This window comes from Aliivibrio sp. S10_S31 (genome assembly GCF_014694495.1).
GTDB classification, from domain to species: domain Bacteria; phylum Pseudomonadota; class Gammaproteobacteria; order Enterobacterales; family Vibrionaceae; genus Aliivibrio; species Aliivibrio fischeri.
Genome location: NZ_JAAUWR010000004.1, coordinates 57,672 through 115,342 on the forward strand (window position 1 = coordinate 57,672; position 57,671 = coordinate 115,342).

Annotated in this window: 55 protein-coding genes (2 of these 55 cut by a window edge); 18 read left to right on the plus strand and 37 right to left on the minus strand. The window is 38.9% G+C overall.

Features of this window, described 5'->3' with window-relative positions; genetic code table 11:
- From HC728_RS04605 to fabB, 4 genes are all read right to left on the minus strand, one after another.
- A protein-coding gene (locus HC728_RS04605) for a FimV/HubP family polar landmark protein (RefSeq protein ID WP_190395162.1) crosses the window boundary here: on the minus strand, positions 1 to 2,436 show its 5' portion. 1,635 nt of this gene lie to the left of the window's left edge; only the first 2,436 of its 4,071 coding nucleotides appear in the window; it begins with the start codon at positions 2,434 to 2,436; its stop codon lies beyond the left edge, outside the window.
- Between the two features lie 190 nt (positions 2,437 to 2,626).
- A complete protein-coding gene (locus HC728_RS04610; RefSeq protein WP_012534156.1) occupies positions 2,627 to 3,640 on the minus strand; it encodes an aspartate-semialdehyde dehydrogenase in 1,014 nt (337 codons plus the stop codon).
- The gene (locus tag HC728_RS04615) at positions 3,640 to 4,770 is read right to left on the minus strand and encodes a 4-phosphoerythronate dehydrogenase (protein WP_190395163.1); all 1,131 of its coding nucleotides are present in this window, start codon (positions 4,768 to 4,770) and stop codon (positions 3,640 to 3,642) included. The genes HC728_RS04610 and HC728_RS04615 overlap by 1 nt, the downstream gene beginning before the upstream one ends.
- A 127-nt stretch (positions 4,771 to 4,897) precedes the next feature.
- Positions 4,898 to 6,109, minus strand: a complete 1,212-nt coding sequence (gene fabB / locus HC728_RS04620) for a beta-ketoacyl-ACP synthase I (protein WP_005420034.1) — start codon at positions 6,107 to 6,109, stop codon at positions 4,898 to 4,900.
- 120 nt (positions 6,110 to 6,229) lie between these two features.
- Here fabB and mnmC point away from each other — a divergent pair, with 120 nt between their 5' ends.
- Positions 6,230 to 8,272 (plus strand): bifunctional tRNA (5-methylaminomethyl-2-thiouridine)(34)-methyltransferase MnmD/FAD-dependent 5-carboxymethylaminomethyl-2-thiouridine(34) oxidoreductase MnmC, encoded by a 2,043-nt coding sequence (gene mnmC, locus HC728_RS04625; protein ID WP_190395164.1) that lies wholly within the window; start codon positions 6,230 to 6,232, stop codon positions 8,270 to 8,272.
- Between the two features lie 129 nt (positions 8,273 to 8,401).
- Here mnmC and HC728_RS04630 read toward each other — a convergent pair whose 3' ends face one another.
- Together HC728_RS04630 and HC728_RS04635 are read right to left on the minus strand one after the other, a co-directional pair.
- Positions 8,402 to 9,373, minus strand: coding sequence for a lytic transglycosylase domain-containing protein (locus HC728_RS04630; protein ID WP_005420038.1), 972 nt, complete (start codon positions 9,371 to 9,373; stop codon positions 8,402 to 8,404).
- Positions 9,374 to 9,377: 4 nt separating this feature from the next.
- Positions 9,378 to 9,659 (minus strand): YcgL domain-containing protein, encoded by a 282-nt coding sequence (locus HC728_RS04635; protein ID WP_005420040.1) that lies wholly within the window; start codon positions 9,657 to 9,659, stop codon positions 9,378 to 9,380.
- A 184-nt stretch (positions 9,660 to 9,843) separates the two neighbouring features.
- On the opposite strand from HC728_RS04635, the gene minC reads away from it, so the two are divergent.
- Genes minC through minE form a run of 3 tightly spaced genes read left to right on the plus strand, consistent with a single transcriptional unit; the run spans position 9,844 to position 11,613 of the window.
- Positions 9,844 to 10,509 (plus strand): septum site-determining protein MinC, encoded by a 666-nt coding sequence (gene minC / locus HC728_RS04640; RefSeq protein WP_190395165.1) that lies wholly within the window; start codon positions 9,844 to 9,846, stop codon positions 10,507 to 10,509.
- A gap of 25 nt (positions 10,510 to 10,534) precedes the next feature.
- Complete coding sequence (gene minD / locus HC728_RS04645; protein ID WP_005420047.1) at positions 10,535 to 11,347, plus strand: septum site-determining protein MinD; 813 nt, start codon at positions 10,535 to 10,537, stop codon at positions 11,345 to 11,347.
- 2 nt (positions 11,348 to 11,349) lie between these two features.
- Positions 11,350 to 11,613: a cell division topological specificity factor MinE gene (gene minE / locus HC728_RS04650; protein WP_005420052.1), complete on the plus strand. Its 264-nt coding sequence runs from the start codon at positions 11,350 to 11,352 to the stop codon at positions 11,611 to 11,613.
- A 68-nt stretch (positions 11,614 to 11,681) separates the two neighbouring features.
- Here the strand turns inward: minE and rnd are convergent, their stop codons facing one another.
- The 7 genes from rnd to HC728_RS04685 form a co-directional block, all read right to left on the minus strand.
- The gene (rnd, locus tag HC728_RS04655) at positions 11,682 to 12,803 is read right to left on the minus strand and encodes a ribonuclease D (protein WP_005420054.1); all 1,122 of its coding nucleotides are present in this window, start codon (positions 12,801 to 12,803) and stop codon (positions 11,682 to 11,684) included.
- Positions 12,804 to 12,931: 128 nt separating this feature from the next.
- Positions 12,932 to 14,614 carry a long-chain-fatty-acid--CoA ligase FadD gene (gene fadD / locus HC728_RS04660; RefSeq protein ID WP_005420056.1) on the minus strand — a complete coding sequence of 561 codons (1,683 nt, stop codon included), beginning with the start codon at positions 14,612 to 14,614 and terminating at the stop codon, positions 12,932 to 12,934.
- A 185-nt stretch (positions 14,615 to 14,799) separates the two neighbouring features.
- Positions 14,800 to 15,669, minus strand: coding sequence for an alpha/beta fold hydrolase (locus tag HC728_RS04665; RefSeq protein ID WP_012533198.1), 870 nt, complete (start codon positions 15,667 to 15,669; stop codon positions 14,800 to 14,802).
- A gap of 6 nt (positions 15,670 to 15,675) precedes the next feature.
- Positions 15,676 to 16,227: a Slp family lipoprotein gene (locus HC728_RS04670; RefSeq protein WP_190395166.1), complete on the minus strand. Its 552-nt coding sequence runs from the start codon at positions 16,225 to 16,227 to the stop codon at positions 15,676 to 15,678.
- A 71-nt stretch (positions 16,228 to 16,298) separates the two neighbouring features.
- Positions 16,299 to 16,598, minus strand: coding sequence for a hypothetical protein (locus HC728_RS04675; protein WP_011262262.1), 300 nt, complete (start codon positions 16,596 to 16,598; stop codon positions 16,299 to 16,301).
- Positions 16,599 to 16,657: 59 nt separating this feature from the next.
- Positions 16,658 to 17,359 carry a tRNA (adenosine(37)-N6)-threonylcarbamoyltransferase complex dimerization subunit type 1 TsaB gene (gene tsaB, locus HC728_RS04680; protein WP_017020114.1) on the minus strand — a complete coding sequence of 234 codons (702 nt, stop codon included), beginning with the start codon at positions 17,357 to 17,359 and terminating at the stop codon, positions 16,658 to 16,660.
- Positions 17,360 to 17,366: 7 nt separating this feature from the next.
- A complete protein-coding gene (locus HC728_RS04685; protein ID WP_190395167.1) occupies positions 17,367 to 19,325 on the minus strand; it encodes an ATP-dependent DNA helicase in 1,959 nt (652 codons plus the stop codon).
- Positions 19,326 to 19,560: 235 nt separating this feature from the next.
- Here HC728_RS04685 and purU point away from each other — a divergent pair, with 235 nt between their 5' ends.
- On the plus strand, positions 19,561 to 20,394 hold the full coding sequence (gene purU / locus HC728_RS04690; RefSeq protein WP_017020112.1) for a formyltetrahydrofolate deformylase: 834 nt from the start codon (positions 19,561 to 19,563) through the stop codon (positions 20,392 to 20,394).
- Positions 20,395 to 20,450: 56 nt separating this feature from the next.
- On the opposite strand, the gene HC728_RS04695 is transcribed toward purU, so the two are convergent.
- Together HC728_RS04695 and HC728_RS04700 are read right to left on the minus strand one after the other, a co-directional pair.
- Complete coding sequence (locus HC728_RS04695; protein ID WP_005420070.1) at positions 20,451 to 21,248, minus strand: alpha/beta fold hydrolase; 798 nt, start codon at positions 21,246 to 21,248, stop codon at positions 20,451 to 20,453.
- 165 nt (positions 21,249 to 21,413) lie between these two features.
- Entirely contained in the window at positions 21,414 to 22,199 is a 786-nt protein-coding gene (locus tag HC728_RS04700; RefSeq protein ID WP_238933789.1) for a helix-turn-helix domain-containing protein, read from the minus strand.
- 88 nt (positions 22,200 to 22,287) lie between these two features.
- On the opposite strand from HC728_RS04700, the gene HC728_RS04705 reads away from it, so the two are divergent.
- On the plus strand, positions 22,288 to 23,181 hold the full coding sequence (locus HC728_RS04705) for a DMT family transporter (RefSeq protein ID WP_065598262.1): 894 nt from the start codon (positions 22,288 to 22,290) through the stop codon (positions 23,179 to 23,181).
- Between the two features lie 63 nt (positions 23,182 to 23,244).
- Here the strand turns inward: HC728_RS04705 and HC728_RS04710 are convergent, their stop codons facing one another.
- On the minus strand, positions 23,245 to 24,417 hold the full coding sequence (locus HC728_RS04710; protein ID WP_065598259.1) for a MalY/PatB family protein: 1,173 nt from the start codon (positions 24,415 to 24,417) through the stop codon (positions 23,245 to 23,247).
- Between the two features lie 128 nt (positions 24,418 to 24,545).
- Positions 24,546 to 26,123, minus strand: a complete 1,578-nt coding sequence (gene malX / locus HC728_RS04715) for a maltose/glucose-specific PTS transporter subunit IIBC (RefSeq protein ID WP_005420079.1) — start codon at positions 26,121 to 26,123, stop codon at positions 24,546 to 24,548.
- 248 nt (positions 26,124 to 26,371) lie between these two features.
- Here malX and HC728_RS04720 point away from each other — a divergent pair, with 248 nt between their 5' ends.
- Both HC728_RS04720 and HC728_RS04725 read left to right on the plus strand, forming a co-directional pair.
- Positions 26,372 to 27,394, plus strand: a complete 1,023-nt coding sequence (locus HC728_RS04720; RefSeq protein WP_017020108.1) for a Mal regulon transcriptional regulator MalI — start codon at positions 26,372 to 26,374, stop codon at positions 27,392 to 27,394.
- Positions 27,395 to 27,514: 120 nt separating this feature from the next.
- Positions 27,515 to 27,673: a YqaE/Pmp3 family membrane protein gene (locus HC728_RS04725; RefSeq protein ID WP_190395169.1), complete on the plus strand. Its 159-nt coding sequence runs from the start codon at positions 27,515 to 27,517 to the stop codon at positions 27,671 to 27,673.
- Positions 27,674 to 27,736: 63 nt separating this feature from the next.
- On the opposite strand, the gene metE is transcribed toward HC728_RS04725, so the two are convergent.
- Positions 27,737 to 30,061, minus strand: coding sequence for a 5-methyltetrahydropteroyltriglutamate--homocysteine S-methyltransferase (metE, locus tag HC728_RS04730; RefSeq protein WP_065598255.1), 2,325 nt, complete (start codon positions 30,059 to 30,061; stop codon positions 27,737 to 27,739).
- A 220-nt stretch (positions 30,062 to 30,281) separates the two neighbouring features.
- Between metE and HC728_RS04735 the strand changes: the two genes are divergently transcribed.
- Complete coding sequence (locus tag HC728_RS04735; RefSeq protein WP_017020106.1) at positions 30,282 to 31,193, plus strand: LysR substrate-binding domain-containing protein; 912 nt, start codon at positions 30,282 to 30,284, stop codon at positions 31,191 to 31,193.
- Here HC728_RS04735 and HC728_RS04740 read toward each other — a convergent pair.
- Together HC728_RS04740 and HC728_RS04745 are read right to left on the minus strand one after the other, a co-directional pair.
- A complete protein-coding gene (locus HC728_RS04740) occupies positions 31,180 to 31,374 on the minus strand; it encodes a DUF4250 domain-containing protein (protein WP_005420090.1) in 195 nt (64 codons plus the stop codon). The two genes, HC728_RS04735 and HC728_RS04740, sit on opposite strands and share 14 nt — an antisense overlap.
- 67 nt (positions 31,375 to 31,441) lie before the next feature.
- Positions 31,442 to 32,149, minus strand: coding sequence for a hypothetical protein (locus HC728_RS04745; protein ID WP_017020105.1), 708 nt, complete (start codon positions 32,147 to 32,149; stop codon positions 31,442 to 31,444).
- 330 nt (positions 32,150 to 32,479) lie between these two features.
- Here HC728_RS04745 and dcuC point away from each other — a divergent pair, with 330 nt between their 5' ends.
- Positions 32,480 to 33,847 carry an anaerobic C4-dicarboxylate transporter DcuC gene (gene dcuC, locus HC728_RS04750; RefSeq protein ID WP_005420093.1) on the plus strand — a complete coding sequence of 456 codons (1,368 nt, stop codon included), beginning with the start codon at positions 32,480 to 32,482 and terminating at the stop codon, positions 33,845 to 33,847.
- A gap of 370 nt (positions 33,848 to 34,217) precedes the next feature.
- Positions 34,218 to 36,566, plus strand: a complete 2,349-nt coding sequence (locus tag HC728_RS04755) for a YgiQ family radical SAM protein (RefSeq protein ID WP_190395170.1) — start codon at positions 34,218 to 34,220, stop codon at positions 36,564 to 36,566.
- 126 nt (positions 36,567 to 36,692) lie between these two features.
- Here HC728_RS04755 and tyrS read toward each other — a convergent pair whose 3' ends face one another.
- Positions 36,693 to 37,973, minus strand: coding sequence for a tyrosine--tRNA ligase (gene tyrS / locus HC728_RS04760; protein WP_017020103.1), 1,281 nt, complete (start codon positions 37,971 to 37,973; stop codon positions 36,693 to 36,695).
- A gap of 277 nt (positions 37,974 to 38,250) precedes the next feature.
- On the opposite strand from tyrS, the gene HC728_RS04765 reads away from it, so the two are divergent.
- Entirely contained in the window at positions 38,251 to 39,021 is a 771-nt protein-coding gene (locus HC728_RS04765; RefSeq protein WP_005420099.1) for a phosphoribosylglycinamide formyltransferase, read from the plus strand.
- A gap of 68 nt (positions 39,022 to 39,089) precedes the next feature.
- Here HC728_RS04765 and HC728_RS04770 read toward each other — a convergent pair whose 3' ends face one another.
- Positions 39,090 to 39,179 (minus strand): YnhF family membrane protein, encoded by a 90-nt coding sequence (locus tag HC728_RS04770; RefSeq protein ID WP_005420101.1) that lies wholly within the window; start codon positions 39,177 to 39,179, stop codon positions 39,090 to 39,092.
- A gap of 196 nt (positions 39,180 to 39,375) precedes the next feature.
- Here HC728_RS04770 and HC728_RS04775 point away from each other — a divergent pair, with 196 nt between their 5' ends.
- From HC728_RS04775 to HC728_RS04790, 4 genes are all read left to right on the plus strand, one after another.
- The gene (locus HC728_RS04775) at positions 39,376 to 39,957 is read left to right on the plus strand and encodes a porin family protein (RefSeq protein ID WP_190395171.1); all 582 of its coding nucleotides are present in this window, start codon (positions 39,376 to 39,378) and stop codon (positions 39,955 to 39,957) included.
- Between the two features lie 372 nt (positions 39,958 to 40,329).
- Positions 40,330 to 41,796 carry a sodium-dependent transporter gene (locus tag HC728_RS04780; RefSeq protein WP_190395172.1) on the plus strand — a complete coding sequence of 489 codons (1,467 nt, stop codon included), beginning with the start codon at positions 40,330 to 40,332 and terminating at the stop codon, positions 41,794 to 41,796.
- A gap of 1 nt (position 41,797) precedes the next feature.
- A complete protein-coding gene (locus HC728_RS04785; protein WP_054775339.1) occupies positions 41,798 to 41,893 on the plus strand; it encodes a MetS family NSS transporter small subunit in 96 nt (31 codons plus the stop codon).
- 73 nt (positions 41,894 to 41,966) lie between these two features.
- A complete protein-coding gene (locus tag HC728_RS04790; protein ID WP_190395173.1) occupies positions 41,967 to 42,596 on the plus strand; it encodes a glutathione S-transferase in 630 nt (209 codons plus the stop codon).
- A gap of 45 nt (positions 42,597 to 42,641) precedes the next feature.
- Here HC728_RS04790 and ptsG read toward each other — a convergent pair whose 3' ends face one another.
- The 14 genes from ptsG to yceD all read right to left on the minus strand — a co-directional run bounded on the left by ptsG (position 42,642) and on the right by yceD (position 54,996).
- Positions 42,642 to 44,069, minus strand: a complete 1,428-nt coding sequence (gene ptsG, locus HC728_RS04795; RefSeq protein ID WP_065598249.1) for a PTS glucose transporter subunit IIBC — start codon at positions 44,067 to 44,069, stop codon at positions 42,642 to 42,644.
- Positions 44,070 to 44,518: 449 nt separating this feature from the next.
- Positions 44,519 to 45,289, minus strand: coding sequence for a TatD family hydrolase (locus HC728_RS04800; RefSeq protein WP_065598247.1), 771 nt, complete (start codon positions 45,287 to 45,289; stop codon positions 44,519 to 44,521).
- The gene (gene holB, locus HC728_RS04805; protein WP_155663284.1) at positions 45,279 to 46,262 is read right to left on the minus strand and encodes a DNA polymerase III subunit delta'; all 984 of its coding nucleotides are present in this window, start codon (positions 46,260 to 46,262) and stop codon (positions 45,279 to 45,281) included. The genes HC728_RS04800 and holB overlap by 11 nt, the downstream gene beginning before the upstream one ends.
- Positions 46,252 to 46,884 carry a dTMP kinase gene (gene tmk, locus HC728_RS04810; RefSeq protein ID WP_190395174.1) on the minus strand — a complete coding sequence of 211 codons (633 nt, stop codon included), beginning with the start codon at positions 46,882 to 46,884 and terminating at the stop codon, positions 46,252 to 46,254. The genes holB and tmk overlap by 11 nt, the downstream gene beginning before the upstream one ends.
- Before the next feature lie 2 nt (positions 46,885 to 46,886).
- Complete coding sequence (gene mltG / locus HC728_RS04815) at positions 46,887 to 47,897, minus strand: endolytic transglycosylase MltG (RefSeq protein ID WP_063669426.1); 1,011 nt, start codon at positions 47,895 to 47,897, stop codon at positions 46,887 to 46,889.
- Positions 47,891 to 48,697, minus strand: a complete 807-nt coding sequence (pabC, locus tag HC728_RS04820) for an aminodeoxychorismate lyase (RefSeq protein ID WP_190395175.1) — start codon at positions 48,695 to 48,697, stop codon at positions 47,891 to 47,893. The genes mltG and pabC overlap by 7 nt, the downstream gene beginning before the upstream one ends.
- A 112-nt stretch (positions 48,698 to 48,809) precedes the next feature.
- Positions 48,810 to 50,054: a beta-ketoacyl-ACP synthase II gene (gene fabF / locus HC728_RS04825; RefSeq protein WP_005420122.1), complete on the minus strand. Its 1,245-nt coding sequence runs from the start codon at positions 50,052 to 50,054 to the stop codon at positions 48,810 to 48,812.
- Positions 50,055 to 50,145: 91 nt separating this feature from the next.
- Positions 50,146 to 50,379 carry an acyl carrier protein gene (acpP, locus tag HC728_RS04830; RefSeq protein ID WP_004737381.1) on the minus strand — a complete coding sequence of 78 codons (234 nt, stop codon included), beginning with the start codon at positions 50,377 to 50,379 and terminating at the stop codon, positions 50,146 to 50,148.
- Positions 50,380 to 50,548: 169 nt separating this feature from the next.
- The gene (gene fabG / locus HC728_RS04835; protein WP_005420124.1) at positions 50,549 to 51,283 is read right to left on the minus strand and encodes a 3-oxoacyl-ACP reductase FabG; all 735 of its coding nucleotides are present in this window, start codon (positions 51,281 to 51,283) and stop codon (positions 50,549 to 50,551) included.
- Between the two features lie 19 nt (positions 51,284 to 51,302).
- Entirely contained in the window at positions 51,303 to 52,226 is a 924-nt protein-coding gene (gene fabD, locus HC728_RS04840; protein ID WP_017020093.1) for an ACP S-malonyltransferase, read from the minus strand.
- Between the two features lie 66 nt (positions 52,227 to 52,292).
- The gene (locus HC728_RS04845) at positions 52,293 to 53,246 is read right to left on the minus strand and encodes a beta-ketoacyl-ACP synthase III (RefSeq protein ID WP_005420128.1); all 954 of its coding nucleotides are present in this window, start codon (positions 53,244 to 53,246) and stop codon (positions 52,293 to 52,295) included.
- Between the two features lie 5 nt (positions 53,247 to 53,251).
- Positions 53,252 to 54,277 carry a phosphate acyltransferase PlsX gene (gene plsX / locus HC728_RS04850; RefSeq protein WP_065598243.1) on the minus strand — a complete coding sequence of 342 codons (1,026 nt, stop codon included), beginning with the start codon at positions 54,275 to 54,277 and terminating at the stop codon, positions 53,252 to 53,254.
- A 10-nt stretch (positions 54,278 to 54,287) separates the two neighbouring features.
- Positions 54,288 to 54,458 (minus strand): 50S ribosomal protein L32, encoded by a 171-nt coding sequence (rpmF, locus tag HC728_RS04855; protein WP_005420138.1) that lies wholly within the window; start codon positions 54,456 to 54,458, stop codon positions 54,288 to 54,290.
- A 16-nt stretch (positions 54,459 to 54,474) separates the two neighbouring features.
- Complete coding sequence (gene yceD / locus HC728_RS04860) at positions 54,475 to 54,996, minus strand: 23S rRNA accumulation protein YceD (RefSeq protein WP_005420140.1); 522 nt, start codon at positions 54,994 to 54,996, stop codon at positions 54,475 to 54,477.
- A 297-nt stretch (positions 54,997 to 55,293) separates the two neighbouring features.
- Here yceD and HC728_RS04865 point away from each other — a divergent pair, with 297 nt between their 5' ends.
- Entirely contained in the window at positions 55,294 to 55,875 is a 582-nt protein-coding gene (locus tag HC728_RS04865; RefSeq protein WP_065598241.1) for a nucleoside triphosphate pyrophosphatase, read from the plus strand.
- Between the two features lie 78 nt (positions 55,876 to 55,953).
- Here the strand turns inward: HC728_RS04865 and rluC are convergent, their stop codons facing one another.
- A complete protein-coding gene (gene rluC, locus HC728_RS04870) occupies positions 55,954 to 56,901 on the minus strand; it encodes a 23S rRNA pseudouridine(955/2504/2580) synthase RluC (protein ID WP_005420144.1) in 948 nt (315 codons plus the stop codon).
- Positions 56,902 to 57,344: 443 nt separating this feature from the next.
- On the opposite strand from rluC, the gene rne reads away from it, so the two are divergent.
- Positions 57,345 to 57,671, plus strand: partial view of a ribonuclease E gene (gene rne, locus HC728_RS04875; RefSeq protein WP_190395176.1) — the 5' end (the start) only. Its footprint extends 2,661 nt past the window's final position; 327 of the gene's 2,988 nt are visible here — the first part of the coding sequence; the start codon lies at positions 57,345 to 57,347; the stop codon falls past the right edge of the window.

Consider the following 57,671-nt stretch of genomic DNA (forward strand, 5'->3'; position numbering starts at 1 on the left):
TTCTTCAAACTCTTTTAAAATGTCAGATTCAGATACCGATTCAGCTAATTCATCTTCCTGTACTTGAGGTTCTGTTGATTCAAATAAATCAGCTTCAGATGTAATCTCATCCTCTTCTGAATCTAACTCAGAAACGTGCTCATTTTCTGACACAGATTCAAACAAAGGAATATCACCTTCGTCTTCTTCATCATCTTCAATTAGCCAATCTTCATCTCTAGGGGTGTCTTCAGAAAGCGCTTCTGATGCTGCTACACCGTCAACTTCAGCATCAACGCCAGTCTTTCCCAGAGTTTCATTTTCCTCATCAGCGTCATCACCAATAAGTTCATCTAAAAGAGCGGTACTGTCTTCATCTAACTCAAAGTTATCACTCTTTTCATCATCATCAGCTAATAACTCATCAAGTAGAGCTGTGCTATCTTCTTCTAATGTGATGTCATCTTTATCATCAAGTTCTTCATCATCTAACAGCTCATCAAGTAAAGCAGTGCTATCAGCATCAATATCTAGATCATCGCCTTGCTCTTCATCAGATTCATCAATTAACTCATCTAATAAAGCAGTACTGTTATCTTCTAAATCGAACTCATCTTCTGTTTCATCATCAGATTCGTCTAATAGTTCATCAAGTAATGCCGTACTTTCATCTTCTAAGTCTAAATCAATATCATCTTCAACAACCGATTCTTTTTCTGACTCTTCGTCAGCCATACCAGAAAGCAGTTCATCAAAATCCAACTCATCTTCAAGTGAGTCTGTTTTTGCTTCTACTTTTTCAGTTTCTGGTGCAAGCTTAGTTTCTTCATTTTCATCAAGATCCCAACCTTGGTCTAGAACGGATTCGTCTTCATCTTCGTCGTCAACTGAAGCAAATAAATCATCTAGCATCGATTGATCAAGTTCACCACCTTCCAGTTCTTCTGTTTCTTCAAGCTCTGGAATTGATGATGTTTTTTCTGAATCTGAATCATCAATTAACGATAAGTCAAAATCATCATCTTCTGCTTCTAAATCACTTTCTGAGAATAGGTCACTATCAAAATCATTCAGTGCTTTTTCCATCTCTTCAAGGCCAAGCGCCTTCTCTTCAGCACCTACGGTCAAAGCACTTGATGACATATCTAAGTCATCATCAAGATCATCTAATCCGCCAAGCTCTAAATCAAGATCACTCTCATCTTCTAAACTCAGAGAATCCAAATCAGAATCTGATTCTAACTCTGCAAATGGGTCTTCATCTGTGTTGTCGTTGTCTGTTTCAAACTCAGCAAATAGGTCATCATTTGAATCTGACTGTTCATCAAAGATGAATTCATCATTATTTAAATCGCTAAGAATATCATCATCGTCATCCAAACTAATTTCAGGGATATCATCATCCATATTGAAATTGTCTTCAGGCATAACTAACGGCGCAGGTTGTTGCTCTGATTGAGCTTCACCTTCGCCTTCTTCTTCCTCTTTTTTACGACGGAATAAGAAGAATGCAATTAAACCAGCAATGAGAGCTCCTGGGATTAATGCCAAAGAGGCAATTAAACCTGGGCTAGATGCCAACTTATCCATTGCTGTTGGTTCAACTTTTTTATCAGCAGCAGCAAGTTGTTTTTGTTCATTAATGAATTTTTCTACTTCATTGCGAATACGGTCTTCATCGCCTAATTCACTTTTTAAGTTATCAACTTCATTTTGAACTTGTGCTAGTCGCACTCGTAATTGGTGATTGTTTTCTTGAAGTGCAGTGAACTCTTGTTCTGTTGTATCTAATTCAGTTTTTAAAGCAACAACAGAGGCCGTTGGTTCAGCAACTGGTGCAACTGATTTAACCACGTCTTTAGCTGGCTTTGGCTCTTGAACCTTAGCTTCAGTTTTAACTGGAACTACCGCAGGTTTTGGCGTAGGTGCTGGTTTTTCAGTCTTAACAGTTCTTTTAACTTGAGCTTCAGACGCTTTTTGAGCTGATAGCTTTTTATTATGCGCAAGCAATAGCTGTTTAGCATCATCAGTATTTTCACGTCGAACTTGCTCTAGTGTCGGTAAACGTAATCGGCTATTTGGCTCTAACCCATGAATGTTGTTATTTTCAAATGCTTGTGGGTTCAAACGATAAATAGCGAGCAGCGTTTGCTGCACAGATGTTGTATTTGATGGATTTACACGGCTAGCGATAGACCATAATGTTTCGTCTTCTCTCGTCGGCCCATAAATTCTGGTTGATGCTTTTGCTTGTGGTGCTTTTTCAGCGGGTACTGATTTGGTATATACCTTAGCCGGTTGTGCTTCAGTTACAACCTGTGAGCTGACGGTTTGATCCTTACCTTCAGGACCAACGATTTGGATAGTGCTCGCGGCGTGCGCTTGTGAGCACTGTGCGGCAACGAATAACGCTAAAGGTGTCAGCGTTTTAAATATTTTTTGTGATGCGTCAGACACTAGAGATGCCTCTTAATAAAATGAAAAATCAATACCTGTGTAACTATATCGGATAATAATAAAAAAACTGTAGTTTTTAAGCAAAAACTGTGTGCTTTATGGAAGAAAAAAGCCTTAGTTTTCACTAAGGCTTTTAATTTAAAGTAAATAACGCTCTTTATTTTATAAAAAACAAGTTAAAGCACTATTATTAGTAGTAATCTCGGATTAGCACTTCTGCAATTTGAACTGCGTTTGTTGCTGCGCCTTTACGCACATTATCTGCAACTACCCACATATTTAAGCCCATTGAATGGCTGATATCTTCACGAATACGAGCAACCATTACATGATCTTTACCCGTAGCATCACTTACTTGTGTTGGGTAATCATTACCGTGGAATACTTCGATACCATCGGTTTCTTCAAGTAAACGCGTTGCTTCAGCAGCATCGATTGGTGCACGAGTTTCAATATGAACGGCTTCTGCGTGACCGTAAAATACAGGTACACGTACACATGTTGGGTTTACTGTAATCGTATCATCAGCAAAGATTTTTTGCGTTTCCCACACCATTTTCATTTCTTCTTTGGTGTAGCCGTTATCCATAAACTCATCAATGTGAGGCAAACAGTTAAACGCAATTTGCTTATCGTATGCTTTATTTTCTGCTGGTAAACCATTTAATAATTTAGCGGTTTGACCTGCTAACTCATCAATTCCTGCTTTACCTGAACCAGACACTGATTGGTATGTTGATACGTTGATACGTTCAATACCTACGGCATCGTGAATCGGTTTTAAAGCAACTAACATTTGAATCGTTGAACAGTTAGGGTTCGCAATAATATTACGATTACGGAAATCAGCTAACGCTTCAGGGTTTACTTCAGGAATAACCAATGGAATATCGTGGTCATAACGGAAGTGTGATGTGTTATCAATAACGACTACGCCTGAATCAGCAGCAATTGGTGCCCATTTAGCTGATAATTCACCGCCCGCAGAAAATAGACCGATTTGTACTTGGCTCCAATCAAACTCTTCTACGTTCTCAACGGTTAATGTTTTACCATTAAAACGAACTGTTTTACCTTCACTGCGCTCTGACGCTAAAAGGTATAAATTGCGAACCGGAAAATTACGATCTTGTAATACTTCTACGATTGCTTCGCCAACGGCACCAGTTGCGCCAAGAATGGCAACATCAAATTCTTGAGTCATTAGACTTCCTCGATTGTAAATCCAAGTTGTTGTAACGGAGTAAGATCACAGCATTGAGTCCCTGTGATCGTGATAGCACTGTATTCTCTTCTATCCCAATAATCTTTACGCATTTTATCAAACGCTCCGACAGTTGTGATTTCTTTTCTAAATACAGCATCATCTTTTCGCACATCATAGACTAACTGAATCAAATTGTGCAGTGTTGAATGATCCCATTGTTGATTTAATCTCACGTTAGGAATCGGTGCTATCGGTAATAATGTTTGAGGGTCGGCTCTTTCACTGCGTTTTAAAAATTCACAGTAAGAGTTAAATATCATTGTCGTACCACGCGCTTTACCTTCTAATCCATACCCTGCAATATGCGGAGTAGCAAAAGATAATAACGGCAATAATTCCATATCAACGTCTGGTTCAAACTCAAAAACATCCAGTACCGCTTTAAAGCCGTCTTGTTTTAGCAAACGTTGTTTTAAGGCTTGATTATCTACCACAGGGCCACGGGCAGCATTAATTAATATTTGGTCATTACGTAATTTTGATAATGTTTTTTGTCCAATGAGATGATGCGTAGGATATTCACCATCACGAGTAATCGGTGTATGAAGAGTGATGACATCTGATTTTTCTAGTAATTCATCCAATGCTACGAATGAGCGAGAGTCGCCCTCTTGCTCTTTAATTGGATCATTCAAAAGATAAGAAATATTCAATGCATCTAAACACTGAGCTAAATAAGAACCAACCTGCCCAGCACCAACAATTCCAAAGGTTTTATCGAAAATAGAAAAACCATGCTGTTGAGCTAATACCATTAAACAACTTAATACGTACTCCGCCACACCGACTTTGTTACAGCCCGGCGCGGCGGTAAAGAAAATACCCTTCTCTTTCAGCAATGCTTGATCAACATGATCCATGCCAGCAGTTGCCGTACCGACAAATTTCAGCTTATTGGCTTGCGAGAGTAACTCAGCATTGACTTTCGTTACTGAACGAATCATCAATGCATCCACATCAATCAGATCGTCAGCAGTTAGTGTTCTGCCTGATTTAGCAATAACTTCACCTAACTCACTAAACAGTTCAGCAGCATAAGGCATATTTTCATCAATCAGTATTTTCATTTTTTAATCAGTTATCCTTTCAATTCATGAATTCAGTTTATCACTTCCATAACAAAAAACAGGTATAAAAAAACCCAGCCAATTTAAGTGACTGGGTTTTTATTATTTGTTTTCAGTGATTACACTATTACGCTTCGTATTTCTTAATAACTAGCGTTGCGTTTGTGCCACCAAAACCGAAGCTGTTTGACATTACTGTGTTCAGTGCTTGATCTCGTTTTTCAGTTACGATATCAAGACCTTCAGCTGCTGGGTCTAGCGTTTCAACGTTGATGCTTGGCGCGATGAAACCGTGCTCTAACATTAGAGTAGAGTAAATAGCTTCATGAACACCAGCTGCGCCTAGTGCGTGACCTGTCATTGCTTTAGTTGCAGAAATTGCAGGGCTGTTAGCACCAAATACTTCTTGGATTGCACCTAGCTCTTTTGCATCACCTACAGGTGTTGATGTACCGTGAGTGTTCACGTAATCAACGCTGTCTACGTTTTGCATCGCCATTTTCATACAACGAACTGCGCCTTCGCCTGATGGTGCTACCATGTCGTAGCCATCAGATGTTGCACCGTAACCTACGATTTCACCGTAAATTTTAGCGCCACGAGCAAGTGCGTGCTCAAGTTCTTCGATAACTAGCATACCGCCACCACCAGAGATTACGAAACCATCACGGTCTGCATCATAAGTACGAGATGCTTTTTCTGGAGTATCGTTATACTTAGATGATAATGCGCCCATTGCATCAAACATCATAGTCAGAGACCAATCTAGCTCTTCACCACCACCAGCAAACATTACGTCTTGTTTACCTAGTTGGATAAGCTCTACTGCGTGACCGATACAGTGTGCAGATGTTGCACAAGCTGAACTCATTGAGTAGTTCACGCCTTTAATTTTAAACGGTGTTGCAAGACATGCAGAAACCGTTGACGCCATTGTACGTGGAACCATGTAAGGACCAACACGCTTAACGCCTTTCTCACGCAAGATATCAACTGCATTTACTTGGTTTAGTGATGATGCACCACCAGAACCCGCAACAATACCTGTACGCTCATTTGAAACTTGATCTTCTGTTAAGCCAGAATCCGCTACTGCTTGCTCCATTGAGATGTAAGCAAATGCAGCCGCATCACCCATGAAACGCATTTTTTTGCGATCAATGTGATCAGCAGGGTTCATTTTCAAATCGCCCCAAACATTACTGCGCAGACCTTTTTCAGCAAACTGCTCAGAGAAGTTAATGCCTGATTTACCAGCTTTCAGAGACTCTAATACTTCTTCTGCATTGTTACCGATACTTGAAACAATGCCCATGCCTGTAATTACGGCTCTTTTCATGATTCTTTCCTAATAAGTCATAAATCTTGGTAGATAATAGCGAAGATAGCACAACAAAGTGGTCAGCTTTCCTATAAGTCGTTAAAATCCGACGTAGATTATCTTTAATGGTACAAATTTATGTCACAAAACCACATTTTACCACAAAACAGCATCACTAATGCAGTCCTTGAATGGAATGAGTCTGGAACACCCGTCTCAAATGATTTTGATGACGTGTATTTTTCTAACGATAATGGGTTAGAAGAAACACGTTATGTGTTCTTACAACAAAATCATCTTCCACAAAGATGGCAAGAATATGACCAACGTCGTTTTGTGATTGGTGAAACAGGATTTGGGACTGGATTAAACTTTCTTGCTGTATGGCAATGGTTCAAAGAGTTCCGTTCACAATACCCTGATGCTCCTTTAAAAGAGCTTCACTTTGTTAGCTTTGAAAAATTTCCAGTTACTAAATCTGATTTAATTAAAGCTCATCAAGCGTGGCCAGAATTGGCTCAATTTGCTGAACAATTACAAGAACACTATCCAGCTGCCGTACCTGATTGCCATCGTTTAGTACTAGAAGACGGCATGATAACACTTGATCTCTGGTTTGGTGACATAAAAGATTGTATGCCTCAGATCTGGATGGACGATAAAGGACTCATAGATGCATGGTTCCTCGATGGTTTTGCGCCAAGTAAAAACCCTGAAATGTGGAATCAGACTCTTTTTAATAATATGGCAAGCCTAGCCAAAGAAAACTGTACCTGTGCTACGTTTACTGCAGCTGGGTTTGTTCGTAGAGGCCTAATTGAAGCTGGCTTTGATATGAAGAAAGTCAAAGGCTTTGGGCATAAGCGTGAAATGATTGCGGGCACATTAACGGAGCGTACAACCAAAGCAAACCATGAAGTATGGTATGCCCGTTCAACCAAAGAAAACATCACTGACGTTGCTATTATAGGAGGCGGTGTTGCTAGTGCTGCATTAGCCACAACCTTAATTAGACGTGGTGTAAAAGTGAGTGTTTATTGCAAAGATGAGAAATCAGCACAAGGGGCATCAGGTAATAAACAAGGTGCTGTATACCCACTGCTTAATGAGAAATTCAATTCTCTTTCTCGTTTCTTTGGTCCAGGATTTATTTTTGCTCGTCAGTTTATCGACCAAGCCGCTAAACACGTAGAATTTGATCATGATTGGTGTGGTGTTACTCAGTTAAAATGGGATGAAAAATCCGCCAATAAGCTAAATAAAATGCTTGAAGGGAATTTCCCTAATGAACTTGTCTCTTCTTTTGATATCGAGAAAACCAATCAAATGGTTGGCTTACCGATTAATATGGAAAGCGTCCACTACCCATTAGGTGGCTGGTTATGTCCAAAACAATTAACTCGTGGATTATTTGAACATTTATCAAATAATCCACTGTTCACTCTACATTGTGATTCAGAAATAACCGCCTTAACACAGAACGAAGAACAACAATGGATTCTGTCATCAGATAGCAATGCTTACCAACATCAAGCCGTTGTGGTTGCAAATGGGCACAGATTCACTGATTTTGCGCAAACTAAAGACATTCCAGCGACACCTGTTCGTGGACAAGTCAGTCATATTCCAACGACAGAATCACTAAAAAATCTGAACACCGTATTATGTTATGACGGTTACCTAACGCCTGAAAATAGCAAACATCAAACTCACTGTATTGGTGCTAGTTATGATCGTCGCGATTTGGATCTTGCATTTAAAGAGTCAGACCAAATCGAGAATGGCGAGAGATTACGAAAATGTATTCCAAACGAAACGTGGCCAAACGACGTTGATACTAGCGATAACCAAGCTCGTGTAGGCATTCGGTGTGCTAGTCGTGATCACCTACCATTTATCGGAAACGTGGTACGTTTTGAAGATATGCAAGAAGAATACAAAAACATCTATAAAAAACGCCACTGGTTGCGTGAAGCTAAAGATATTCCTGTTTATGATGGTTTGTTCTGCATGCTAACACTCGGTTCTAGAGGATTGAGCTCTGCCCCATTATTAGCAGAAACTTTAGCATCACAAATTATGGGTGACCCAATTCCACTACCAAATTCAGTACTTGAGGGATTGCATCCAGGAAGATTATGGGTAAGAAGGTTGCTGAAAGGAAAACCGTTGGATATTTAAGAGAAAGTAAGAGCAGGGACTAGGTCGGTCGCCAGCTCCCTTTCAGGTCTCAGGGGACTAGTTGTAAGCAATAAACTCACAACAAACACCCCTGAATCCTTTGAGCGAAGCGATCTGAACCCTGCTCTGTTACTTAATCGAATCAGCTAAGTGACTTACCGCTAACGCAAAATAATGCGAACGGTTCCAATCCATTAATACTTGGTAGTTATTGTATACAAGGTATGCTCGACCATCTTTATCATCAGGTTGAACTAACCATGCTTTAATATCTGCATCAGGTAATGCTTTACCGGTTAAACGACGAACACCTAACTCTTGCCATTGTGCCAATGATTTACCTTTTTCTTCCGATAAACCTTTCAAACTTTCAGCATCTAAAGAGTCTGGCAATTGCACTTGACGTCCCCATGTATAAGTATCGTCCCAACCCACTTGTTTTAAGTAATTAGCGGCAGAAGCAAATACATCGGCATGCGTATTCCAAATGTCTTTTTTTCCATCACCATTTCCATCAACAGCATAAGATAAAAATGATGTTGGCATGAATTGGCATTGACCCATTGCACCAGCCCATGAGCCTTTCATGTTTTCAGGTGTAATGTGACCTTGCTGTAAAATGGTCAATGCTGCCATGGTTTGCTTTTTGAAGAACGCTTCACGACGGCCGTCATAAGCCAACGTCGTTAATGCTTCAATAACGTTATAACCACCCGTTAATTTACCAAAGTTACTTTCAACACCCCATAACGCGACAATAAATCGTGGTTGAACGCCATACTCTTCACCAATTCGATTTAACTCTTTGTAGTGTTTTTTATATAAATCATTCGCTTGCTTAATTTTCCATTTTGGCACAGCTCTTGGAATATACTCATCCAGAGTCAATTTCTTCTCTGGTTGATTACGATCTGATTTTACGGCTTTCTCTTTAAATGCAACGTTTTTAAATGCACGTTCTAAAATCGGTTCTGAAATCCCAATTTCCCGAGCTTCATTTTTCAACCCTACAATGTAATCTTGAAAATCTCCTTCAGGAGTTGCTGATGCTGATGTTGCCAAAAATAAACTGACTATCCCTAGCAGTAATTTTCTCTTCATAAAATTAATTCTCTTCTCTTGCTGCTTTATCTTTTTTGTATTTTTCAAGCAGGTTTTCTGGTGGTGGCGGTAACTGCAAAAAGAATCCATTTTCTTTTATTGCTGTTTTTACTTTTTCTACATCAACTGAAGCCAGTTTTCTGCCTTCTAAATTTACCACCATTACCATGGTTGGAGTACCGAACATCGACATAAGTTCTTGCGGTACAGGGGCAAAATCATCTTTTTTCTCAATATAAAGATAAGCACCTTGTTTTTTCGTGCTTTTATAAATGGAACAGAACATTTTATAACCTATTTTTTGAAAGGATTGATCTTGCTCTCAACTTATTTCAAATGATTAATGTCTATTTGGTGAGAGGCTTGCTAAAAAGTAGACTTCTGACAATAAGATAACTTGCTGTACAGTCGAAGTGACTATAACATGGTATCAGATTTGTGGTATTAAAATTATCAAGATACAGAATAGTATGACAAAAACAGCCGATTTAAAGGGCAGTAATTTCACCCTTTCAGTATTACATTTGCCTAATGATGACGTTGCTTTAGCATTAAATATGCTTGAGCAAAAAGTGGCACAAGCACCTTCTTTTTTTGCTTCTGCACCCGTTGTCGTTAACATTGAAAATGTATCGAATGAAATTAACTTTGTTGAGCTAAAATCTGGTGTCGAACGTACCGGCATGATTCCTGTTGGAATTACAGGTTGTAAAGATAAACAAAAGCAAGCTCAAGCAACTGCTGCTGGCTTTGCAGTAATGACATCTTTTACACCTCAACAAGTAACGCAAAAAGCAAATATGCAACCAACGAAAGTGGTAAAAACACCAATTCGTTCAGGCCAGCAAATATATGCAAAAGATGCGGATCTTGTGATCTTAAATAACGTAAGTCCAGGTGCTGAAGTAATAGCCGATGGCAGTATACATATTCATGGCACATTACGCGGCAGAGCAATTGCTGGTGCGAGTGGGCAAGCAGAAGCAAAAGTCTTCTGTAAAAACTTACAAGCTGAGCTAATTTCCATCGCAGGTAATTATTGGCTAAGCGATCAAATTGACAAAGAGTATTGGCATCAAAATGTCATGATCACTATGGTTGAAGACCGTATTCAGATCGATACCCTAACGTTATAGCACAATAGAAAAAGGAATAATAAAAATGGCACGTATTGTCGTTGTGACTTCAGGCAAAGGTGGCGTAGGTAAGACTACTTCTAGCTCTGCAATTGCATCGGGTCTTGCATTGGCTGGCAAAAAAACTGCGGTAATCGATTTTGATATTGGTTTACGTAACCTTGACCTAATTATGGGTTGTGAGCGTCGTGTTGTTTACGATTTTGTAAACGTGATTAACGGCGAGGCAACGCTAAACCAAGCGTTAATTAAAGATAAGCGTGTAGGTAATCTATTTATCCTACCTGCTTCTCAAACTCGTGATAAAGATGCATTAACCAAAGATGGTGTTCGTCGCGTTCTTGATGAACTGATCGAAATGAACTTTGATTTCATTATTTGTGATTCTCCAGCGGGTATCGAAGCGGGTGCTTTAATGGCACTGTACTTTGCAGATGAAGCGATTATTACCACGAACCCTGAAGTTTCTTCAGTTCGTGACTCTGACCGTATCCTTGGCATTTTAGATTCTAAATCACGCCGAGCTGAAGACTCATTAGAGCCTGTAAAACAACATCTACTACTAACACGCTACTGCCCTGCTCGAGTGAACCAAGGCGAGATGTTAAGTGTGGGTGATGTTGAAGAAATTTTAAACATTCCACTTTTAGGTGTGATTCCAGAGAGTCAATCAGTACTAAATGCATCAAACAAAGGTGTTCCAGTAATTTTTGATGAAGAGTCTAACGCCGGTGCAGCATATCAAGATGCTGTCGATCGCTTGTTAGGTAAAGAAGTATCATTCCGTTTCTTAGAAGAAGAGAAAAAAGGCATCTTTAAACGACTATTTGGAGGTTAAGCATGGCATTGCTTGAGTTTTTTAGACCACAGAAAAAAGCCACTGCTAACATAGCTAAGGAAAGGCTACAGATTATTGTTGCAGAACGTCGAAATGGCGGCCCTGCACCATCGTACTTGCCTCAACTTAAAGAAGATATTCTTAAAGTGATCAGCAAATATGTTGAAGTAAATCCTGATATGGTCACTGTTTCTTTAGAGCAAAAAGAAGAAGATTTATCTGTTTTAGAATTGAATGTCACTCTTCCTGACGAAGACGATCATTAAACTGAAAATACAGTTTTAAGCGCGCATTAAAAAGGTGACTCTGAGTCACCTTTTTTATTTTTAGACTGTTATTTCTCTATCACAGACATAAAACGCGCTTCTAATAGTTCACCACGCCAACCTTTTAATACATCAGGTTTTAATTCTGGTGCTGCGTTCTTTTTCCATTTCCAAGATAATAATTGATTTAGCTGTTTTTTCGATGCTAAAAACTCAGGCATTAAACCTGACTTATCCGAAGCGATTTTCACTTCATCTTTTAATAATTTAAAGATTTGCTTATAGCCAGGGTAATCCATTAATCGTGTTACTTGCTCTGGGTATTCGTTTGGATTTAAATCATCGGCTAAATAAGTAAAACGTAATAATTTACCACCATGACGTTGGACTTCTCTTGGATCAAACTCTTCTTTAAGCATTTGCTCTTTACTACGAAGTCCAAAGCGAGCCAGTTTCCAAAGGCTCAGCTCTTTTACAACAAAGTTAACCGCTAAATCACGCTTTCTTGCTTCTTCTAAACGCCACTTTGCAGCCATTTTTAAAATAGCTAACTGTTTAGGATTAAGCTGCCACGCATTTTTAATATCTAAATAGGCCTTCTCTGCATCAGGTTGCTTTTCACGTTTTTTAACTGCAAGTGTTGATTCCTGATAAGCTGCATCTTCCCATTGAGTTTGAGATAACTCAGCTTGAAGCTTTTCAAATAATGGCAATAAATAATGCACATCTGCCGCTGCATAGTGAAGTTGCTTATCGGATAATGGACGTGCCATCCAATCCGTTCTTGCTTCGCCTTTATCTAATTCAATACCTAAATAGTCAGAAACTAGCTTAGCGAATCCCGTAGAAAGTCCATAACCTAAAAATGCCGCCATGATTTGTGTATCAATCATCGGCGTTGGCATACAACCAGCGTAATGTTGGAATACCTCTAAATCTTCACCACATGCATGAAGTACTTTTGTCACTGATTCGTTTTTCAATAAATCCCAAAGAGGCGTTAAATCATCAATCTCAACCGGATCAACAAGCGCTAATGTCTCACCATCAAACATTTGGATTAAACCTAAACGTGCATATAACGTTCGTGTTCTTACAAACTCGGTATCCAACATTAAAAATGGTTTAGTGCTTGCCTGCTGACAGATCTCAGCTAAACGCTGACTCTGGGTAACAATTTCAAATTCCACAGTATTTCCTTAATAGATGCCAAGGCAAGATAGCTTAATCTCAGTAAAACTAAGCTATCTTGTCTCTATAAATAAAAATAATGCCAGCGATTAGGCTGGCATTATCGTATTTTTATATTGTACCTAAATTATGCGTTTTCTTCTGCTTTATATTCATCACGCAGTTCACGACGCAAAATCTTACCTACGTTTGTTTTTGGCAGATCATCTCTGAACTCAACAATACGAGGAATTTTGTAACCTGTAAGGTGTTTACGACAGTGTGCAACTAACTCATCTTTAGTCAGGCTAGGATCGCGCTTAACTACACAAATACGAACCACTTCACCTGACGTTGGATGCGGTTTACCAACAGCCGCCACTTCTAGTACTTTGCCATGAAGCGCTACAACATCTTCAATTTCATTTGGATAAACGTTAAAGCCAGATACTAAAATCATGTCTTTTTTACGATCAACGATATGTAAGAAGCCTTCATCGTCAAATTTAACGATATCACCCGTACTCACCCAACCGTCTTCACAAATCATATCTTTTGTTGCTTCTGCACGGTTCCAGTAACCTTTCATTACTTGTGGTCCACGCACTTGAAGCTCACCAACTTGATCGTTAGTTAGTACGTTACCTTCATCATCAATCATACGAACTTCTGTTGATGGGACAGGTAAACCAATTGAACCATTGTATGACGTTAAATCATGTGGGTATGCCGCTACCAGTGGTGAACACTCAGTTAAACCGTAGCCTTCTAATAAGTAACAACCTGTATGTTGCTGCCATTTTTCTGCAACAGCACGTTGCACAGCCATACCACCACCAACAGCCAGACGTAAATTACTAAAATCTAACTCATGGAAATCTTCATTATTTACTAATGCGTTAAACAGCGTATTTACGCCAGTAATCGCCGTAAATGGGTATTTTTGAAGCTCTTTAATGAAACCTGGGATATCACGAGGGTTAGTGATAAGCAGGTTACGGCCACCCATTTCAATAAACAGTAAACAGTTAACCGTTAACGCAAATACATGGTAAAGAGGAAGTGCAGTAACAATCAGTTCACGGCCTTCTGTCAATACAGGGCCATAAGCGCCTTTTGCTTGCATTACGTTTGCGATCATATTGCGGTGAGTTAGCATTGCGCCTTTTGCAACGCCTGTAGTACCGCCAGTGTATTGTAGGAAGGCTAAGTCTTCACTTTCAATAAATGGCTTAATGTACTGCATTCTACGACCTTTACGCAGTGCATTACGCATAGATGTAGCATGTGGAAGATCGTATTTTGGTACCATCTTCTTCACGTACTTAACAACGAAGTTAACGATGGTGCCTTTTGCACGAGGAAGTTGCTCACCTAAATTCGTTAAAATAACGTGTTTAACAGGAGTGTTATCAACCACTTCTTCTAGGGTGCTAGCGAAGTTTGAAACGATAACAATAGCAGCAGCGCCTGAATCATTCAGTTGATGCTCTAATTCACGTGGTGTGTAAAGTGGGTTAACGTTCACCGCAACCATACCTGCACGAAGTACACCAAATAATGCAATTGGGTATTGCAGTAAGTTTGGCATCATTAACGCAACACGATCACCTTTTTTAAGCTTCAGTTCATTTTGTAAGTAAGCTGCAAAAGCACGGCTACGCTCTTCTAGCTTACGGAATGTCATTACTGAACCCATATTAATGAATGCTGGTTGATCGGCATACTTGTGAACCGATTTTTCAAACATATCCACTAATGAGGTGTATTCATCTGGGTTAATTTCTGCTGGTACGTCTTTTGGGTAACGTGAAAGCCAAACTTTATCCACGCTTTTCTCCTATTCTTATATGTGACTTATTGCTAGTACGACAATAACTCTATGACAGTGATCACTATCACTTTTGTGGTGTAGACTATTTACTCTACAATTTTAGTCAACTATTTTTATTCACAATTATTCATTCGATGTTTTTTTAAACAAGAATGAGGGCTTTTTTTAAAGATGTGAAGTATTTATGTAGTAATAGTGTTAATTAATGTGGTTAAGTGCTCACTTATTAAATTTGGGTTTTCCAAATGACAATGGTGACCACCTTTAATGTGATAACAGGTAAAATCCGCAATAAATTTATATCTGTGTTCTTTCTGTTTTAAATGACCATAGCCATTCTGCCCAACTACTGCAAACACTGGGCATTCAATTTTATCCAACAATGCTAAAGCGTGAGTTTCCGACATTCGATATAAAGAATCACACTTTACTTTCGCATCTGTGGTCCATTGAACATATTCAGATTCTACTCTTAATGAACGTAAAACCATCGGCTCAATAAGAGATTGAGGTAACTGATTAACTTTAGCTCTTAATTCTAAAGCCGATTGAGCATCTTTTAACGTTCTCTGCGGTTTATTTCGGTAACGCTGACGACTCAATATCCCTTGACGCAATCTATCTGTTATTTGGTCTTCATCTTCACTCAAAGGGCCTAGTGCTTCTATCATCATTAGAGCTGATACTTTCTCTGGGAAAGCAGCACAATAAGCACTAGCAATTAAGCCACCTAAAGAATGTCCAACCAAAATAACGGATTGTTGATTTAAATGTAGGATAACTTGGTGAAGATCATCAATATAATCAAAAAAGTGATAAAAATTATCCCCACCTTTATGAGAGGACAATCCATGCCCAAACCAGTCAAACGCAATCAAATGGTGGGTTGGATTCGTCTTTGCGTACGATTCCATTGTGGTAAGAAACGTCGCCGCATTATCTTGCCAACCATGTAAAAACAGAATCGTTTGATCGACCTGTTCAGGTTTAACTTCAAGTAAAGCTATTTCACCATGGTAAAGAGGCAGTGATCTTTCATGAAACAATGACATCAGCGTTTACTTCACTTCCTGTACCACTTTGCCACGACGGGTTTCAAGGTGACTTCTTTGATGAAAACAACGAGCACCAGCGCATGGCATATAGCTCATATTCAAATCATTAGTCACTACATACTCTTGTATTTGCCATAGATGAATAGCCGATGCTTGAATTACAGGAAAAGGATAAACAAATTCACCTACGTTGGCCTGCTCAATACCATCAGCCTGACCAATCACCGTAATTAATCGCCCTTTAGCGTAAGTAACAGGATCAATAAATCCATTTACATACACAACAAAACGACCATTAGGTTCTTCGGAAATATCTGGCTTTCCAACAGAAGAAATTGGAAGGTTTACAATTTCAATTCGAGTTTGATCCGACAAGTTATCAAGGCGAGCAATCACACCACCTAATCGTACTTCCGCTTTTTCCCCAGCATTTGCAGCATCAGAGAAAGCATTATATTCAACCAGAGTCGTTGCTTGAGTTGATTTAAGTTCTTGAGGAAGAGAGCTACACCCTACAAGTAATAATACAGAAAGAAAATAAATAACTTGTTTCATATTGAACCTCTCACGATTGAAGTCATACCAATTAACATAAGATCTGAGTTACATAAAGGTATGGGCTAGCGTTATATATAGAGATCGACACCGACTAATTGAGCAAGTTCCTCTCTTCGCTTTTGAAGCATGACTTCCATATATTCTTCCATTGCGTGACGATTACGCCCTTCAGGTAAGTCATATTGAACACGAGAGTTCGCATATTCAGATGCATTCAGTTGTTTAACTTGTGTCGTTACAGCAGTCGCCACTTTTGATGGCTGCGCAACTAGAGATTTACTTCCAGTCGCCTTTTTAACTTGGCTCTTTTTTCCTACTGCTTGCTGTTTTTGTATCAGCGCAGGCGGCAACCCTTGAATCGATACCATAATGACCTTTTGAATAAACAACTAAGCGAGGTTTTCACTCCTCGCTTGGATATTAAAAACTATTCGCGTCCCGGTAATTTTTTCCACGTCACCGTATCACGAACATAAACAGGACTTGATTCTTCTGCAGGAAGCGCCAAGCCTTGTTCGAATTTTTGCTGTGCAAGTAATGCCATATCTTCAGCATCAGGGTAAAGCACATCAGAGGCTTTACGCTCTAAAGGCAATGTTGCCAATGCTTCTGTATAAGCATCCCAACCTGTACCAACCATTAACCATTCACCTGATTGTTCCGGTAAATACGTTGATAACGCCTCTGGTGCAGACACAGTTTCAGCTACGTCATAAGTCCAAGTACCATCTTGATTACGTTGGTACATACCAAAGTACACTTCACCCATGCGCGCATCAATTGAAGCTGCAACTTGAGTAGCTCCGTGTAATCGGTAACCCGCTTGTGCCATTGCTTCTAATGTTGAAATGCCTACCATAGGTAAATCGGCACCAAACGCTAAACCTTGAGCAATACCAATACCAATACGTACACCAGTAAAACTACCAGGTCCTTGGCCAAATGCTAATGCATCTAAATCTTGTAAGCGCACACCCGCTTCTTTTAATACTTCATCCACAAAAGGAAGAATTTTAATGGTGTGTTCACGCGGTGCCACTGCACGTCGAGAATAGACTTTTCCGTCAACAATTAGTGCGACTGAACAGTTTTCAGTGGCGGTATCAACCGCTAAAATTTTTGCGCTCATTAATGCCTCAATTTTCTAAAATGGCTTTTTGTTCTACTTGTTCTATTTCTGTCTGATTCGTTTGTGCTAAAAATTCAGACACTTTTTTCAAATCTCGTGTTCTTGGTATTGGTGGCAAACTTTGTAAAAAAGTCGAACCATAAGGACGAGTCACTAAGCGATTGTCACAAATCACCAATACCCCTTTATCTTTGGTATCTCGAATAAGACGCCCAACACCCTGTTTTAAGGTTATCACCGCATCAGGGATCTGCACTTGAGAAAAGGCATCCCCACCGCTTAATTGACAATCTTCAATACGCGCTTTTAATAGCGGATCGTCCGGTGCCGTAAAAGGTAATTTATCAATGATAACACAGCTTAAGGCATCACCTCTAACATCAATACCTTCCCAGAAAGCTCCAGTTGCAACCAACAATGCATTACCCAGTTCCATAAACTCTGTAAGTAACTTTTGCTTAGTGGTTTCACCTTGAACTAATACTGGTAAATCAAGTATTTGCCTAAAGAGTTCAGCTAAGTCTCTCATCATTTGATGTGATGTACATAAAAAGAAACAGCGACCTTGGTTTTGCTTAATAACCGGTTCCAATAATTCAACCAACTTAGGAGCAACACCATAGCTATTTGGCTCAGGTAAAAATCGTGGTACGCATAATAGAGCCTGTGATTGATAATCGAATGGGCTTGGTAGTGAGAACTGTTTTGTCGGCTCTAACCCTAAACGTTGCGTAAAGTGTGAGAAATCATCATTAACCGCTAACGTTGCCGATGTAAAAATCCACGCGCCCTCTTTTTCTGCCACTTGCTCTTTGAACTTATCAGCAACCGACAGTGGCGTTATATGTAAACTAAAATGTCTTGGGGTACATTCATACCAATATGAATAGCCACTTATTGTAGTATCACATACACGCTCTAAACGATTTTTCAATAACGTGCATCGTTCAAAAGCTGCATCCAACAATTGACTGCGACCTAAAGCTAGTTTTAATACATCATAAGCAAGTTCAAAGGCATCATTGATGCGCAAAATTTCTCGTTGAACCGCTTGTGATTTTATTGCCTCTCGCCAATTACCTCTAAAGCTGGTATCCCCTAAAATAATACGTAAATCCATTGCGGAACCAGCTAAGCGTTCTGCCACTTTTTGTAATTGACGCATATCTCTTGCTTCAGTGCGATAACCTATTTCAATGTCTTTTGCTAATTCCGTTAATTGGCGACTTGATAAACTTTGCCCAAAATATTGACTCGCAATATCAGGTAACTGATGGGCCTCATCAAAAATAAAAATATCCGCCTCGGGGATCAATTCACCAAATCCCGTTTCTTTAATCGCCAAATCAGCAAGAAATAAGTGATGGTTAACAACCACAACATCCGCATCAAGGGCTTTTTTACGCGCCTTAACAACAAAGCACTCTTCAAAGCTTGGGCACTCTTTACCTAAACAATTATCGTTAGTTGATGTGATAGAAGGAATGATTGGACTATCTTCAGCAATAGCTTCACAGTCACCTAAATCTCCCGTTTTGGTTTCAGAAGACCAAGTTCTTACTTTAACTAATTGCGTCAGTAATTCCGGGTCCGCTTGAGGGGTATGGCTTTCAATTAATTGACGATTCAACCGTTCAGGACATAAATAATTTGAACGACCCTTTAACAAAGCCACCTGGCCATAAAAACCAAGAGATGACACCATTAATGGCAAATCACGATGGAAAAGTTGTTCTTGAAGGTTTTTTGACCCAGTACTAATGATGGTTTTTTTACCACTAACCAGAGCAGGCGCAAGATAAGCGAACGTTTTCCCCGTCCCCGTTCCTGCTTCAACGACTAATTGAGTACCATTTTTAATTGCATCATGAACAGCATGAGCCATATCCAACTGGGGTTGACGAGGTTGAAAGCCGGGAATGGCTTTACCTAATGCACCTGATGACGAAAAAATCTTGGCAATCATATCAACCGATATCCATCGTGAATAAAAAAGAAAAAGAGATTATGCCAAGAAACCAGAAGAAACTAAACGGGAAGTTTGTACTGAATCGAAGCTAATTTACTCCACCTAATAATACTAAATTCACTTAGTGTTTTGATTTGATATGGTAAAAACTCCTTTACGCTCCCTTCTTTTATCGGTAAAAGAATAAGGTGAATAAAATTAATAATTACACTATGTAAGCACGAGAGATAAAATGGAAAAGAAAATACTATTAACGGATTGCCCTGATTCTCGTGGGCTAATAGCAAAAATAACCAACATTTGTTACAAACATCAGCTAAACATTGTTCATAACAATGAATACGTTGATAACGTAACAGGTCAGTTTTTTATGAGAACTGAGCTAGAGGGCATTTTTAATGATGTCACTTTCCTAGCAGATATTGATGAGGCACTCCCATCAGGAAGTCATCGTAAATTGGTGACTGAACCACGAAAAAAAGTGGTTATTCTCGTCACTAAAGAGGCACACTGTATTGGTGATATTCTTATAAAGGCCTATTCTGGCGCGATGAATATCGATATTGCTGCTGTTGTGGGGAATCACGATGTCTTAGGTGGGCTCATTGAAAAGTTCGATATCCCTTTTCATCATGTATCTCATGAAGGGCTATCACGCGAAGAGCATGAAGAGAAAATGCTTGAAGTGATTAACTCTTATGAACCAGAATACGTTGTATTAGCAAAATATATGCGTGTGTTAACGCCAAATTTTGTTGCTCAATTCCCTAAAAAAATCATTAACATCCATCACAGTTTCTTACCGGCTTTCATTGGTGCAAAACCTTATCAGCAAGCTTATGACCGCGGTGTAAAAATCATTGGTGCCACCGCACACTTTGTGACGAATGATTTAGATGAAGGCCCAATCATTAAACAAGATGTTATCCCTGTGGATCACAACTTTAGTGCTGAAGACATGGCAATGGCTGGTCGTGATGTAGAAAAATCAGTATTGAGTAAAGCGCTAACAAAAGTATTAAACGATCACGTTTTTGTTTATGGCAATAAAACCGTTATTCTTTAACGGCTGAAATAAAAAACGGCGATCATGATGATCGCCGTTTTATTTTTAATTCATGGTTATTGAGCCGCAATAAACTCTATTGCGTATTTATTAAATTCTTTCGGTCTATCAATATTACACACATGCCCACATTCAGGGATTTGTAATAACTGACTGTGTTGATGAACTGCCACCATCTCTTCCACTGGTTTCATGAACAAATAATCATTTGCCCCCATCAAGTAAAGTGTTGGAATCGCTAATTCTTTATCTTTAAAGTAACGCATTAACGGATTCACATCAGCAGCTAATTTAAACCAACGCTTAAACTCTTTTTGGCACAATTTTTTAGCTTCACGAGTGAACACATGTCGAGATTCTTTTTGGCTTTTTTGTGGCATCACCACATAAGAAAACAACTTATAAAGCCACATATAAGGCATGATATTCTTTGTCATATCGCCCATTTTGATCAAAAACTGAGAGCGAAAATTAAAACGAGTAATCGCTCCAGCTAATACCATTGAGCTCACACGATCTTGTGCTAATTCAGCCAAGTTTCGAATAATAATCGTACCAAGAGACATACCAACAAAGTGCGCAGATTTAATATTAAGATGATCAAGTACATCTAAAATATCCTGACTTACCACTTTAAAAGAATACTGTTTATTGATGAATTCTTTGATTTGAGAGAAATGGTTCGAACGTCCATGACCACGTAAATCAATGAGCAATACATTAAAATTCTTTCTAAAAGCAGCGATTTGCTTAAACCATGTTGTTGAGCTTCCACCCGCACCATGGACAAACACTACCCACTTAGAGCTCGATTCATGCTCATAGGTTCTATGGAATAATAAAGACTCAGACATCCTTTCAACTTCATTCAAAATTTACGTTAACATTGACTATAGCATTTCAAATAGAAGATGAATACTTCACACTGCATTTCCCATCACAGCATTAATATATTCATACAAAAATAATCTAACTATCTGATTTTAAAAAATCAATAAGAGTGATTACTCTATAGTTATCTATTTTCCCTGCTGCTCTTTTCTAAACTGTTCAGGAGTTACTCCCGTATGTTTACGAAACATCTTAATAAAAGAGGAACCTTGGCTATAGCCTAATTGATATGCAATTTCATTAATTGATATAGCATCTTTTAACAAAACCATAGCCTTCGCTAATTTAGCCCTCTGGCGCCAATAATTAAAACTCATTTTCAACTCTTTTTGAAAGCGCCTTGCCAAGGTTCTTTCAGTACTAAACACCCGCTTTGCCCATATTTCTAAACTTGAATCATCAGCAGGATTTTCTTGTAGTTGCATTAAAATAGGCGCTAATAATTTATCATCCGTAAAAGGAAGATAGTTTTCTATTGGATTGGTTCTTGATAAACGCTCGATCAGAACATGACTTAAATATTTATCTTCTGTCGTAAGAACTGCTGTAGTTTGACGCGCGACAAGATCATCAACTATAGCCCTTAATAATGGCGTTAAAGGAAACATACAAGCGCTCGTAGGTAGCTTCTGACTCAATTCAAATTCAATATTAATCGCACAATATTCAACATCATTATGATTAAACGCACGATGCAATAAATGAGCTGGCGTCCAAATAGCATAATTGGCAGGACAAAACATTTTTTGCTTATCTACTTCCATTTCAAGTCGTCCTTGCTTAATCAAATGTAACTGACCCCAAGGATGTGAATGCGATAACGTTTCTGTTTTTGCCTCAAGGAAAAAATAATGAAAAAACACATCCGTTGGCAGACTTTCATCTAATTGAGGCAGGAATTTTTTATCTGTCATGTTCGCTATGTTAGGTGTCCTAAATGGCATACAACTCTGCTCGCTATTGATGTGACAATTCTATCAATTATTTCTGATAGAGGTTTTTATGACTATCTTCTTCCCTATTACAGCCGTATTTATCTGGGCGACGAATGCCGTGATAAGTAAACTCGCTACCGAAGCAATCGAACCTGGTGCTATCGCATTCTATCGCTGGTTTTTTGCTATATTTATCTTGCTGCCTTTTTGTATAAAACCGGTATGGCAACAAAGACAACAGATTAAAGCTCACTTAGGAAAGTTAACCATACTGGCTTCATTAGGTATGGTGCTAAACCAATGCCTTGCTTACTACGCAGCTCATACAACAAGCGCAACCAACATCGCTGTCTTTTTATCACTGATGCCTTTATTTGGATTATTCCTAGCCGTTCCTTTATTAGGTAATAAACTTAAAAAACAAGCGTTAATTGGCGCTATCATTTCGTTTTCAGGGCTTATTTATATGCTAAGTGAAGGAAACCCAATGAACTTATTATCAAATGGAATAAAACAAGGTGATGGCTTAATGTTTATCTCAAGTTTGGCTTACGCTTTATATTCCGTTTTGCTTAATAAATGGAAACTACCGTTGGCACCTTGGACCTCCGTTTTTTGCCAAATCGTTATTGGAGCTGCACTTCAGTTACCTTTATTACTAACAAGTGACTCTTATATGATCAGTCATACCGCGCTGCCTATGGTTCTATTTGCTGCTGCTTTTGCTTCTGTTATTGCACCATGGTGTTGGCTGCAAGGCGTACAAAGGATTGGGGCTTCACAAGCTACGTTATTTATGAATTTAGTGCCTGTATTTACTGTAATAGTCAGCTTTATTTTTCTGGGTAAAGTTCCGACTTGGTATCACTTAATTGGAGGAAGTGCTGTACTTACTGGCTTACTCTTGGCTCAAGTCAAAATCACATCAATGCAAACAGCACTCTCAGAAAAAGTCGTTTAATGTCAGGTAGCACAAGCAATCATCAAAGAATATGCACCTCTAATATAAAGAGGTGCATCACTTTTATTCAGTCAATTCTTTAACCGCAGAAATCAGCGCCATCAGTCCTTTTTCTACTTTTTCTCTTGGACAACCTAAATTCAAACGGACAAAATATTTTCCAACCTCACCATAGGTACTCCCTTGCATTATCGCTACCTTATGTTTCTTAATAAGACACTGATTTAGTTTATCCATATCAATAGAGAGCGAAGAGAGATCAATCCAAGCAAGATAAGTTGCATCTGGAATTTGGTAACCAACGCTCGGTAACTGTTCTGCTAAGGTTTGTGCAACATAATGATGATTTTCATAAAGATAGGTTTTTAATTCGTCTAACCAAGGCGCTCCTTTTTGATACGCCGCCATTAAACCAATAACACCAAGGATCGATGGTGATGATAAGCCATCCACTTGCTTAAGATTAAACAGGTAGTTATCTCGTGCAGATTCTTCTGCAATAAATGCATAAGCTCCATTTAGTGCAGGGATATTAAATGATTTTGATGCTGAACTGACTAACGCCCAACGTTCCCCTGCACCAAAACCCTGCCAAGGCGTATGAGGCTTAAATGAAACATCCATGTGGATCTCATCACTAATTACTGCCACATTATGCTTTTGACACAACGAAGCCATACGAGTTAATTCTGCAGATGTCCAAACCCTTCCCGTTGGATTATGCGGGCTACATAGAAGCAAAATCGTATTATTTGGATCCGCTAACTGTGTTTCAAATTGCTCCCAATTAATCTGATAACCAGAGTCTGTAGCTTGTAACTTATTAGCGACGATGGTACGCCCTAACCCTAGAATCATTTTGTCAAAAGCATCATAAGCAGGAGTATGGATAACCACCCCTTGATTCGATTGACTCCATTCACGTATTAATTGAGAGACGATATAAATAACGGAAGGCCCATACACTAGATGCTCATCATTAAATTCAGCATCAAAACGGCTCTTAAACCAATGGGTAACCGCATTTTTAAAATCACTGTGATTCCATCGACTATAGCCAAACACCGGATGATTAATACGAGAGTTTAAGGCTTCAATCACAGCAGGAGGTGCTGCAAAATCCATATCCGAAATAGTAAATGGAAGCAAATCCGCTTCCCCAAATCGGTCCTCAACATAGTCCCATTGAGTGCAGTAACTGCCTTTACGATTAATTTGTTCAGAGAAATTGAACATAGATAAATACTCCCAAAAAACAAACCAGAAATAGAAACAAAAAGAAAAAGAAAAAGCGGAGTTAAATAAACTCCGCAATGAAAACCAACCTAAACATAGATTAACAACTGATTTAGATTGGCATCATACTAAGCTGGCGTTGCCATTAATGATTGAATTTCATTTTTAACCATATGAACTTGAGTACCAATAACCACTTGTAAACTGTGTTCATCAAGCTTCACAACACCAAGAGCACCGTAAGCCTTTAGCTCAGCATCATTTACCAATCTCATATCAGCAACGGTTAAACGTAAACGTGTAATACAGTTATCAAGTGAAGTAATGTTTTCTGCACCACCAAGAGCCGCAAGGATTAACGCCCCTTTACCACCTTCAGTAGCTAGGATCGTTTCAGCTTCAGCCGATACAGGAACTTCGTTCGTTTCACGTCCAGGTGTTTTCAAGTTAAATTTAAGAATCGCAAACTTAAATACGAAGTAGTAAATAGTAAACCAAACGCCAGCAACAACAGGAACCAAGTACCATTTCGTTGCAGTACCTTGAAGTACACCAAAGACTAAGAAATCGATGATGTTGCCATCAGTATTACCAATAGTGACATCTAACATCCCCATTACCATGAAACCTAAACCAGTTAGCATCGCATGAATAAAGTACAGAACAGGTGCAACAAATAGGAATAAGAATTCAAGAGGTTCAGTAATACCACCAACGATACAAGCCACAACACCAGAGATTAATAACGCTTTAATTTTGCTTCGATTTTCAACTTTAGAACAGTGATACATAGCTAGGGCTGCACCAGGAAGACCACCTAAGAAGGCTGGCATCTTGCCTTGAGATAGGAATGCAGTCACAGATGGTGTAAAACCTTGTGTGTCTGGACAAGATAATTCTGAGTAGAAAATATTAAGAGCACCAGATACCGTGTCACCACACACTTCCATCGTGCCACCCGCTTCTGTGAATCGAATCAGCGCAACCAGAATATGATGAAGACCGATAGGAAGCAGTAAACGCTCACCAGCACCAAATAAGAAAGGTCCGAAATCTCCTGCACCTGCTATCGCATAACCAATACCGTTAATGCCAGCTGCAAAATAAGGCCAAATAAAAGGAACAAGCAGACCAACAACGCCAAGTGTAATTGAAGAGATAATTGGAACAAAACGAGCGCCACCAAAGAAAGCTAACGCATCTGGCATTTTAAATGTGTAGAAACGAGTATGCAGTTTCGCAACAATAATACCAACGATAACGGCACCTAAAATGCCCGTATCAATAGATTCGGTACCAAGAATAGACGTTACGCCGTATGACTGACGCAGAGCTTCACTATCTAGAGCTCCTGTCACAGTTAAATAGAAATTAATTGAAAGGTTAAGTGCGGCGTAACCAACTAAACCTGAAAATGCCGCAACCCCTTTTTCTTCACGGGCTAATCCCATTGGAATCGCAATCGCAAACATCACTGGTAAGTAGATAAAAGCCACTAAACCAATTTTTGTCATCCAAATAAAAATATATTGAAGAATAACGTTATCAAAAAAAGGCATTGCTTCTTTTAACGCTGCACTAGAAAAAGAGCTCCCGATACCAAGAAGAATACCCGAAAAAGCGAGCAAAGCGACAGGAACCATAAAGGTCTTACCTAAACTCTGTAAGAACTCCCACAGAGTAGTTTTATTAGCTTTTTGTTGCATAGGATTTCTCCATTAAATAAATCAAATAAACAACAGGAGGTAATTCAACAGCTTTAAATTTGTTGAGTACGCTTTCGTATTTATCGACACAATACACATGATAAAGACTTGGTAAAACGTTTTACCACTTTTCCTGTGATCACGATCGATATAATTTTTCAATTTATATATAAATGCTATAGAATGAGGAATCTAAAGAAGGTTTTGTTAGGTGAAACGTTTTATCAAAGACAACTAAAAGAAGAATCATGATAAATAAAAAAGCAAATATAAAGGATGTCGCTGAACGTGCAGGGGTTTCTGTAACCACGGTTTCGATGGTGCTAAGCGAAAAAGGACGCATATCTTCTGATACGATTGATAAAGTGAATCAAGCCGTACAAGATTTGGGTTATATAAAAAACCGCACAGCCTCTAACCTACGCTCACAAAAGTCGACTTTAATCGGCCTAATCTTACGCGACATCAGTGATCCTTATTATGCGGAAGTTGCCGCAGGAATAAGTGAAGTCTTAGAAGAAAAAGGTTATATGCTTTTTCTTGCTCAATCAGGCACAAGCCAAGAAAAATTTGATCAATGTTTAGCAACCATGATTGCTCAAGATATTGGTGGAATCATCTTCTGCCCTATTCGTGATTCAGGGATCCCAAACCTTGATAAAGTTAAAAACGTAGGCCTTCCTATTGTTTGTGTGGCTCGAGCTAAAATAAATCAACAGATCGATTTCGTTGGTCCTGATAATATGCAAGCGGCTAAAATTGCTACTGAATACCTTATTAAACAAGGCCATCGACAAATTGCTTATGTTGGTGGACAAAGTGATTCTTTAAGTCGTGCTGAGCGTTTAGGTGGCTATTGCAGCACCCTAATGCAGTTTGGTTTACCTTTTAAACCAGAATGGGTTGTTGAATGCGATAAAAGCCAAACCGCATCAGCAGAAGCCGTGAATCAATTGATGAATAAGAACCCTAAAATTACCGCTATACTTTGTCACTATTCATCAACAGCTTTTGGTGCAGTATATGGCGTTAACCGAGCGAATCGCAGTGTAGGTAAAGATAACTACATTGGACAACAAGTTGCGATTATTGGATTTGATGATGTGCCTGAAGCTGAACTAATTCAACCATCACTTACCTTTGTATCTTCTCCAATTCGGGATATTGGTCGCCAAGCAGGTCATCGTTTAATTAATCAAATCAATGATAAAGACAGCGTACCTCAAAGCTTAATTTTAAGCCCTGAGTTAATTGCTCGTAATTCTGCATAAATAAAAAAGTATAGCTTGGGTTATTAATGGGAATAATATTAATAACCAAACAAATACATTGATATTAATGTAATAACAAACTAACGTGAAATCTCAACTTCATTTTATTAAGGATAATATATGAACAAACTGTTTTTAATTATTTTATGTGTATTACTGCCACCACTTGGTGTTTTCTTTGCCAAAGGTGTCGGAAAAGATCTTCTTATTAATATCATATTGACGCTTTTATTCTGGATTCCTGGAATGATCCACGCACTGTGGGTCACAACTCGATAGCACAAAATAAAAAGCGAAGCCTATGATTGGCTTCGCTCTTACTTAAAAATATATTATTGCAAATTAAGCCGCGTTTGATTGCCATTTCTTACGCAATATTTTTGCCGCATTCACCATGTTTTCAAGCGCCGCTTCTGTCTCTTTCCAGTTTCGGGTTTTCAGACCACAATCAGGATTAACCCACAAACGCTCTACTGGTATTTTTGCTGCCGCGGTTTCAATGAGGTCAACAATCCACTCTTGGCTTGGAATATTGGGCGAGTGAATATCATACACACCCGGTCCAATTTCATTTGGATAGTTGAAGTCTTCAAACGCTTTCAATAACTCCATATTTGAACGAGAGGTTTCAATCGTAATCACATCCGCATCTAACGCCGCTACTGATTCAATAATTTCATTGAACTCGCTATAACACATGTGAGTATGAATTTGTGTTTCTGATTTAGCACTGGCCGCTGAAATCTTAAAGGCTTCAACTGCCCAATCTAAATACGCTTTTTGATCGCTTTTCTTAATTGGCAACCCTTCACGAATCGCAGGTTCATCAATTTGAATAATATTAATGCCCGCTTGCTGAAGATCAGAAACCTCATCTCGTAATACCAAAGCTAACTGCTGTGCGATTTCTTTACGTGTAATGTCTTCACGAGGGAACGTCCAACCAAGAATAGTTACCGGGCCAGTTAACATTCCTTTCATTTGTTTGGTCGTTAACGATTGAGCGTATTGCGTCCAACTCACTGTAATAGGTGCTTCACGCTCAATATCAGCCACCACGATTGCTGGTTTTACACAACGAGAACCATAACTTTGCACCCAGCCAAATCGTGTTGCTTGAAATCCATTTAGATTCTCAGCGAAATATTCAACCATGTCATTACGCTCAGCCTCACCATGTACCAGCACATCCAGATCCAAACGCTCCTGACGCTCTACTGCATCAGCAATATGCCCTTTCATTGCGGTAACATAATCTTGTTCATTCAACTTACCCGTTCGATATGCACTACGTTGCTGACGAATATCTGAGGTTTGTGGAAAAGAGCCAATCGTGGTGGTTGGTAATAATGGTAAGCCCAGCTTTTCAGCTTGATGCTGTGCTCGAACAGAATATGCTTCTGCACGCTCGGCTAACGCTGGCGTAATAGCAGCTAAACGTTGCTGTACTGCTGGCTTATTAATGTGCTCCGCACTCTCACGCTCACGCAGTGGTTGACTGTATTGATGACAAGCTAAAATCGCATTTTGATTGCCATCTAGCGCATCTGCTAACAGCGTCACTTCTCTTAATTTTTGCTTAGCAAACGCAAACCATTGCAGTGTTTCTTTTGATAGTTCCGTCTCTTGATCTAAATCGACGGGGCTATGCAATAATGAACATGAACTTGCAATCCATAACTTCTCACCCAACGCATCTTTTACTGGCTGCAGTTTTTCATGCAAACGTTCTAAATCAGCACGCCATACATTACGGCCATTAACGGCACCGACGGATAATACCCACTCTTTTGGCAGCGCACTCACAATCGCATCTAACTGGTCAGGAGCCGCAGAAACATCAATATGTAAACCATTTACTGCAAGTTTTGTGATTTTATCTAAATGATGCTCTACGCCGTCAAAATAGGTGGTTAAAAGTAATTTCACATCACTTTGAATCACTTGATAAGCTAATTTAAAAGAGTCCGCCCATGCTTTTGGTAATTCTAATGCGAGAATTGGCTCATCAATTTGAACCCATTCAACCCCTAACGCACTAAGTTTAGAAAAAATAGCTTGATAAGCGGTCAATAGACGAGGCAATAATGATAAACGATCAAATCCTTGTTCAACCTCTTCATCATTCACTTCTTTCCCTAACCAAAGGTAACTAAGTGGGCCTAATAAAACAGGCTTAACGTTATGTCCTTGCTTTTGTGCCTCTGCAATCTCATCAAAAAGTTGTGACCAACTCACATTGAATTTATCGTTTTTAGAAAATTCCGGCACGATGTAGTGATAATTGGTATTAAACCACTTGGTCATATCCGATGCGGCTTCACCACAGCCACAGCTGTTTTGAGATTGACCACGCCCTACTTTAAATAACGTATCTAAATCAGGGAAACCGTTGCTATGACGGGCTGGCACATGCCCTAAGAGTAAACTTGTGGTTAATACATGATCGTACCAAGCAAAATCACCCGCAGTCACAAAATCCAGCCCTGAAGCGGATTGATCTTTCCAGTGACGTTGGCGTAATTCACTGCCTACGGCCAATAGTTCTTTCTGCTCTATCTCGCCACGCCAATATTTTTCCTGAGCAAACTTTAATTCTCGCTGAGCACCAACTCGTGGATAACCTAAAATATGAGTTACGGTTTTTGTCTTCAATTCTGTTGTCATTTGTCTAATTCCTTTAGCCGTTTAGATGGCTAAACAATGACGTTTTTTTTCTAACTGTACAATTTCTAATCTTTCACTTTGATTATGAATTATATTCAACTAAACAAATTTCTATTTAAATCGATTAACTTTATTTAGCCGTCTAGATGTTTACTTTGTAGCCTTTTCACTTTACTGTGAAGATAATTGAACTTACTCAAACGGAACTTGAGGAACAGTAATGATTGAATTAAAACATCTAAAAACCTTAACCACATTGCGTGATACAGGATCGTTAACCGCAACAGCAAACGCTCTTCATCTCACTCAATCAGCGTTATCACATCAGCTTAAAGATTTTGAAACTCGTTTAGGCAGCAGCGTATTTTTACGAAAAACACGTCCAGTAAAGTTCACCTCTGAAGGCGAGATCCTATTAAAACTCGCCGATGATCTTTTACCTAAGTTAGCAAAAGCGGAATATGAAATTGCCAGTTTGAAAGAAGATCTCCATGGACGATTACATATGGCGATTGAATGCCACTCTTGTTTTCAATGGCTAATGCCAGCAATTAAAGAATATCAAATCAGTTGGCCTGAAGTGGAATTGGATTTTTCATCGGGTTTTGGCTTTGAACCACTACCTGCATTAGTTAATGGCGATTTAGATTTGGTGATCACTTCTGATATTCAACCACGCAGTGAAGTGCATTATGAACCATTATTTGATTTTGAGATGCGTTTAGTCATGGCAACCAATCACCCGCTCGCCAATAAAGACAGTATTGAACCAAAAGATTTATTAGATCAAACCATGTTGACTTATCCAGTGCAAAAGCAGCGATTAGATGTCGTTAAGCATTTCTTATCACCCAATCATGTAGAACCTGCAAAATGGAAACAAGCCGAAAACACATTGATGTTAGTACAAATGGTATCAGCAGGTTTAGGAGTAGCAGCTCTACCAAATTGGGCTATCAGTGAGTTTTCACGACAAGGACTAATCGAGAGTAAACCGTTAGGGAAAGGATTGTGGCGAAGATTGTTCGCTGCCGTTAGAGACAGCGAACATGATAAAAAATATTTACAAGCATTTTTCTCTACTGCGAAACAGCAGAGCCAGAGTCATTTAGTTGGGATTAAAATGACTTAAATTGATTTGTTAATGGGTCATACTGGTAACCCAAACTACTGAGCTTGTCTTGAACTCCTTGTGTATCAAGCTCATACATGCTGGATAATTCTTCTAGACTGTGGCATTCCAAGCGCAATTTTTCATTTATGATGCCGAGTAGAATTCCACTTTCTAGGCCATGTGCGTTGCTTAAATCCAATCTATACCCTCCATGTTGCTTAAGAGACAAACTTAGATTAGACCAATTTTCGAACAGAATGTTTGCTCTATCTCACAAAAAACAACTGAAACTGATAATAACCAGAAATAGCCATAATAATGTTCGCTATTAGCAAAAATTGCCACTTGATCGCCTGTTGTTTAAATAAGTGATAAGTCCAAAAACCAATACTTAATAGCATCAAACCTAAAGCAATCGCTAACTTCACTGCCATACGATCTAGAAAGATCTCATGAACACTTAATGTTTGGCAAAGTAAAATCACAGCCATAATGATACCGCCAACGATACCACTAATTGGTAAAATCTTATGGAAGGCTTGTAGACGAGTACGAGCAAGAGTTAAAAGCAGGTGAGCAAATAGAGCACCAAAAATAAATGGACCGATTAACGCATAAAATAATTGAGTAAAGGACCCAGAACCAAGTGCTAAATTAACAAAACTTGCAGCGGCAAAACCATTGGCTAATGCCAAAACAATCAGTGGCCCTTTATCTCGTGTTTTACCCGTTTTTACACTTAAATAAAAACCAGTAATTGCGATTGCAGGAATAAAATTCATTGCAAATATCGGCGCGTAAGTCATACCAAAACCAGCAATCGCACACCAACCTAAAATCAGTGCAGGCAACCACTTATGTACGCGACCACGTTGACCTGGGCAAATATCTCCTTTATGCAAAATGATGGTCAAAATAATTTGAGCACCAAGCAAAGCAGGAATAAGGATATATTGCATAGTTTGAAATAACATAATGAAGTTCTATTTACGGAATTTGAATCAAGCTAGTATAAACGCTATTTTCCCTTCGTCTAGTCACGGTTAAAAAACAACCTATTCTTATTAAGATCTCAAAAATACCTTGCTTAATTTCAAGTTTTTATCCTTTTGTTACAATAAAAATAACAATTATTCATCGCACTATTAACAGAATTGTTTTTTGTTTGTTTTAGATCATATAGATGCAAAGTATCAGATGTGCCACAGATAAAACTTAGGTAAATTTGTGTGATGAAATGTGTAAGAAGATGTTTGTAAATTACACAATTTTTGAATATTTGAAACTTAATAGAGGGAAATTCCATGTTGGAGTTATTAATTGGTTTAGTGATCACCATATTTGTTGGTTACTTTATCGTAAAAGGATATAAAGCTGCAGGCGTATTACTGACAGCGGGTTTAGCACTGCTAATTATTGCAGGTCTTTTAGGTCATTCAGTTCTTCCTGCAAAAGTAACGGCTACAGGTAGCCTATTAACAGATGCGCTTGAGTATGTGAAATACATGCTTCAATACCGTGGCGGCGGCTTAGGTATGCAAATCATGCTTCTTTGTGGTTTTGCCTCTTACATGACTCACATCGGTGCAAATAATGTCGTTGTTAAGCAATTTTCAAAACCATTAGCATTCATTAAATCACCTTACATTCTATTAGTTGCTGCTTACATCGTAGCGTGTCTAATGTCTCTTGCTGTAAGTTCTGCTACAGGCCTTGGTGTTCTATTAATGGCAACCCTATTCCCGATGATGACGGCAATGGGTATCTCACGCCCTGCAGCGGTTGCAGTGTGTGCATCACCAGCAGCAATCATCCTTTCACCTACATCAGGTGATGTAATTGTTGCAGCAGAGAAATCAGGTTTACCTCTTCATGTTTTCGCAGTTGAAACCGTACTTCCTGTATCAATTTGTGCAATCATCGTGATGGCAGCAGCCGCATTCTTCTGGAATAAATACCTTGATAAGAAAGAAAACACACCAATGGAGAAAGTCGATATTTCTGCAATGGAAGTGAACGCACCATCTTACTATGCGATTCTTCCTTTCTTACCAATCGTAGGTGTTTTCTTGTTTAACGGCGAGACAATCCCAGGTCTATCTTTAGATATTTACACTATCGTTGTTGGTTCTATCTTTATTGGTGCGTTAGTTAACTTTACGACCAATAAACTGAACGGTAAAAAAACATTAGAAGATTTAGAATCTTGTTATGAAGGTATGGCTGATGCATTTAAAGGCGTAGTTATGCTATTAGTTGCTGCGGGTGTATTTGCTCAAGGTCTAATGTCTGTTGGCGCAATTGATAACCTACTTCACTTAGCTGATAAAGCCGGTGCGGGTGGTATGGCTCTAATGCTTCTACTAACTGGTTTAACCGTTGCTGCTGCTATCGCAACAGGTTCTGGTAATGCACCTTTCTACGCATTCGTAGAGCTTGCTCCTCAGCTTGCAGGTAAAATGGGTCTTAGCCCTGCATTCCTTATCATTCCAATGCTTCAAGCATCTAACCTTGGTCGTACTATTTCACCAGTATCTGGCGTTATCGTTGCGACATCTGGTATGGCAAAAATCAGCCCATTTGAAGTGGTAAAACGTACATCTGTTCCGGTTATCTGTGGTTTAATCACAGTAATTATCGGTACTATGGTTCTTGTTCCAATGTACGCGTAATGCGTTAAATAGATAACTTATTGAAACGCCAGTAATTCAACGTTACTGGCGTTTTTTTTATCTTTAAGAATAAATAGGCTGGTAGGCATTTTCCTTACAAACAATTTACCTAATGCTCACGCAAATCTTATAAATTAACGATACATTTAGCTTATCAATATTTATAACCATACGGACACATACTAATGATTAAAGATACGGCTATCATTTTCGCACTTTCCTTTTTAGCCATTTCTATCACCTATTTATGTCGTTTATATATGTAGTTCAACGACCACTAAAACTCCCTTACTCATAATGAGGGCTTTCTTTTCTGGTTAATCCCACCTCAAATCGGTATAATTCGGCCTCCAAATTCTGAGGTGAACTAATGCACAACGTAACTCCAATTAATCAATACCCGAAATTCTGGGCAGAATGCTATGGAACGGCTCCGTTTCTACCGACCTCTCGTAAAGAGATGGAGCAATTAGGATGGGATAGCTGCGACATCATTATTGTTACCGGAGATGCGTATGTTGACCATCCAAGTTTTGGTATGGCGATTATTGGACGTTTACTTGAATCTCAAGGTTTCCGTGTTGGTATTATTGCTCAGCCTAAATGGGACAATAAAGATGCGTTCATGAAGCTAGGAAAACCAAATTTATTTTTTGGTATTACTGCTGGCAACATGGATTCAATGATCAACCGCTATACATCAGATAAAAAACTTCGCCACGATGACGCCTATACGCCAAATAACGAAGGCGGAAAGCGCCCTGATCGTGCTGTTCTTGTTTACTCGCAGCGTTGTCGTGAGGCTTTCAAAGACACACCGATTGTTTTAGGCGGTATTGAAGCAAGCTTACGCCGTTTAGCGCACTACGATTACTGGTCTGATAAAGTTCGCCGCTCAGTATTATTTGATGCAAAGGGCGACATTCTTCTTTTTGGTAATGCAGAACGTGCATTAGTGGAAGTTGCTCATCGTCTTGCTAATGGCGAAGACGTAAAAACAATGACAAACATTCGAGGTACCGCAGTGAATTTACCTGCTGAACCTGAAGGCTTTAAGATCATTGATTCATCGCGTATTGAAAAGCCAAGCCAAGCCGTCTTTGTTCCTCAAAACCCTTACGAAACGGAAGAACAATGCGAGAGCAATAAAGCGGATGCTAAAGAAGACAAGCCGCAAGTTATTACCGTTCGTCCATCACGACATGACGCAAAAACGACGGCAGTTCGACTTCCGCCATTTGAAAAGTTAAATAATGACCGTATTCTTTATGCTCATGCTAGCCGTGTTATGCATTTAGAAACCAATCCATACTCTGGACGTGCGCTAATTCAACGCCACGGTGACCGTGAATTATGGGTAAACCAAGCGCCTATTCCACTCACAACAGAAGAGATGGATTTCGTGTTTGATTTGCCTTTTGCTCGTGTTCCTCATCCAATGTACGGAAAAGCAAAAATCCCTGCATACGACATGATTAAAACATCGGTCAATATTATGCGTGGCTGTTTTGGTGGTTGTTCATTCTGTAGTATCACAGAACACGAAGGTCGCATCATTCAAAACCGTTCAAAAGAATCCATTTTGAACGAATTAGAAGAAATTCGCGACAAAGTACCAGGGTTTACCGGTACGATTTCAGATCTTGGTGGCCCAACAGCCAACATGTATCGTTTAGGCTGTTCGGTACCTAAAGCAGAAGCAACGTGTCGTCGCCCATCATGCGTATTTCCTAAGATCTGTGAAAAACTGAATACTGATCATAAACATACGATTGATTTATATCGTGAAGCACGAAAAGTAAAAGGCGTAAAAAAAGTCTTAATCGCATCAGGTGTACGTTATGATTTAGCGATTGAGTCTCCTGAATACGTTCGTGAATTAGTAACGCATCACGTTGGTGGTTATTTAAAAATTGCCCCAGAACATACTGAAAAAGGCCCATTAGATTTAATGATGAAGCCGGGCATGGGAACGTACGATCGTTTTAAAACCATGTTTGAAAAATACAGCCAAGAAGCAGGCAAGAAACAATATTTAATTCCTTACTTCATCTCAGCTCACCCGGGAACAGAAGATGAGGATATGCTTAATCTTGCTCTTTGGCTTAAGAAGAATAATTTTGAATGTGACCAAGTTCAGAACTTCTATCCATCGCCTATGTGTAATGCAACATCAATGTATTATTCAGAAACGAACCCATTAAAACGCGTAAAATACAAAAAGCGCGAAGATGTACCAGTCGCTAAAGGTGAACGTCAACGCCGATTACATAAAGCGTTACTTCGTTATCATGATCCTAAAAACTGGAAGTTAATCCGTGAAACGCTTATCAACATGGGTAAGAAACATTTAATTGGCGATAAGCCGAACTGTCTTGTTCCTGAAGAAGATTTAGATGCTCAAACACCAGCAGAACGTCGTCAAACTGGACGTCATGGTGCCAAACGCTTTGCGACTAAACATACGAAAGGCCAATTTGATGGTGATCCGCGTACGAGCAATAATAACAACCGTAACGGAAAAAATAATCGTAACGGGAATGCACATTCAGAAAAGCCGACATCAAGTGGTAAGAAAAATGGCGTTCGCAACGGTTACTCTAATGGAAAGCCTAATAATAATGGTAAACCAAGCAATAATGGCAAACCAAACGGCAATAAACCGTCAGCAAATAAGCCTTCAGGTTCAGGTCCTAAACGTAAGCCAAAACATCGTTAACGGATAATACCAATCGTAGTAAATATAAAAAAAGCGAACCACAATAATGAGGTTCGCTTTTTTATTATCTAATATATTATGTGATGGACTAGAGTATCACTTATCTACTCCACCACGATTGGATTATTATTTCCAGATGTATAGGTTAAATAGCTTCTTACCACGTTTGATTACGCTGTATTTACCAAACAGTGCATCTTCTTTCTTAAGTACTGCTTCTGTATCAGCTACTTTCTCGCCGTTTACAGACACTGCACCGTTACCGATGAATTCACGCGCCATTTTGTTTGATTTAGCTAGTTCAGATTGAGTTAGAACTTCAACAATCGTTTGTTCAGAAGCTTCTAATTCTGTTGATGGAAGACCATCTAAAGCAAGTTGTGCTAAATCTGTTTCTGTTAGTGAAGAAAGATCACCAGAAAAAAGTGCTTTAGTGATACGTTCAGCAGATGCTAAACCTTCTTCACCGTGAACTAGACGAGTTACTTCACGAGCTAGAATGCCTTGACCTTCAGGACGGCCTTGAACACTCTTATCGCTCTCTTCAATAGCTGCAATCTCTTCTACTGTTAAGAAAGTAAAGAAACGTAGGAAGTTATATACGTCAGCATCCGCAGTACCTAACCAGAATTGGTAGAAAGCGTATGGTGATGTTTTACTTGAGTCTAACCAAATTGTACCTGATTCAGTTTTACCAAACTTAGTACCATCTGATTTTGTTACTAAAGGAAGCGTTAAACCAAATACTTTATTGCGGTTCATACGACGAGTAAGGTCGATACCACCAGTGATGTTACCCCACTGATCTGAGCCACCAATTTGTAATGTACACTCTTTTTCTTTGTTTAATGCTGCAAAATCGTATGATTGAAGTAGCATGTAGCTGAATTCAGTAAATGAAATACCAGAACCTTCACGATCGATACGTTGTTTTACTGATTCTTTTTGGATCATCGCATTTACGCTGAAATGTTTACCCACATCACGCATAAATTCAATTACGTTAATTTGACCGATCCAATCTAAATTGTTTACTACTTCTGCACCGTTTTTCTCTTCTGTAAAATCAACAAAAGCTGAAACTTGTGCTTTAATTTTGTTAACCCAATCGCCAACCACTTCATTCGTATTAAGTTGACGCTCAGCAGCTTTAAAGCTTGGGTCACCGATTAAGCCTGTAGCACCACCAACAAGCGCTAATGGTTTATGACCAGCTTGTTGAAAACGCTTAAGCACTAATAGTGGTACTAGGCTACCAATATGTAAGCTGTCTGCTGTCGGATCGAAGCCACAATAGAGAGTACGACAGTCAGTTGAAAGGTGCTCAGCTAATTCTTCGTCTGCTGTGCACTGTGCAATAAGCCCACGAGCTTTTAAGTCTTGCAATAATTCGTTTGTTGCTGTCATAGATAACCTACTTGTACTCTAAATTTAGGTATAAAAAAGAATACTCGATTTTACACATTTAGCAGCTAAATAACAGAGTTTACGAGTAAAAATACTTCAATAAGTAAATTATCAAATTATTGTCAGGAAAACGTCTTTTGTGACCGTTAGCGCAAACTCGAACAACATTAAATTTCCTGCCTTGAAACTGCTATCTATGCCCATACTTCTTAAGTAGGTGTTGCTAAGATATAGTCCTCTTAGTTGCTATTTCTTTCTACTTCATAAAGGAAACAGAATGAAAAAGTTTGCCCGTGCTGCAGTCTTAATGGTTTTAGTCTTTGGACGACCTCAAGCACAAGCTGCCTCTTTACTTGAACATATAGAGCCAGATTACCAAGAATCCAATCAATCTGAGATCGACCACCATCATGTACTTCACAGCCTAAATGGTCTTCTATCCATTGATAGTTGGAACCATTTCTCGCATCAACCTTACAATGACTTTGATATTTTAAGCTCTAAAGCGCATCAAGCTCAGCATGAGTTAGAAAATATCTGTAAGCAAACCGCTCTTATTTCCAATAGCCAGACTCAATTTGCGGGAGTAAAAAACAACGAGCGAGCAAAAATTAAAATTGAGCAAGAATTAAATGGTCAGGTTAATCAACTGACAGATATCGCAAGAGCGACTGTCGTAGCTGACTCAATTCCTGATTTAGTTACCGCATATGAAGCATTAAATAGAGAAACAACGGTTGTTAGTGTTACTAACCGCTTTTCTCAGCCTGCTAAATCTGGGTACAGAGACATAAAATTATTGGTTGAACTACCTAAAACAAAACTCATTGCAGAAATACAACTTCATTTAAAAGACATTGCAGATGTTAAAAATGGTGTTGAACATAAGATTTACGAAGAAATTCAAAGTATGGAGCGTCTTGCTTTTATCGAAGATCGCGAGTTTACAGAATTTGAAGAAGCTCGATTCACTAAGTTAAGAGGTCTTTCTCAATCTTTATATACCAACGCATGGCAATCTTACCTTCCTATACAAGCTTTTGCATAGAATAAATACTAAAAAGAGCAATAGGCTTAACCTTATTGCTCTTCTTTTCATACTCTCTCATCACTTTCTTACGCCATTAGTACCAGAGCCCCAAAAAAAGCTAATCCTGAAAAAACAGCAATGGTAGTAATAAGAGCAAATTTAAAATCGTGATCCATAACGACTCCTTGTTATTTTAATATACAGACAATTAATAAAAACGATTGCATTATCTGTTTACAAAAAATTAACAGTAATTTGAAGTATCTTCAAGGAATTGATCTTATTCAATCAGCAAGTTGGTATAAGCATCACAATGTCAGCATAATAGATGCAGATTTGTGGTTTTTATGAAAAGGAATTCTAGGAGAAAACATGAAGCGTCTATCACTATTAGGGTTGTTAATATTAACCCCTTTACCCTCTCTCGCCCAAATACATATAACTCCTTCAGTTGGGTATGCTTCAGGTGGTGAAATTGAAGACACCGAAGGAGAAGTATACGAATTAAAAGGAAATACCGCCTATTCATTAGCTATTGAAACGGATTACGATGCTGGCCGTATCGGCTTATTTTATAGTAATCAGACAAATGATATTGAAGATATTAATCAAAGTTCCAATATGCACTATCTTCACTTTCAAAGTGCGCTAGATTACCAATTAACTAAGAATATCAGTTCGTTTTTTGGATTAAGTATTGGTGGTACGTATGCGGATGTTGATTGGATAGATGAAAACATTCGATTTTCAGCTGGTGCTTTTGGTGGTTTCCAATATCACTTTACTGATAATTTTGCATTACAACTAGAAGGACGCTGGCTAGGTACCTCTGTTGATAGCAACTTTGACAGCAGTTGTGTTTCTACACCGAATAAAAACTCTTGTACGATTAAATATGAGGGAAGCTGGGTCAATCAATTACAAGCGAATCTAGGACTCAGATTCAGTTTTTAATCCCACTTTATTTATGAAAAGAAAGGTTAGGCATTTTCAAAAACAATGAAAATGCCTAAATTTACAACACTTAATCATTATTTTATAAATAACACAATTGATTATGCAACCTTTATTTAACAATAAATAGCCCCGCATAGCCACTCATCACCAATAACCATATCTAATAAAACCTCATAAATCAGAATAAAACACTATTTGAAACATATAAACCTACCTTTTTGTCATATTGCGTTAACATATATAAATAGGTAATCTGACTTTAATGCTTAGGGAATACATCCAATTTAAGCAAAATCAATTTGAATTTATTAGAGAATGATACCAATTAAGCTTCAATTCTCAGGGAAAAGTTTTTTAAAGGAGTAATTTATGAAGCGTGAACAATGGGGTTCTCGTGCAGGATTTATTCTTGCAGCAGTAGGATCTGCTATCGGTTTAGGTAATATCTGGCGCTTTCCATATATGGCATATGAAAATGGTGGCGGTGCTTTTTTCATTCCTTATTTATTTGCCATGATCACTGCTGGTATTCCATTTATGATCATGGAATTTGGTATGGGTCATAAATATAGAGGGTCAGCACCACGTACCTTTGCCAAGCTCAACCAAAAATATGAATGGTTAGGTTGGTTTCAAGTCATGATCGCAGCCGTTATCGCCGTTTATTATGTTGCTGTTATTGGCTGGGCAATCTCTTATTTCAGTATGTCTTTCTCACAGAGTTGGGGACAAGATACTAATGCATATTTTTTCAGTGAATATCTACAATTAGGTGACAACTCGCCAAGTAAGCTAGGTAGCATTCAATGGCATATCGCTATTCCTATGCTTTTTGCTTGGGCAATTACTTTTGCAGCCATTTTTGGTGGAGTGAAAAGTGGTATTGAACGAGCAAGCAAAATTATGATGCCTTTACTGTTTATTATGGTTATTGCTCTTATTGGTCGTATGGTTTTCTTACCTGGCGCATTGGATGGCCTGAACTACTTATTCCAACCAGATTTTAGTAAAATTACGGATCCAAAAGTTTGGTCTGCGGCATACGGACAAATCTTCTTTACTCTAAGTGTTGGCTTCGCCATCATGCTTGCTTATTCAAGCTACCTTCCTGAAAAATCAGATGTTAATAACAACGCCTTTATGACGGTACTAATTAACTGTGGCTTTTCTATTATTGCAGGTATTCTTATCTTCTCTGTTCTTGGTTACATGGCTCAAGAACAAGGAAAACCATTAACTGAAGTCGTTAGTGCGGGCGTTGGTTTGGCATTTGTTACTATTCCTGCTGCAATTAACTTACTGCCAATACCTTATATTTTAGGCCCACTATTCTTCTTAGCACTTGTTGTGGCAGGGTTAAGCTCTCACATCTCTATTATTGAAGCCGTTACCTCTGCATTTATCGATAAGCTGAATTGGTCTCGTAGAAAAGCAGCTTCTGTTGTTTGTGGTTCTGGTTTAATTATTTCAATGGCATTTGCGACAAATGGGGGTCTACTGCTGTTGGATCTTGTTGATTATTTCATTAACAACATCGCTCTGCTTGCAAGCTGCTTAATTGAACTACTTGTTATGGGCTGGCTAGTAAAACTTGCAGATATTCGTTCACACGTAAATGCTGTATCAGAATTTACAGTTGGTAAATGGTTTGAAATTTGCCTACGATTCGTAAGCCCTGCTTTCTTAGTCGTTATCCTAGGCACCAATATTATTAATACGCTAACTGATGGTTATGGTGGTTATGCACAATCAGATTTACTACTACTAGGCTGGGGCTTAATTGCAGCAATGCTAGTTGTCGGTATTATTATTAATAAATCAAGCAAGGAGGCTTAATATGGAAACGGGTGCAATCATTATGATGATTATTGGTTTAGGGATTACTTGGGGGGGCGCAGCCTTCTGTATTCGTAAAGCAATGAACGGTAACTAGAGACTAGAAAATGCTAACCTTAAGCAGATCTTCGGATCTGCTTTTTTATACTGCTCTGATAATGGGTTAAATCATGAATACACTCTACTCTTTTCGACGTTGCCCTTATGCCATGCGCGCACGACTTGGCATAGTTCAATCAAACAAAACCGTGCATCTTCGAGAAATTATATTAAAAAACAAACCTGAATCTATGCTTCAAGCCTCACCTAAAGGCACTGTACCTGTTTTAATTAACAATAAGGGTAAAGTTATTGATGAGAGCTTAGATATTATGAAATGGGCGTTAGAAGGCTCTGAGCTATTGCAATCAACAACAAGCGAGATGTTTCAATTGATTCGAGAGAACGATGATATTTTCAAAAGTTGGTTAGATAAATATAAGTACGCTGATCGCTACCCTGAATATTCTGAAATTTACTACCGAGAACAAGGTGAGCTGTTTTTAAATAAATTAGAACAAAGACTAACGACTTCACCGATGCTTTTCTCTAAACAATACAGCTTTGCAGATTTAGCGATTCTTCCATTTATTCGTCAATTTGCTTTTGTTGATATTCATTGGTTTCGCCAAAGTAAATACAAAAATTTACAGCGTTGGTTATTTGAGTTTATAGAATCAGAGCTGTTTAATTCAATAATGAATAAATACTCTGCATGGTTAGATTCACACCAAGAATTTATCTTCCCAGAACAAAAATAAAAAAAGGAGACCAATTGGCCTCCTTTTTATTCTTTCAATGATGAATTAGTTGTTGCTAATCCACTCATTCATGTCTGTTTTAAGGTTATCAGACTTAGTACCGAAGATAGCTTGTACACCAGAACCAGCTACAACAACACCAGCAGCGCCAAGTTGTTTTAGTTTATCTTGGTTTACAGCTTCAACATTCGCTACAGAAACACGTAGACGAGTGATACAAGCATCAAGGTTAGTGATGTTCTCTTTACCACCGAATGCAGCAACTAGTTCACCAGCTAGTTCAGAACCAGTTACTTTAGTAGCAGTATCATCTTCATCTTCACGACCAGGTGTTTTTAGGTTCATTGCTTTAATTACAGCGCGGAATACTACGTAGTAAACAACAGCGTAAACAAGACCAAGACCAACAAGAAGAAGCATATTCTCAGCACGTGGAGATTGAACAACGAAGTCAATGAAACCATTTGAGAACGTGTGACCGTGAACGATGCCTAGTGCGTTAGTTAGCATGTATGCAACACCAGCTAATACAGCGTGGATAGCGTACAGTACAGGAGCAACGAATAGGAATGCGAATTCGATTGGTTCAGTAATACCTGTTAGGAATGAAGTTAACGCAGCAGATGCCATGATACCCATTACTTTAGCGCGGTTTTCAGGTTTTGCTGAGTGTGCAATTGCGATTGCAGCAGCAGGAAGACCGAACATTTTGAATAAGTAACCACCAGCTAGTTGACCGAAACCGTTACCTGCTGCACGAGATGCGTCATCAGCAGTTAGGAAACAAGTCATGATACCATTTACGTGTTCACCAGCATTGTTCACACAAGAACCAGCTTCGTAGAAGAACGGTACGTTCCAGATATGGTGTAGACCAAAAGGAATTAAAGAACGTTCAATAACACCGTAGATACCGAATGCAGCTACTGGGTTTTGATGTGCAGCCCAGTCAGAGAATGCTGCAATAGCACTACCGATTGGAGGCCATACAACTGATAGGATAAGACCTAGAGCGATAGATGCAAAACCAGTTACGATTGGCACAGCACGCTTACCAGCGAAGAAACCTAAGTATTCAGGAAGTTGAATACGGTAGAACTTGTTGAATGCCCAACCAGCAACACCACCAGCTAAGATACCACCAAGAACACCAGTCTCAATGCCATCAACACCCATTACAGTTGCCATTACTTTTAATGTAGCAACCATGATGCCATAACCAACAACAGCAGCTAGACCAGCAACGCCATCATTGTTTGTAAAACCAAGTGCAGTACCAACAGCAAATAGCAGAGCCATTTGACCGAATACTGAACCACCAGCTTGTTCCATTAAGTGAGAAACCACTTCTGGAAGGAAACTAAAGTTGGCTGCACCAACCCCTAAAAGAATACCAGCAACAGGAAGAACTGATACAGGCAGCATTAGCGCCTTACCGACTTTCTGTAGACTAGCAAAAAGGTGTTTAAACATGTTTTGCTCCTAATATTTATAACTACAATTTGGATTTAATTATCTACTTATTAATTACGGCAATATCCCCCTTGCCTTTGATGCAATTAATAAATTGTAAATAATCGTATCTCAAATCAAACTGCGCTAAATATAGACCTATGCAAAACCAGTTTCTAGCATGTTTTCATTTATTGTTTTAAAACCCTGCAGTGATCACAAAAGCAAGGCTTAGAAATTTCTTCCAGAAAAAACAAATTTAAACTCAAGATGTTGATTTAAAAGATATTATGTTGAAAAAATCAAAAACTGAAATGTTATTTTTAGCAACAAAAATAGATAGTACAAATATAATACAAACGTAAACGTTTACGTATCGTGATCGGTATAAAAAACAGGGTTAAATCCGTAAAACAAAAAAAAAGGAGACCTAAGCCTCCTTTATCGATTACTTTACAACCAATATCTAATTATTTGTTCAAAAAAAGATTTTTGAAATTAGTGGTGGTAGTTTGTGCTACTTCTTCGACACTTTTCCCTTTAAGTAAGGCAATATATGCTGCCACTTCTTTCACGTATGCAGGTTGATTTTCCTTTCCGCGAAAAGGTACAGGAGCTAAATAAGGAGAGTCGGTTTCAACTAATAAACGCTCAAGAGGAAGACGACGAACCACATCTTTCAGCTCGGATGCTTTATTAAAAGTAACAATCCCTGAAATTGAAATGTAAAAACCAAGTTCCATCGCAGCTTCAGCAAAAGCCCAATCTTCAGTAAAGCAGTGAATCACCCCACCACATTTATCTGCTTTACCATTTTTTAGAATGGCTAGAGTGTCTTCTCTTGCTTGTCTAGTATGAATAATTAGAGGCTTATTATACTCAACAGCAACCTCAACTTGTTGCTCAAATAGCTCTCTCTGACGCGGCGCACTTTCTGGTTGATAAAAATAATCTAGCCCCGTTTCACCAATGGCTACCACACGTTCATGTGCTGCGTATTGACGAAAGAGTGATAAATCAAATGCAGAATCCACATCCAATGGATGAATACCACAAGATGCATGAACTTCTGGGTGTTGTGCTATCATGTTCATCATATTTGGAAAGGCATCTAAGGTAACACCTACAGTTAAAAACTGCTCGACTCCTTGTTTCTTCGCTTTATCAAGTACATCAGCAACATTTACGTGTAAGTCATCATAATTTAATTTATCTAAATGACAGTGTGAATCAATTAACACTCAACTCTCCAGTAAACTCAAACATCCATTGAGTTAGTAGTAATTCTTTATTTAAACCAGGGAAACTATCCAATTGCTCTTGTAACGAATTCAGTGCAATGTATTGCTTATAGACCACATTACTCGATAATGTTTTCGCTAAGCTTTCTATGAGCTTTATTTCGTCACAATGAACCCAAGGCTGCATTACTCCCATCTGTCTCTTCTGAATATCAGCAAGTAAGTAACTTAGCCAAGTTAAGCCTTCACTTTCAAGTTTTAGAACAGTTTTAACTACATCAGCAGTCTGGCAAAAATCACTTTTCACACTGGATTCAAAGTCTGAAAGTAGCTGTTTATGTAATGCTTGTTTCTTATCTTGATAAAAGCTTTTCACTGCTAATGGGAGTGAGTCATTCAAAGCAATAGACTGCATTGATACTGAAAGGTTTTCAGTTTCTCTAAGCCAGATTGTGATAGATTCAGCATCAATTTTCGATTGATGCCATACCTGACAACGACTACGTATTGTTGGTAATAACTGATGAGGAGAATCGGCCAACAATACAAATTGACAATTTTTCGGTGGTGCTTCTAATGTCTTAAGTAATGCATTAGCTGCAGATTCTGTCATTTTTTCTGCAGGATCAATGATGATCACACGCTTAGCGTTGAATTGTGAGGACTCTAAAGCCCATGAATTACATTGGCGTATTTGTTCCACTGAAATAGACTTACCTTCAGTTTCTGGCTTTATCCAATGCAGATCAGGGTGTGTTTGTGATTTAATTAACTCGCAACTATGACAAAAACCACAAGGTTCAATACCTTGCGTTAAACACAATAGCGTATCAGCAAAATACTGAACTAATGCTTCTCGTCCTGCCCCTACAGGCATGGCACACAATATGGCATGAGGAAGTCGATCTGCCTGAATCAACTGCTGCCATTGTTGCCACAAACTTTCCTGCCATGGATAAAGTTTAGTTGCCATTCTTAACTAGCCAAGCTTCTAAAGCGGTAATAATTGAATTTGTCACGGTTTCTAAATCTTGTCCCGCATCAATAGTAATAATACTTTCATCACTATTTGCAAATTCTAAATAACGTTCGCGACTTCTTTCAAAAAAATCTAGTTTCATTTGTTCAATTCTATCAAGCTCACCGCGAGCAGATGCTCTCTGTAAACCTAGTTTAGGGTCAATATCCATGTAAATAGTTAAATCAGGCTTAAAATCACCTAATACTGTATTTCTCATGGTCATCATTAACTCATGATCAAATCCACGACCACCACCTTGGTATGCTTGTGAAGATAAATCATGACGATCACCAACAACCCATTCACCTCTTGCAAGAGCAGGCTTAATCACGTTACCTACTAACTGAGCACGTGCAGCATAAAGAAGAAGCAATTCAGCCATATCCGTTAGTGGCTCATCAGGATGACCTTGTTTAACCAGTTCACGCATTTTCTCAGCAAGAGGGGTTCCTCCTGGCTCACGCGTTGTAACTGGTGACGTAATACCGTGTTTTGCCAATGTAGCTAGTACGTTCTTAATTGCTGTACTTTTACCTGCGCCTTCTAGGCCTTCGATTACAATAAATTTAGACATGATTAATTTCTTAAGGTTCTTAAGTAAGCTCTAACCGCTTTGTTATGCTCAACTAGTGATTTAGTGAATTTATGACCGCCAGTACCATCAGCGACAAAATATAAGTATCGGCTTGTTTCAGGATGAAGAGCTGCTTTTATTGAAGCAGGACCAGCCATAGCAATCGGCGTTGGCGGTAATCCATTAATAGTATAAGTATTATAAGCCGTAGGTGTTCGTAGATCTTTCTTACGAATATTACCGTCGTATTTGTCACCCATACCATAGATAACTGTCGGATCAGTTTGTAAACGCATACCACGCTTTAAGCGGTTAACAAACACAGATGAAACTCGCTCTCTCTCAGAGTCAATTGCCGTCTCTTTTTCAATAATAGACGCTAGAATTAATGCTTCATAAGAAGATTTTAACGGTAAGTTAGCTGACTTTGTTTTCCATTCTGCATCTAATAATGTTGTTAATGCTTTATGAGAGCGTTCCAAAATATCAAAATCACTCATACCTGCGGTGTAATGGTATGTTTCAGCTAAAAATAAGCCTTCCAATTTAGTTCGTTCAATACCCAACTTGTTTGCAATTTCTTTTTCTGACATTCCTTCAAGCTCATGCTCTAGATAAGGAGCTTGTTCTAACTGTTGTTGCCATTCAGAAAAACGACTTCCTTCTACAAAAGTAATTGAGAATTGATGTTCTTTACCTGTTTTTAGCTGAGTTAACACATCTGCAAGTGTTTGGTTTGGTTCAACCCAATAAGTACCGGCTTTAATATTTGTTAGCTGAGGTGATACTTTATGAGTAAACCGTGCCCATTTAGCATCAGATATCCATTTATTTTCTTCAAATTGACGGATAAGTTTTCGATAACTTGTCCCTGGTTTTACTTCAACAAGTTGAGCGTTCTCTAGCATTACAGGTTGTTGTGTAAAATTGATTGCCTGCTGATAAGCCCAAAAGCCCGCACCAAGTGCAGCGACTGCTAAAAATAAAATAATGATAATTAGTTTTTTCAACACGAGTACAGTTTCTCCTGAAACCAATGAGTTAATGTATGTTTGGTAAAATGAATTTCTTTGATCTTATTTATCGGTACAACTTCAAATAAGGAGTTAGTGATAAAAACTTCATCTGCATTTGCAAGCGTATCAATATTACAATGTACTGATTCTATGTCGATATGATGACTCTTAGCAATTTCACTAATGTGCGTCTTCATCACCCCTTCAACACCTGCTAATGATAAATTAGGGGTAAATATTCTATCACCCTTAACCCAAAAAATGTTTCCTATCGACGTCTCAACGATGTTGTTATTAATATCGAGAACAATGACATCTAAGTAATCTGTTTTCTTCACTGATTGTTTTATTAGCACTTGCTCTAGGCGGTTTAGATGTTTCATTCCAGCTAAGAGCGGATTGAGTCCTAGATGAATATCGGATATTCCTAAATCTATGCCTTTTTGTTGCCATTCTTGATATTCAACAGGCTGTGTAAAAGTAGACACAATCACTTGCGTGTTTGTACATCCTTCTGGAGAGTAACCTCGCCCACCACTTCCTCTTGTTATTAAGATTTTAATGCCACCATTCATTACTTTAGAAGCAAGTCCAGTCATTTGCTCTTCAAGTACACACCAATCTGGCTCCGTTATACCTAAACGTTCTGCTGAGGTTTTAAGTCGAATTAAGTGCAGTTTCCACAAACAAATCTTCTTATTTAATACCTTCATGGTAGTAAAAAAACCATCACCATACTGAGTTGCTCTATCACTGATTGGAAGTAATTCAGATTCCATTCCATTAACCCAAAACATGACAACTCCTAACCAACAGACTAATAAATAAAAAGGCGGTTTGATATAATATCAAACCGCCTTTAAAGTGTAACTGACTCTTGGAAACTAGTTAAGCTTCACAAACAAGTTATTACATTTTCTTGAAGATTAGTGAACCGTTTGTACCACCAAAACCGAATGAGTTACAGATTGCGTATTCCATATCTGTTACTTTACGAGCTGTGTGTGGAACAAGGTCAATATCTAAACCTTCTTCAGGATCATCAAGGTTGATTGTTGGTGGAACGATTTGATCAACCAAAGACATCGCTGTGATGATTGCTTCAACAGAGCCTGCAGCACCTAAAAGGTGACCAGTCATTGATTTTGTTGAAGATACTAAAACTTGCTTAGAGCCAGCTTCACCAAGAGCACGTTTAATGCCTTTAATTTCAGCTACATCACCAGCAGGAGTAGACGTACCGTGTGCATTTACGTAACCGATTTGTTCACCTGTTACGCCAGCATCACGCATCGCAGCTTCCATAGCTAACGCACCACCAGAACCATCTGGCGTTGGCGAAGTCATATGGTAAGCATCACCACTCATACCAAAACCTACAAGTTCACAGTAGATCTTAGCACCACGAGCTTTAGCGTGTTCATACTCTTCAAGAACCATCATGCCAGCACCATCACCTAGAACAAAACCATCACGGTTTTTGTCCCAAGGACGAGATGCGCCTTGAGGGTTTTCATTATTTGTAGATAGTGCTTTTGCTGCACCAAAACCACCCATACCTAGCTCTGTAGATGCTTTCTCTGCACCACCAGCTAGCATTGCATCAGCATCACCATAAGCGATCATACGTGCAGCATGACCAATATTATGAAGACCTGTAGTACAAGCAGTTGAAATTGCGATATTTGGACCACGTAAACCACGAATAATCGACATATGACCTGCGATCATATTAACGATGGTAGAAGGCACGAAAAACGGGCTGATCTTACGAGGACCTTTTTCACTGAATGCTTTGTAGCCAGCTTCAATTAAGCCAAGGCCACCAATACCTGAACCAATTGCAGCACCGATACGATGAGCATTTTCTTCAGTAACTTTAAAACCCGAGTCATCTAATGCCTGAATGCCAGCAGCTACGCCGTATTGGATAAATAAATCCATCTTACGAGCGTCTTTCTTAGACATGTACTCTTCAGCATTAAAGTCTTGAACTAGACCTGCAAAACGAGTAGTAAACTCAGTGGTGTCAAAGTGTTCGATATTAACGATACCGCTTTGGCCTGCTAACAGCGCTTTCCAAGATGCTTCAACAGTGTTACCCACCGGTGTTAGCATACCCATGCCTGTAACAACTACACGACGTTTGGACACGATATATTTCTCCGGAATTAATTGAAATTAGATAGGGATTTGTTGCGTATAAAAACTCAGGCGGTCAAGATGACCGCCTGGAGGGTATTTCTTACTGTGCGCTAGTTACGTAGTCGATAGCAGCTTGAACAGTAGTGATCTTCTCAGCTTCTTCATCTGGAATCTCAGTATCAAACTCTTCTTCTAGAGCCATTACTAGCTCAACTGTGTCTAGTGAGTCTGCACCTAGGTCATCAACAAATGATGCTTCGTTTTTAACTTCAGCTTCATCCACACCTAGTTGTTCAACGATGATTTTCTTTACGCGTTCTTCAAGATTACTCATTTTTTATTTTCCTAATTACAGATTCGCTGATTTGCGATACTTGCTGTATTTTATTCATTAATAAGAAAGTTGCAAGGCCAACATTGCTGGTCAAACCACGATTTTCGTGATTTTTAGTGCAATTTTGACTCAGAATTGACCTAAGTCACCCTTAAATCAATTCTATGAATTAAACCATGTACATGCCGCCATTTACGTGCAGTGTTTCGCCCGTAATGTATGCCGCTTCCGGAGAAGCCAAAAATACCACCGCTGATGCGATTTCTTTTGGATCACCTAGACGTCCAGCTGGTACCGCTGATAGTGTTGCAGCTCGTTGGTCATCATTCAAGGCTTTTGTCATATCTGTTTCAATAAAACCTGGTGCAACAGTATTTACTGTTACGCCACGTGAAGCAACTTCACGAGCCATAGACTTAGTAAAACCAATTACGCCTGCTTTTGCAGCTGCATAGTTAGTTTGACCAGCGTTACCCATTGTACCAACAACAGAACCAACGTTAATGATACGACCGTTACGCTTCTTCATCATGCCACGAAGAACCGCTTTTGATAAACGGAAAATAGACGTTAAGTTAGTATCCATGATATCTGTCCACTCATCGTCTTTCATACGCATAAGTAGGTTATCACGAGTAATACCCGCATTGTTTACTAAGATATCAATCGCACCAAACTCATCGTTAATGCTTTTTAGTACAGACTCAATCGACTCTACATCAGTTACATTTAAAGCAAGACCTTTACCATTCTCACCTAGGTATTCACTGATTGCTGCAGCGCCACCTTCAGACGTTGCTGTACCAATCACTGTTGCGCCACGAGATACAAGTAGTTCAGCGATTGAACGACCAATACCACGGCTTGCACCAGTAACTAAGGCAATTTTGCCTTCTAGATTCATCATTTTATTTTCCCTTTAATTACTTAGCAGCTTCAAGTGAAGCAGCATCATTTACCGCTGCTGCGCTAAGTGATTTAACGATGCGTTTCGTTAGGCCAGTTAATACTTTGCCTGGACCAACTTCGTATAACGTTTCAACACCTTGTTCAGCCATGTTTTCAACAACTTCAGTCCAACGAACTGGGCCGTATAGTTGACGAACTAGTGCGTCTTTAATTTTTGCAGGATCAGTTTCTGCAATAACATCAACATTATTAATTACAGGTAATGCTGGTGTGTTGAATTCAATACTTTCTAATGCAACTGCCAATTTATCTGCAGCTGGTTTCATTAGTGCACAGTGTGAGGGTACTGATACTGGTAAAGGAAGTGCACGTTTTGCACCCGCTTCTTTACATAATACGCCTGCACGTTCAACTGCATCTTTGTTACCAGCGATAACCACTTGGCCTGGAGAGTTAAAGTTTACAGGAGAAACCACTTCACCTTGCGCCGCGTCTTCACATGCTTTAGCAATTGAGTCGTTATCTAAACCAATAATTGCATACATAGCACCAATACCTGCAGGAACCGCTTCTTGCATTAATTGGCCACGCAATTCTACTAATTTAATCGCTTCTTTAAAGTCAATGACACCCGCACAAACAAGCGCTGAATATTCACCAAGGCTATGACCAGCCAATACTGATGGTTGAGCCAAACCTTGTTCTTGCCATACACGCCATAATGCAACAGATGTTGCTAACAATGCAGGCTGCGTACGGAAAGTTTGATTTAAATCTTCTGCTGGTCCATTTTGAACTAAAGACCATAAGTCATAACCTAACGCGTCAGATGCTTCTGCAAATGTTTGAGTTACCACTTCGTGTTGCTCACCTAATTCAGCAAGCATGCCAACAGCTTGAGAGCCTTGGCCTGGAAAAACGATAGCAAAATTGCTCATGAATATTATTTCCTTTAAATAAGCTTATTTAAGAGGGTCAACCACACGTAGGGTTAACCTCTAAATTTAAAACTTAACCAGAGCCGAGCCCCAAGTAAACCCACCACCAAATGCTTCAAGTAGTAAAGTTTGACCTCGTTGAATTCGGCCATCACGTACCGCTTCATCTAACGCTGTAGGAACAGTCGCAGCTGAAGTGTTACCGTGGCGGTCTAGAGTTACAACAACTTGATCCATCGACATTGATAGTTTCTTTGCTGTCGCTTTAATAATTCGTAAGTTAGCTTGATGAGGAACCAACCAATCAAGTTCAGATTTATCCATCTGATTTTCTTGAAGTGTTTCTTTAACCAAGTTAGACAGTTGAGTTACTGCTACTTTAAATACTTCATTACCAGCCATATATAGCCACTTGTCTGCTTCTTCATTCTTACGAGAAGGAACAGGTAATGAAAGTAATTCACCAAACTTACCATCAGCATGTAAATGTGTTGAGATAATGCCAGGCTCTTCACTTTGTCCTAAGACAACAGCGCCTGCACCATCACCAAATAAAATGATAGTTGAGCGGTCTTCTGGATCACAAGTATGAGAAACAGCATCAGAACCAATAACAAGTACGTTCTTTGCCATGCCTGTTTTAATGTGTTGGTCTGCAACACTTAATGCATAAACAAAACCTGAACATGCTGCTGATAAATCAAATGCAGGACAGCCTTGAATACCTAATAAACCTTGAACTTCACACGCTGCAGATGGAAATGAGTACGTAGGTGTACTTGTTGCCAAAATAATAAGATCAATATCGTTCTTATCAATACCAGCCATTTCAATTGCATTTACAGAAGCAAGGTGAGCCATTGTAGCTACCGATTCATCTTCACCAGCAATGCGACGTTCACTAATACCAGTTCGAGCTAAGATCCACTCATCACTAGTATCGACCATTTTTTCTAAATCCGCATTTGAGCGAATTTGTGCTGGTAAATAGCTACCAGTACCTAAAATTTTGCTATACATGAAGACTAATAATGCCTCTCGAGTAAAACTGCCTCCAAGCGATCACTAATACGGTTAGGTATTTGTCGCTTGACCTCATGAACCGCTTCCTTGATGGCATTGTTAAAGGCAGATACATCTGCGCTTCCATGACTTTTAACAACAATGCCGCGCAATCCTATCAGACTTGCGCCGTTATACTGGTCGGGGTTCAGCCCTTTTAAGCAAGAAATGACATCACCAAAGAGCCATTTCGCTATAAATTGTTTAAATTTTGATGTGATCAGGTGTGATTTTAGTTGATCTAAAAATAAATGCGCTACACCTTCACTTGTTTTCAAGCAAACATTCCCAACAAAGCCATCACACACTACTACATCTGCAATGCCTTGATAAAGCTTATCACCTTCAATATAACCGATAAATTCAATATCTTGGCATTGATTTAACATTTCAGCGCAACGTTTAATCTGATCGTTACCCTTAATCTCTTCTTCACCAATATTTAATAATGCGACTTTAGCTTTACGTTTCAATGTTTGCTCAGCTAATTCTGAACCCATTACCGCGAACTGAAAAAGGGTTTCAGCATCGCACGAAACGTTAGCACCAAGATCTAACATCCAAGTTCTTTGATTATTTTTAGTTGGTAAAGGGCTAATTAGCGCAGGACGTTCGACACCAGGAAGAAGCTTTAATGTAAATCGAGATAATCCCATCAGCGCACCTGTATTGCCGGCACTAATGCACGCATCTGCTTCTTTATTTGCGACCATGTCAATGGCCATTCGCATTGAGCTTCCGCGACTGTGACGTAGGGCTTTTGAAGGTTGTGTGTTATTGCCTATAACGCTCTCGCTATGAACAATAGAAAATCTTAAGTTGGGGATATAATTTAGATGTGTCAGTTGTGTAGAAATCGCGTCACGATCTCCAATAACTGTAATTTTTAGCTCTGGGAATTGTGACAATGCCTGCACGGCGGCAGGCACTGTAACTTGGGGACCGAAATCCCCACCCATCGCATCAATTGCAATGGTTAGCTGCTGCAAAGCGTCAACCTTACTTGTTGATTACCTTGCGGCCACGGTAGTAACCGTCAGCTGTAACGTTGTGACGAAGGTGAGTTTCGCCACTTGTTGCGTCTACAGATACTGCACTTGTAGTTAGTGCATCGTGTGAACGACGCATGCCACGCATTGAACGTGATTTCTTGCTCTTTTGTACGGCCATGGACCCTACTCCTCAATTACTGTTGTTTTAAAGATTTTAAAACATCAAACGGATTCGGTTTCTCTTCCTCTTCAGGAATTTCGCCAAATACCAAATTGTTAGATTTGACCTGACAATCTTCAATGTCATGCATAGCGACTTGCGGCAACGCTAGAATAAACTCGTCAGTTACCAGCTCAACGAGATCGACTTCACCAAACTCATTTAAATCTACAAGCTCATAGTCCTCAGGAACTAAAGCTGCCTTCTCTTCGCTTAAAAAAGGCGTGTAGGTAAATGATACGCTTAGATGATGTTCGAAATTTTCATTACAGCGTTGACATTCCAACAACACATCGACGTCAGCTTTACCAGAGATAACGGCTAGTCGTTGTTCGTCAACTTTAAATGACAAAGTGACTTCAGCATCACTTTTCACATCTACAGTAGATTCAGCTAAACGCTTTAAAATACTAGACTGGATGATTCCATCGTAGTCCATTCTTTTTTGAGCAGTTCGAGCAGCATCAACTGTTCGTGGTAATTTTACCTTTTGCATAGGGCGCGCATCTTATCTTTCTAAAGCCTTCGAGTCAAAGAAAAATGGCACAAATTTATGCTTTTTTTCTTCCCAGTTGCTATTTCAGCAGAGTTATACCAATGTAATTAATTAGATGTTCTATTTATTACACAGGAAAATCACTTAAGAGTAAGGCGAAAAATATTATAAGTAGTTATTCTACAATACTATTTTTTAACGCAGCTATTAAATGATTTAACCAGTAATAACGAGTAGATAATTACTGGAATTGGTATCACTAATAATAAACGAAAAATTTGAGAAGAAGAACCCATTATGCAATCAAAACTCATTCTTGCCTCTACATCCCCATTCCGTAAAGAGATCTTGTCAAAGATCCAACTGGATTTTGATGCAATTTCACCCATTTGTGATGAAACTCCGCTTAAAAATGAATCACCTATTAATTTAGTTACTCGTTTAGCAGAAACAAAAGCAAGTTCATGTGACATTGAAGATCCAAATTATTTGATCATTGGATCCGACCAAGTTTGTGTCATTAACGAAAAAATTGTAGGTAAACCACTTACTCGTGAAAAAGCAGTAAAACAACTTGAAGAAGCAAGTGGTCAAAAAATTACATTTTATACGGGTCTTTCCGTATTTAATACTACAACAAAACAAGCAGAAACCATCTGTGAAGAGTTCAATGTTTATTTCAGAAAACTAAGCCGTCAACAAATTGAAAACTATGTTGACAAAGAAGAACCGTTTTATTGTGCGGGAAGCTTTAAGTGTGAAGGTTTAGGCATTGCATTGTTTGAAAAATTAGAAGGGAAAGACCCAAATACACTGATTGGATTACCGTTAATTTCTCTTATCGACATGCTAGATAAACAAGGCCTTAGTGTTTTGTAATTAATAAAAAAGCGATAAGTAACAATCTACTTATCGCTTCTAGCATTTCAATTAATTATATAAACTTACATCGTTAAATTAATTTTTACTGCGTAAGCCTTTTAGTACACGTTCTAGTTTTGCTTCCATTGGTGCACTAATATCCATTAACTCTTCCGTCGCAGGATGAGTGAACTTGATGTTTGCAGCATGCAAAAATAGACGGTCTAAACCAAACTGACCTGTATATGCATCAAATCGACGATCACCATAACGGTCATCCCAACCAATTGGATGCCCCGTATATTGTGTATGAACACGAATTTGGTGTGTACGGCCTGTAATTGGACTTGCTTGAATTAATGTTGCTTGTTCGAATTTCTCAAGCACTTTAAATCGAGTCTCAGATGGTTTTCCGTTTGGATTAACACGAACAATACTATTCACTTCATTTTTTAGTAATGGAGCATTAACAACCTTACAGCTGTTTTTCCACTGTCCCATCACTAATGCAAAATAATATTTCTGTACCGTTTTATTTCTAAACTGCTCTTGAAGTCGACGCAGAGCCGAACGTTTTTTCGCAACCAATAAGATACCAGACGTATCACGGTCAATTCGGTGTACTAATTCTAAAAAACGAGCATCAGGTCGCAAAGCTCGTAATGCTTCAATCGCACCAAATTTTAAGCCACTACCACCATGCACTGCTGTACCTGATGGTTTATTCAAAATTAAAACATGGTCATCTTCGTAAATAATACAATGTTCAAGCTCTGCTACTTTACCTAATTTTACATTAGGAAGATCTGGTGCAGTTGATTCCGGCACTTTTACTGGAGGGATACGAACTACGTCCCCTTCTTGCAGTTTATATTCAGGCTTAATACGTTTTTTATTTACGCGCACTTCTCCTTTACGCACGATTCGGTAAATCATACTTTTAGGAACATTTTTTAAGCGGGCAAGAAGAAAATTATCGATTCGTTGCCCTGCAAAATCGTCATCAATATCGACGAATTGCACTTTTGGTTTATCATCATTCATTAGGGCATTCTACTGCTATATTCTCATTTGATGAAATTTTTTTAACTCAGATCTAAATAATGAAGATTGCTGCGATTTCATCTGACTGTTATAGTTGCACTCTGAAATTAGCCCAGATGGCTATTTCTTCACCTTGGTGAGCATAAAAGCACCAACACGAACTAAAAATATACTGCTCAAACGCAGTGATGCAGCAATTGGCGTAAGACATCTGTACTGCTTTGAGTTTTTTTGCTTGTTATGCCTAAACCATTTTTGATGTTTTAACGACCGTGAATTATTGCGGATCAGCACTGTTGATTAATGGTGTTGATGTGGATTGTGCCCTAGAGCATCCCTGAGTTCCAGCCGTGAGGCTGCACATGTAATCAGCCTTGGGATCTGGCACCATTTGAAATGGATTAAGATACACAAGCTCGACAATTTGTAATGAGTATTCACTAATGAAAAGAATGTTGATTAACGCAACCCAAAAGGAAGAGTTGCGCGTCGCATTAGTTGATGGCCAACGCCTTTTCGATCTAGATATCGAAAGTCCTGGTCACGAATCTAAAAAAGCTAATATTTATAAAGGCAAAATCACACGTATCGAACCAAGCTTGGAAGCAGCTTTTGTTGATTACGGCGCTGATCGCCATGGTTTCCTTCCCCTTAAGGAAATCGCAAAAGAATATTTCCCTCAAGGCTACACATATCAAGGTCGTCCAAACATTAAGGACGTTTTGAAAGAAGGCCAAGAAGTTATTGTTCAAGTTGAAAAAGAAGAGCGC

Bases quoted from the DNA above. Each gene is read 5' to 3' on its own strand.
- HC728_RS04610 (WP_012534156.1), bottom strand. From the start codon at position 3,640: ATGACTCAAGAATTTGATGTTGCCATTCTTGGCGCAACTGGTGCCGTT.
- HC728_RS04615 (WP_190395163.1), bottom strand. From the start codon at position 4,770: ATGAAAATACTGATTGATGAAAATATGCCTTATGCTGCTGAACTGTTT.
- fabB (WP_005420034.1), bottom strand. From the start codon at position 6,109: ATGAAAAGAGCCGTAATTACAGGCATGGGCATTGTTTCAAGTATCGGT.
- mnmC (WP_190395164.1), top strand. From the start codon at position 6,230: ATGTCACAAAACCACATTTTACCACAAAACAGCATCACTAATGCAGTC.
- HC728_RS04630 (WP_005420038.1), bottom strand. From the start codon at position 9,373: ATGAAGAGAAAATTACTGCTAGGGATAGTCAGTTTATTTTTGGCAACA.
- HC728_RS04635 (WP_005420040.1), bottom strand. From the start codon at position 9,659: ATGTTCTGTTCCATTTATAAAAGCACGAAAAAACAAGGTGCTTATCTT.
- minC (WP_190395165.1), top strand. From the start codon at position 9,844: ATGACAAAAACAGCCGATTTAAAGGGCAGTAATTTCACCCTTTCAGTA.
- minD (WP_005420047.1), top strand. From the start codon at position 10,535: ATGGCACGTATTGTCGTTGTGACTTCAGGCAAAGGTGGCGTAGGTAAG.
- minE (WP_005420052.1), top strand. From the start codon at position 11,350: ATGGCATTGCTTGAGTTTTTTAGACCACAGAAAAAAGCCACTGCTAAC.
- HC728_RS04665 (WP_012533198.1), bottom strand. From the start codon at position 15,669: ATGTCATTGTTTCATGAAAGATCACTGCCTCTTTACCATGGTGAAATA.
- HC728_RS04670 (WP_190395166.1), bottom strand. From the start codon at position 16,227: ATGAAACAAGTTATTTATTTTCTTTCTGTATTATTACTTGTAGGGTGT.
- HC728_RS04675 (WP_011262262.1), bottom strand. From the start codon at position 16,598: ATGGTATCGATTCAAGGGTTGCCGCCTGCGCTGATACAAAAACAGCAA.
- tsaB (WP_017020114.1), bottom strand. From the start codon at position 17,359: ATGAGCGCAAAAATTTTAGCGGTTGATACCGCCACTGAAAACTGTTCA.
- HC728_RS04685 (WP_190395167.1), bottom strand. From the start codon at position 19,325: ATGATTGCCAAGATTTTTTCGTCATCAGGTGCATTAGGTAAAGCCATT.
- purU (WP_017020112.1), top strand. From the start codon at position 19,561: ATGGAAAAGAAAATACTATTAACGGATTGCCCTGATTCTCGTGGGCTA.
- HC728_RS04695 (WP_005420070.1), bottom strand. From the start codon at position 21,248: ATGTCTGAGTCTTTATTATTCCATAGAACCTATGAGCATGAATCGAGC.
- HC728_RS04700 (WP_238933789.1), bottom strand. From the start codon at position 22,199: ATGACAGATAAAAAATTCCTGCCTCAATTAGATGAAAGTCTGCCAACG.
- HC728_RS04705 (WP_065598262.1), top strand. From the start codon at position 22,288: ATGACTATCTTCTTCCCTATTACAGCCGTATTTATCTGGGCGACGAAT.
- HC728_RS04710 (WP_065598259.1), bottom strand. From the start codon at position 24,417: ATGTTCAATTTCTCTGAACAAATTAATCGTAAAGGCAGTTACTGCACT.
- malX (WP_005420079.1), bottom strand. From the start codon at position 26,123: ATGCAACAAAAAGCTAATAAAACTACTCTGTGGGAGTTCTTACAGAGT.
- HC728_RS04720 (WP_017020108.1), top strand. From the start codon at position 26,372: ATGATAAATAAAAAAGCAAATATAAAGGATGTCGCTGAACGTGCAGGG.
- HC728_RS04725 (WP_190395169.1), top strand. From the start codon at position 27,515: ATGAACAAACTGTTTTTAATTATTTTATGTGTATTACTGCCACCACTT.
- metE (WP_065598255.1), bottom strand. From the start codon at position 30,061: ATGACAACAGAATTGAAGACAAAAACCGTAACTCATATTTTAGGTTAT.
- HC728_RS04735 (WP_017020106.1), top strand. From the start codon at position 30,282: ATGATTGAATTAAAACATCTAAAAACCTTAACCACATTGCGTGATACA.
- HC728_RS04745 (WP_017020105.1), bottom strand. From the start codon at position 32,149: ATGTTATTTCAAACTATGCAATATATCCTTATTCCTGCTTTGCTTGGT.
- dcuC (WP_005420093.1), top strand. From the start codon at position 32,480: ATGTTGGAGTTATTAATTGGTTTAGTGATCACCATATTTGTTGGTTAC.
- HC728_RS04755 (WP_190395170.1), top strand. From the start codon at position 34,218: ATGCACAACGTAACTCCAATTAATCAATACCCGAAATTCTGGGCAGAA.
- tyrS (WP_017020103.1), bottom strand. From the start codon at position 37,973: ATGACAGCAACAAACGAATTATTGCAAGACTTAAAAGCTCGTGGGCTT.
- HC728_RS04765 (WP_005420099.1), top strand. From the start codon at position 38,251: ATGAAAAAGTTTGCCCGTGCTGCAGTCTTAATGGTTTTAGTCTTTGGA.
- HC728_RS04770 (WP_005420101.1), bottom strand. From the start codon at position 39,179: ATGGATCACGATTTTAAATTTGCTCTTATTACTACCATTGCTGTTTTT.
- HC728_RS04775 (WP_190395171.1), top strand. From the start codon at position 39,376: ATGAAGCGTCTATCACTATTAGGGTTGTTAATATTAACCCCTTTACCC.
- HC728_RS04780 (WP_190395172.1), top strand. From the start codon at position 40,330: ATGAAGCGTGAACAATGGGGTTCTCGTGCAGGATTTATTCTTGCAGCA.
- HC728_RS04785 (WP_054775339.1), top strand. From the start codon at position 41,798: ATGGAAACGGGTGCAATCATTATGATGATTATTGGTTTAGGGATTACT.
- HC728_RS04790 (WP_190395173.1), top strand. From the start codon at position 41,967: ATGAATACACTCTACTCTTTTCGACGTTGCCCTTATGCCATGCGCGCA.
- ptsG (WP_065598249.1), bottom strand. From the start codon at position 44,069: ATGTTTAAACACCTTTTTGCTAGTCTACAGAAAGTCGGTAAGGCGCTA.
- holB (WP_155663284.1), bottom strand. From the start codon at position 46,262: ATGGCAACTAAACTTTATCCATGGCAGGAAAGTTTGTGGCAACAATGG.
- tmk (WP_190395174.1), bottom strand. From the start codon at position 46,884: ATGTCTAAATTTATTGTAATCGAAGGCCTAGAAGGCGCAGGTAAAAGT.
- pabC (WP_190395175.1), bottom strand. From the start codon at position 48,697: ATGTTTTGGGTTAATGGAATGGAATCTGAATTACTTCCAATCAGTGAT.
- acpP (WP_004737381.1), bottom strand. From the start codon at position 50,379: ATGAGTAATCTTGAAGAACGCGTAAAGAAAATCATCGTTGAACAACTA.
- fabG (WP_005420124.1), bottom strand. From the start codon at position 51,283: ATGAATCTAGAAGGCAAAATTGCCTTAGTTACTGGTGCAAGCCGTGGT.
- fabD (WP_017020093.1), bottom strand. From the start codon at position 52,226: ATGAGCAATTTTGCTATCGTTTTTCCAGGCCAAGGCTCTCAAGCTGTT.
- HC728_RS04845 (WP_005420128.1), bottom strand. From the start codon at position 53,246: ATGTATAGCAAAATTTTAGGTACTGGTAGCTATTTACCAGCACAAATT.
- rpmF (WP_005420138.1), bottom strand. From the start codon at position 54,458: ATGGCCGTACAAAAGAGCAAGAAATCACGTTCAATGCGTGGCATGCGT.
- yceD (WP_005420140.1), bottom strand. From the start codon at position 54,996: ATGCAAAAGGTAAAATTACCACGAACAGTTGATGCTGCTCGAACTGCT.
- HC728_RS04865 (WP_065598241.1), top strand. From the start codon at position 55,294: ATGCAATCAAAACTCATTCTTGCCTCTACATCCCCATTCCGTAAAGAG.
- rluC (WP_005420144.1), bottom strand. From the start codon at position 56,901: ATGAATGATGATAAACCAAAAGTGCAATTCGTCGATATTGATGACGAT.